At 70.8% G+C, this 56,666-nt stretch carries 51 protein-coding genes and 2 pseudogenes (1 of these 53 running past the window's edge); 33 read left to right on the plus strand and 20 right to left on the minus strand.

The features are described from left to right. Positions 1-168: 168 nt before the first annotated feature. Entirely contained in the window at positions 169-1,950 is a 1,782-nt protein-coding gene (locus tag ACFW2Y_RS00005; RefSeq protein ID WP_384871071.1) for an NlpC/P60 family protein, read from the minus strand. Between the two features lie 445 nt (positions 1,951-2,395). After that, entirely contained in the window at positions 2,396-2,677 is a 282-nt protein-coding gene (locus ACFW2Y_RS00010; RefSeq protein ID WP_384871074.1) for a hypothetical protein, read from the minus strand. 190 nt (positions 2,678-2,867) lie between these two features. On the opposite strand from ACFW2Y_RS00010, the gene ACFW2Y_RS00015 reads away from it, so the two are divergent. The 3 genes from ACFW2Y_RS00015 to ACFW2Y_RS00025 all read left to right on the plus strand — a co-directional run bounded on the left by ACFW2Y_RS00015 (position 2,868) and on the right by ACFW2Y_RS00025 (position 5,793). Continuing rightward, entirely contained in the window at positions 2,868-3,221 is a 354-nt protein-coding gene (locus tag ACFW2Y_RS00015; RefSeq protein ID WP_384871077.1) for a prevent-host-death family protein, read from the plus strand. Next, complete coding sequence (locus ACFW2Y_RS00020) at positions 3,218-3,568, plus strand: hypothetical protein (RefSeq protein WP_384871080.1); 351 nt, start codon at positions 3,218-3,220, stop codon at positions 3,566-3,568. The genes ACFW2Y_RS00015 and ACFW2Y_RS00020 overlap by 4 nt, the downstream gene beginning before the upstream one ends. 131 nt (positions 3,569-3,699) lie before the next feature. Next, positions 3,700-5,793 (plus strand): hypothetical protein, encoded by a 2,094-nt coding sequence (locus ACFW2Y_RS00025; protein ID WP_384871083.1) that lies wholly within the window; start codon positions 3,700-3,702, stop codon positions 5,791-5,793. Positions 5,794-6,398: 605 nt separating this feature from the next. On the opposite strand, the gene ACFW2Y_RS00030 is transcribed toward ACFW2Y_RS00025, so the two are convergent. The 3 genes and pseudogenes from ACFW2Y_RS00030 to ACFW2Y_RS00040 all read right to left on the minus strand — a co-directional run. After that, positions 6,399-6,659 carry a Txe/YoeB family addiction module toxin gene (locus ACFW2Y_RS00030; RefSeq protein WP_384871086.1) on the minus strand — a complete coding sequence of 87 codons (261 nt, stop codon included), beginning with the start codon at positions 6,657-6,659 and terminating at the stop codon, positions 6,399-6,401. Positions 6,660-6,668: 9 nt separating this feature from the next. Continuing rightward, positions 6,669-6,926, minus strand: a complete 258-nt coding sequence (locus tag ACFW2Y_RS00035) for a type II toxin-antitoxin system Phd/YefM family antitoxin (protein ID WP_384871089.1) — start codon at positions 6,924-6,926, stop codon at positions 6,669-6,671. Positions 6,927-7,091: 165 nt separating this feature from the next. Further along, positions 7,092-7,532: pseudogene (locus ACFW2Y_RS00040) on the minus strand (aminotransferase class I/II-fold pyridoxal phosphate-dependent enzyme); the annotation flags it as partial. 23 nt (positions 7,533-7,555) lie between these two features. Between ACFW2Y_RS00040 and ACFW2Y_RS00045 the strand changes: the two are divergent. From ACFW2Y_RS00045 to ACFW2Y_RS00075, 7 genes are all read left to right on the plus strand, one after another. Beyond that, the gene (locus ACFW2Y_RS00045) at positions 7,556-9,004 is read left to right on the plus strand and encodes a recombinase family protein (RefSeq protein WP_384871091.1); all 1,449 of its coding nucleotides are present in this window, start codon (positions 7,556-7,558) and stop codon (positions 9,002-9,004) included. A gap of 174 nt (positions 9,005-9,178) precedes the next feature. Continuing rightward, entirely contained in the window at positions 9,179-9,382 is a 204-nt protein-coding gene (locus ACFW2Y_RS00050; protein ID WP_384871094.1) for a hypothetical protein, read from the plus strand. A gap of 416 nt (positions 9,383-9,798) precedes the next feature. After that, complete coding sequence (locus ACFW2Y_RS00055; protein WP_384871097.1) at positions 9,799-10,638, plus strand: helix-turn-helix domain-containing protein; 840 nt, start codon at positions 9,799-9,801, stop codon at positions 10,636-10,638. Between the two features lie 8 nt (positions 10,639-10,646). Further along, positions 10,647-11,336 (plus strand): hypothetical protein, encoded by a 690-nt coding sequence (locus ACFW2Y_RS00060; protein WP_384871100.1) that lies wholly within the window; start codon positions 10,647-10,649, stop codon positions 11,334-11,336. Then, positions 11,333-12,646 carry a hypothetical protein gene (locus tag ACFW2Y_RS00065; RefSeq protein ID WP_384871103.1) on the plus strand — a complete coding sequence of 438 codons (1,314 nt, stop codon included), beginning with the start codon at positions 11,333-11,335 and terminating at the stop codon, positions 12,644-12,646. Before ACFW2Y_RS00060 ends, ACFW2Y_RS00065 begins: the two co-directional genes overlap by 4 nt. Before the next feature lie 338 nt (positions 12,647-12,984). Beyond that, complete coding sequence (locus tag ACFW2Y_RS00070) at positions 12,985-13,326, plus strand: plasmid mobilization relaxosome protein MobC (RefSeq protein ID WP_384871105.1); 342 nt, start codon at positions 12,985-12,987, stop codon at positions 13,324-13,326. Then, complete coding sequence (locus ACFW2Y_RS00075; protein ID WP_384871108.1) at positions 13,323-15,041, plus strand: relaxase/mobilization nuclease domain-containing protein; 1,719 nt, start codon at positions 13,323-13,325, stop codon at positions 15,039-15,041. Before ACFW2Y_RS00070 ends, ACFW2Y_RS00075 begins: the two co-directional genes overlap by 4 nt. A gap of 40 nt (positions 15,042-15,081) precedes the next feature. Here the strand turns inward: ACFW2Y_RS00075 and ACFW2Y_RS00080 are convergent, their stop codons facing one another. Beyond that, complete coding sequence (locus ACFW2Y_RS00080; RefSeq protein ID WP_384871111.1) at positions 15,082-15,327, minus strand: hypothetical protein; 246 nt, start codon at positions 15,325-15,327, stop codon at positions 15,082-15,084. A 42-nt stretch (positions 15,328-15,369) separates the two neighbouring features. On the opposite strand from ACFW2Y_RS00080, the gene ACFW2Y_RS00085 reads away from it, so the two are divergent. From ACFW2Y_RS00085 to ACFW2Y_RS00095, 3 genes are all read left to right on the plus strand, one after another. Next, the gene (locus tag ACFW2Y_RS00085) at positions 15,370-15,513 is read left to right on the plus strand and encodes a hypothetical protein (RefSeq protein ID WP_384871114.1); all 144 of its coding nucleotides are present in this window, start codon (positions 15,370-15,372) and stop codon (positions 15,511-15,513) included. 297 nt (positions 15,514-15,810) lie between these two features. After that, positions 15,811-16,422, plus strand: a complete 612-nt coding sequence (locus ACFW2Y_RS00090; protein WP_384871117.1) for a hypothetical protein — start codon at positions 15,811-15,813, stop codon at positions 16,420-16,422. 98 nt (positions 16,423-16,520) lie between these two features. After that, positions 16,521-19,142, plus strand: coding sequence for a valine--tRNA ligase (locus ACFW2Y_RS00095; RefSeq protein WP_384871119.1), 2,622 nt, complete (start codon positions 16,521-16,523; stop codon positions 19,140-19,142). 79 nt (positions 19,143-19,221) lie between these two features. Here ACFW2Y_RS00095 and ACFW2Y_RS00100 read toward each other — a convergent pair whose 3' ends face one another. The 3 genes from ACFW2Y_RS00100 to ACFW2Y_RS00110 are packed head-to-tail and all read right to left on the minus strand — an operon-like array spanning position 19,222 to position 22,307. Next, positions 19,222-20,148: a glycosyltransferase family 2 protein gene (locus ACFW2Y_RS00100; protein WP_384871122.1), complete on the minus strand. Its 927-nt coding sequence runs from the start codon at positions 20,146-20,148 to the stop codon at positions 19,222-19,224. Next, positions 20,145-20,861: a class I SAM-dependent methyltransferase gene (locus tag ACFW2Y_RS00105; protein WP_384871125.1), complete on the minus strand. Its 717-nt coding sequence runs from the start codon at positions 20,859-20,861 to the stop codon at positions 20,145-20,147. Before ACFW2Y_RS00105 ends, ACFW2Y_RS00100 begins: the two co-directional genes overlap by 4 nt. A 42-nt stretch (positions 20,862-20,903) precedes the next feature. After that, the gene (locus tag ACFW2Y_RS00110; protein ID WP_384871127.1) at positions 20,904-22,307 is read right to left on the minus strand and encodes a hypothetical protein; all 1,404 of its coding nucleotides are present in this window, start codon (positions 22,305-22,307) and stop codon (positions 20,904-20,906) included. Between the two features lie 469 nt (positions 22,308-22,776). On the opposite strand from ACFW2Y_RS00110, the gene ACFW2Y_RS00115 reads away from it, so the two are divergent. Continuing rightward, a complete protein-coding gene (locus tag ACFW2Y_RS00115; protein ID WP_384871130.1) occupies positions 22,777-24,051 on the plus strand; it encodes a transcriptional regulator in 1,275 nt (424 codons plus the stop codon). Here the strand turns inward: ACFW2Y_RS00115 and ACFW2Y_RS00120 are convergent. After that, the gene (locus ACFW2Y_RS00120; RefSeq protein ID WP_384871133.1) at positions 24,032-24,691 is read right to left on the minus strand and encodes an HAD family hydrolase; all 660 of its coding nucleotides are present in this window, start codon (positions 24,689-24,691) and stop codon (positions 24,032-24,034) included. The genes ACFW2Y_RS00115 and ACFW2Y_RS00120 overlap by 20 nt on opposite strands. Before the next feature lie 249 nt (positions 24,692-24,940). Between ACFW2Y_RS00120 and ACFW2Y_RS00125 the strand changes: the two genes are divergently transcribed. Beyond that, a complete protein-coding gene (locus ACFW2Y_RS00125; RefSeq protein ID WP_384871136.1) occupies positions 24,941-26,638 on the plus strand; it encodes a PE-PGRS family protein in 1,698 nt (565 codons plus the stop codon). Here ACFW2Y_RS00125 and ACFW2Y_RS00130 read toward each other — a convergent pair. The 8 genes and pseudogenes from ACFW2Y_RS00130 to ACFW2Y_RS00165 form a co-directional block, all read right to left on the minus strand. After that, the gene (locus tag ACFW2Y_RS00130; protein WP_384871139.1) at positions 26,568-27,410 is read right to left on the minus strand and encodes a PE-PGRS family protein; all 843 of its coding nucleotides are present in this window, start codon (positions 27,408-27,410) and stop codon (positions 26,568-26,570) included. The genes ACFW2Y_RS00125 and ACFW2Y_RS00130 overlap by 71 nt on opposite strands. A 685-nt stretch (positions 27,411-28,095) precedes the next feature. Beyond that, positions 28,096-29,337, minus strand: a complete 1,242-nt coding sequence (locus ACFW2Y_RS00135; RefSeq protein ID WP_384871142.1) for an IS701 family transposase — start codon at positions 29,335-29,337, stop codon at positions 28,096-28,098. A 229-nt stretch (positions 29,338-29,566) separates the two neighbouring features. Next, positions 29,567-30,943 carry an IS1380 family transposase gene (locus ACFW2Y_RS00140; RefSeq protein ID WP_384871145.1) on the minus strand — a complete coding sequence of 459 codons (1,377 nt, stop codon included), beginning with the start codon at positions 30,941-30,943 and terminating at the stop codon, positions 29,567-29,569. 245 nt (positions 30,944-31,188) lie between these two features. After that, entirely contained in the window at positions 31,189-32,358 is a 1,170-nt protein-coding gene (locus ACFW2Y_RS00145; RefSeq protein ID WP_384871148.1) for a pyridoxal phosphate-dependent aminotransferase, read from the minus strand. A gap of 103 nt (positions 32,359-32,461) precedes the next feature. After that, the gene (locus ACFW2Y_RS00150; protein WP_384871150.1) at positions 32,462-33,661 is read right to left on the minus strand and encodes a hypothetical protein; all 1,200 of its coding nucleotides are present in this window, start codon (positions 33,659-33,661) and stop codon (positions 32,462-32,464) included. Then, positions 33,661-35,082, minus strand: a complete 1,422-nt coding sequence (locus ACFW2Y_RS00155) for an N-6 DNA methylase (RefSeq protein WP_384871152.1) — start codon at positions 35,080-35,082, stop codon at positions 33,661-33,663. Before ACFW2Y_RS00155 ends, ACFW2Y_RS00150 begins: the two co-directional genes overlap by 1 nt. Before the next feature lie 71 nt (positions 35,083-35,153). After that, the gene (locus ACFW2Y_RS00160; protein ID WP_384871155.1) at positions 35,154-35,345 is read right to left on the minus strand and encodes a hypothetical protein; all 192 of its coding nucleotides are present in this window, start codon (positions 35,343-35,345) and stop codon (positions 35,154-35,156) included. 237 nt (positions 35,346-35,582) lie between these two features. After that, positions 35,583-36,335 (minus strand): annotated as a pseudogene (locus tag ACFW2Y_RS00165) (aminotransferase class I/II-fold pyridoxal phosphate-dependent enzyme); the annotation flags it as partial. A gap of 117 nt (positions 36,336-36,452) precedes the next feature. Between ACFW2Y_RS00165 and ACFW2Y_RS00170 the strand changes: the two are divergent. From ACFW2Y_RS00170 to ACFW2Y_RS00250, 17 genes are all read left to right on the plus strand, one after another. Then, on the plus strand, positions 36,453-36,794 hold the full coding sequence (locus ACFW2Y_RS00170) for a hypothetical protein (RefSeq protein WP_384871157.1): 342 nt from the start codon (positions 36,453-36,455) through the stop codon (positions 36,792-36,794). Positions 36,795-37,072: 278 nt separating this feature from the next. After that, positions 37,073-37,591 (plus strand): DUF2617 family protein, encoded by a 519-nt coding sequence (locus tag ACFW2Y_RS00175; RefSeq protein ID WP_384871160.1) that lies wholly within the window; start codon positions 37,073-37,075, stop codon positions 37,589-37,591. Between the two features lie 75 nt (positions 37,592-37,666). After that, positions 37,667-39,457 carry a spermidine synthase gene (locus ACFW2Y_RS00180; protein WP_384871163.1) on the plus strand — a complete coding sequence of 597 codons (1,791 nt, stop codon included), beginning with the start codon at positions 37,667-37,669 and terminating at the stop codon, positions 39,455-39,457. 66 nt (positions 39,458-39,523) lie between these two features. Further along, entirely contained in the window at positions 39,524-40,333 is an 810-nt protein-coding gene (locus ACFW2Y_RS00185) for an SRPBCC domain-containing protein (protein ID WP_384871166.1), read from the plus strand. A 165-nt stretch (positions 40,334-40,498) separates the two neighbouring features. Further along, on the plus strand, positions 40,499-41,323 hold the full coding sequence (locus tag ACFW2Y_RS00190; RefSeq protein ID WP_384871344.1) for an aldose 1-epimerase: 825 nt from the start codon (positions 40,499-40,501) through the stop codon (positions 41,321-41,323). A gap of 10 nt (positions 41,324-41,333) precedes the next feature. Beyond that, complete coding sequence (gene pyrE, locus ACFW2Y_RS00195) at positions 41,334-41,873, plus strand: orotate phosphoribosyltransferase (protein WP_015034616.1); 540 nt, start codon at positions 41,334-41,336, stop codon at positions 41,871-41,873. Between the two features lie 222 nt (positions 41,874-42,095). Next, positions 42,096-43,118, plus strand: a complete 1,023-nt coding sequence (fbaA, locus tag ACFW2Y_RS00200; protein ID WP_030206146.1) for a class II fructose-bisphosphate aldolase — start codon at positions 42,096-42,098, stop codon at positions 43,116-43,118. A gap of 81 nt (positions 43,119-43,199) precedes the next feature. After that, entirely contained in the window at positions 43,200-44,360 is a 1,161-nt protein-coding gene (locus tag ACFW2Y_RS00205) for a MalY/PatB family protein (protein WP_384871347.1), read from the plus strand. A gap of 239 nt (positions 44,361-44,599) precedes the next feature. Beyond that, positions 44,600-46,066, plus strand: a complete 1,467-nt coding sequence (locus ACFW2Y_RS00210) for an MFS transporter (protein WP_384871169.1) — start codon at positions 44,600-44,602, stop codon at positions 46,064-46,066. Between the two features lie 15 nt (positions 46,067-46,081). Beyond that, positions 46,082-46,495: a DUF3151 domain-containing protein gene (locus ACFW2Y_RS00215; RefSeq protein ID WP_384871172.1), complete on the plus strand. Its 414-nt coding sequence runs from the start codon at positions 46,082-46,084 to the stop codon at positions 46,493-46,495. A gap of 109 nt (positions 46,496-46,604) precedes the next feature. Next, positions 46,605-47,465 carry a DUF3152 domain-containing protein gene (locus tag ACFW2Y_RS00220; protein ID WP_384871175.1) on the plus strand — a complete coding sequence of 287 codons (861 nt, stop codon included), beginning with the start codon at positions 46,605-46,607 and terminating at the stop codon, positions 47,463-47,465. 124 nt (positions 47,466-47,589) lie between these two features. Beyond that, complete coding sequence (locus ACFW2Y_RS00225) at positions 47,590-48,441, plus strand: tryptophan 2,3-dioxygenase family protein (RefSeq protein WP_384871178.1); 852 nt, start codon at positions 47,590-47,592, stop codon at positions 48,439-48,441. Beyond that, entirely contained in the window at positions 48,434-49,639 is a 1,206-nt protein-coding gene (gene kynU, locus ACFW2Y_RS00230) for a kynureninase (RefSeq protein ID WP_384871181.1), read from the plus strand. The genes ACFW2Y_RS00225 and kynU overlap by 8 nt, the downstream gene beginning before the upstream one ends. Before the next feature lie 92 nt (positions 49,640-49,731). Then, positions 49,732-50,601 (plus strand): alpha/beta hydrolase, encoded by an 870-nt coding sequence (locus ACFW2Y_RS00235; protein ID WP_384871184.1) that lies wholly within the window; start codon positions 49,732-49,734, stop codon positions 50,599-50,601. Between the two features lie 157 nt (positions 50,602-50,758). Then, positions 50,759-52,081 (plus strand): sensor histidine kinase, encoded by a 1,323-nt coding sequence (locus ACFW2Y_RS00240; protein ID WP_384871186.1) that lies wholly within the window; start codon positions 50,759-50,761, stop codon positions 52,079-52,081. After that, complete coding sequence (locus tag ACFW2Y_RS00245; RefSeq protein ID WP_384871189.1) at positions 52,078-52,740, plus strand: response regulator; 663 nt, start codon at positions 52,078-52,080, stop codon at positions 52,738-52,740. The genes ACFW2Y_RS00240 and ACFW2Y_RS00245 overlap by 4 nt, the downstream gene beginning before the upstream one ends. 48 nt (positions 52,741-52,788) lie before the next feature. After that, the gene (locus tag ACFW2Y_RS00250; RefSeq protein WP_384871349.1) at positions 52,789-53,976 is read left to right on the plus strand and encodes a cytochrome P450; all 1,188 of its coding nucleotides are present in this window, start codon (positions 52,789-52,791) and stop codon (positions 53,974-53,976) included. A gap of 8 nt (positions 53,977-53,984) precedes the next feature. Here ACFW2Y_RS00250 and ACFW2Y_RS00255 read toward each other — a convergent pair whose 3' ends face one another. Further along, positions 53,985-55,553: an ABC transporter permease gene (locus tag ACFW2Y_RS00255; RefSeq protein ID WP_384871191.1), complete on the minus strand. Its 1,569-nt coding sequence runs from the start codon at positions 55,551-55,553 to the stop codon at positions 53,985-53,987. Further along, positions 55,550-56,467 (minus strand): ATP-binding cassette domain-containing protein, encoded by a 918-nt coding sequence (locus ACFW2Y_RS00260; protein ID WP_384871194.1) that lies wholly within the window; start codon positions 56,465-56,467, stop codon positions 55,550-55,552. Before ACFW2Y_RS00260 ends, ACFW2Y_RS00255 begins: the two co-directional genes overlap by 4 nt. 63 nt (positions 56,468-56,530) lie before the next feature. Between ACFW2Y_RS00260 and ACFW2Y_RS00265 the strand changes: the two genes are divergently transcribed. Next, positions 56,531-56,666 carry the start of a GbsR/MarR family transcriptional regulator gene (locus ACFW2Y_RS00265; RefSeq protein WP_384871197.1) on the plus strand. The gene runs 392 nt beyond the window's last position, so only the first 136 of its 528 coding nucleotides appear in the window; its start codon is at positions 56,531-56,533; the stop codon falls past the right edge of the window.

The raw sequence follows: 56,666 nt of genomic DNA on the forward strand, positions 1-56,666 counted from the left end.
TCCCCATGACCGCGGCGCCCGGCCGGGCCCTCGCCGTGGGGGCCGCCGAACGGCCCCGGCGGCGAGGGCCCGGCCACACGCCGCAGACCGGCCCGCAGCGACCGCGCGGCGTGGCCGCGGGCCTGCTCCCCTCGCCGAACGGAGGAGAGCCACCGGGGCGGGCTCCGGTCAGAAGCGGCGGATCACCCGCAGGTCGTCGGTGTAGGTGGCCCCCGGCGTGCCACCCACGACCGATGCGCCGCCGACGTCGGCGAGGGTCGGCCCGTTGGGGGTCTTGCGGCTGGACACGAAGCGCCGCTTGCCGTTCTGGTCCACGCCCAGGTAGATGCCGATGTGGCCGCCCGCGGACTCCGACGACTCGTCGCTGTCCCAGAACAGCGTGTCACCGATGCGCAGCCCGTCGAGCGGGGGAACGCGGGTGCCGCCGTCCGCGATCTTCACGCCCGGACCGTAGTGGGCCTGGACGTGCGAGGTCCGGGGGAGCTTCTGCTGGTTCCGGTCCTCCTCCTCGTCGAGGACCATCGGAATGCCCATGTGGTAGCCGTAGACCATCCGGACGAAGCCCGAGCAGTCGAGACTGCCCCCGTACTGGTCCTGGGTCTTGTCGTTGTCCCCGGGGGCTACCGTCCTCGGCGTGCTCATCGCGTCGAAGTTCCAGCTGACCCACATGTAGTGCTGGAAGTCGCCCCCCACCTCGCAGAGCCCGGTGGCCACGTCCGGCTTGCTGTACCGGGCCGTGCCCAGTACCCGCGCTCCACCCCGTGCGGGGTCGGTGACGGAGGGCGCGTTCGGCAGGAACATCGCCGCATGGGCCAGGGCGTCCGGCGAGGTGTCGCCGGCCCAGGCGCGGACCTGCTGCTCCACGGCGGCCGTCCAGGTGCCGGCGAACGGCTCCGGGAGGACCCGGACCCAGGTGTCGTGGGTGATGACGGGCGGGTCCACCCACGCGGCCTCCTCCACGACGAAGTCGTAGACCCGGGCCTCCACGCCCGCCTGGGCACCGGTGGCGGCCTGCGCCCGGACGCCGACCGTGCCCGCGCCGAGCGCGGTGTCCGGGTCGGGGTCGCGCAGGCCGAAGGTCCACTCCGGCAGGTCCGCCTCGGCCGCCCCGTGCCGCCACGCGCGGGCGCGCAGCAGGTTGCCCGTTTTCTCGACCTGCACCCACCAGTGGTCGTAGGCGGCGAAGCCGGTGCCGACGGTGACCGCCGGGCCCAGCACGGTCACCGTGTTCTCCAGCGCCTTCTCCAGCGCGAGCTGGACCTCCCCGGCGGGGGTGACGATCAGCCGGGCCCGGTAGTGGGTGCGGACGCTCGACAGGGAGAAGGTGAGGGCGAGCGAGAGCGGCGCGCCGACGGGCGTCTTCGTGAACGAGAAGCGGGCCCGGGCCCGGACGTCGCCGAGCTGCTTGTCGGAGAGCAGGGCGTGGCGGCTCGAACCGACCTCGGAGAGCGTGATGGCGCCCCGGCCGCTCTCCACGAAGTAGTCGGCGACGTTGGAGTCGTCCTGGGAATTGGGCCACCACGAGCCGCCGTTGGGTGACATGCCCCAGCCCTTGCCGCTGGTGTTCGGCAGCTCCCGGTCGAACGGGTCCTCGACGCGCCGCTTCTGCTCGGTGAACCAGCGCCTGGGCCCCCGCATCGTCACCGTCCGGGCCCCGGTCGTGAGCGTCGCGAGGACGCCCTCGTCGTCGGAGACCTCCAGCCCGCCCGCGACCGCCCGCGTGGTCAGCTCCCCCTTCGGGTGTGCCGAGAAGTGCCAGGGGTCGGTCGGGTCGATCAGCATCGGCACTCGGGCGGACCACGCCTGCCCGGCGAGGGGCTCGGCCGGCGGCGCGGTGGGCGCGGCGGCGGCGGTCGGCGCCGCCGCCAGCGGCAGCGCCCCACCGGCCGCCACACCGGCCAGGGCCGTGAGGGCCGCTCTGCGGCTGGGACGGAACATCGATGCGGCCATGTGTGGGTACCCCCGGAGAAAAGGAACGCATGATCGAATGATCGGTTGAAGGGGACTCTAATCCGTGTGCGTTTTCGCCTCGGTCCGGCCCCACCCGCCTGGCAGCACGCTTTCCGTGCGCTCGTCGGGGCGCCGATCGCTTGAGGCGGGTCATGGCCTCATCCGGCAGCCCCCTCTGCCTGCAGGAGGCGAAGCGAGCCCGGCTGCGGGCAGTGCCGGGGCCGTCCCGGAAGGCGGAGTCGGGCATGGCGGCGACTCCGCAGCGCTCGGGGAGGGTGCGGCAGAAGACGTGGGCGTCCTCCTCGCCGCAGGGGCCGGCCTTGACGTGGGTCGAGTGCTGCTCGGCGGTCCGGACGGCGGTCGCGAGGCCCCGGGCGCAGGACCTTCCGGTCCTGAAGCCGCCACCTCGGGTGGTCCTCCCGGGGGTGAGAGGAGAAGGAGGCATTCAACTCCATGGGCCCCCTGTGCCGGTCGTCAGCTCGCGTACGGTGCCGCCGCCGTTTTCCAGCTCGCCGAGGGACGCGAGCGGGCACCGGGCGTTCGCCGGACTCCGTAGCAGGTACGCCGTCTCCTCCAGCGACTCGTGGTCCTCGAGGGAGACGACGGCGACCGGTTCGTGCCCCGCCCGGGGGACCGAGCTGACGTACGTCAGGTACTGCTTGGCCGAGCGGACGGCGGTGACGAGATCGGGGGTGCCGGTCACCCAGCCGACTCCGCGTTCACCCACCTGTTTCCCAGCCGACTGACGCATGGAAATCAGAGTGCAGTCAGAGTACAGTCTGAGTATGGGCATCGTGTACTCGGCATCGGAATCGGAATCCGTATCGTTCACCGATCTGTCCCGGAACCCGAAGGCGGTCGCCGCGAGGGCCGCCGCCTTGGGACGCCTGCGTGTCACGCACCGAGACGCACCCGACATGGTGCTGACCACGGCCGTACACGCCGAGCGCACCGAGGAGAACCTGACCACCGCGTCCCGGCTGTTCCTTGCCTTGATGAAGCAGGACGGGGGCGCCAGGTCGCTTCTGCTCGCATTGCCTGAGGTGTTCCCGTGGGTGCGTCACCTGGACGACGAGGAGGTCCGGGCATTCACCGTCGAGCTCCTGGACGCGCTGTCCGACGCCGCCGAGCTGGGAGCCAGGGAGGCTGTGCACCGGGTGATCGTCTCGTGGCGGGCAACCGCCCGCATCAACGCCGACCCCGACCAGCTCAGGGAAGCGCTCCGCCCGCTCGGTGACGTCGATCTCGGCCCGGTCGAGGTGCACGAGTGAGCCCGAAGAAAGGCGATCGGGTCAGTGTCCCTCCGCTGAGCGGCTGGAACGTCATCTACGGGACGACGGAGGCCGTGAACGGTTGGGAGGAACTGTGCCGGGTGGCGCTGCCGAACGCGCACCGCTGTCTGGAGGCCCTTCGCACGGACCCGCTGTCGCGGTCCAACTGGAACCGTCAGCACCAGCTCCGCGGCAGGCACGCCACCAGGGAATGGAAGGGCTCCGAGCCGGAGCAGTGGGAGTACGAGATCACCAGCGCCGGCCGGGTCCGCTACCTGGTGAGTTCGGATACCTCGACCGTGATCCTGGTGTATGCCTCCCCGCGACACCCGAAGGACACCGAATAGCCTTCAGCGGCCAGGGGGCCGGTGGCCGACCCCCTGAGGCCGGAGCCGTTCGTCCGCGGCCGATCCGACGACCGTGATTCGGCGGTAGCGTGCTGCCGCGAGCACTGGTGCGGACAGGCGGGACGGGCGACATGCGGATGAGGTTCGAGCCGGAGGCCGAGCAGGAGTTCGAGGCGGCGCGTGGGCTGCTGGTCGACCGCCTGGTCCGGTGGGCCGGGGAACAGGGGCAGCCGGTGGACGGGTTCACGGCCGAGGCGATTCTGGACTACCGGCACCGAGCGACCGTCGACGGCCGACTGGGTCTGTGGCAACCGCGCCACGTGGAGGAGCTCCTGCTCACCTGGCTGCCCCAGAACGTCACCGAGCTCCCTGGGGAGGAACGCTCCGACGCCCCAGGCACACTGCGCACACTGCTGCGCTATGTGCACGCCGAGCGGTTGGCGGACCCGCGCGGCCCCGCACTCCAGGAATGCCTCGCCGCGGTCGACAAGGTTGCGGAGCAGCACCCGGCTGCGATGGCGGACCGCACTCGCTGGGGTCTGGCGAAGTTCTGGGCGACGACGGCCGCCGAGCAGAGCGTGGACGTCCGGGACGGGGCGGCGATGCAGCGCTTCGCGGACCGGGCGCGGCGCGGAGAAGTCGCTTACGACGAGCGGGCCCTCGACGCGATCATGGAACGGCGGCTGAGCGGTCGCGCGCTGTCCGGCTCGGCCCGTGCCGAGCCGCAGCTGCCCGTCGCACTGCCCGAGGACGACGAACTGCGCCGACGGGCAGAGGCGTCGAAGACCGTGATGCAGTTGCATGGGCTCACCGAGTGGGCGGGACAGGACGGCCGCCCCGTGACGGCGACGGGACGGCTGCGGATGGCCGATGCCCGCGACTTGGTGGACGCACTTGGCACCGGGGACAAGACCGACGGGGTGCGCTCCTCGGCAGACCTGCCACGGCTGGGACTGCTGACGGAGTGGGCGAAGAAGGCGCGACTGGTCCGGGTGGTCAAAGGGCGCCTGTACGCGGTGGCCAGGTCCCGTCCGCTGCTGGCCGACCCGCTTCGGATGTGGCTGCGCGCCTTCGACGCGTGCTTCGAGCTGCGGCAGGCCCTGATCGGGGCACGCAGCGGCTGGCACGTCGAGTCGATGCTCTTCGATGTCTACGAGGACGTGCTGGGAGATGTGCTGAACACGCTCTACAGCCTGCCGTACCCGATGCCCTGGCCCCGGCTGCGAGACACGGTGCACCTGGTCTACCGGGCCTCCCTCCAGCTCGACGGCGGGTCGGACCTCCAGCACCGGATGTGGTTCGAGCACGCCGACCGGGACCTGCGCACCGTGCTCGATCTGCTGGACGACCTGGGCGCGATCGAGCGCGACCGGGGGATGGCCGACCCGGTGTTCCTCGACGTCGACCTCTCCGCCGCCGGACCGGAGCTGCCCCCGGACATGCCGCCGGAGGTCGCACAACTGCTGGGCGTCGCAGACCGGACCCCGGACCCGGTGGCGCGGGAGCGGGCTGAGCGGCGGCGCGAGGAGCTGACCGCCGGGCCGGTTGAGCTCATCCGCCTCACCGATCTCGGCACTCGGGCCGTACGGCAGCGGCTGCTGGCCGACGGGCGCGACGCACCCCTGATCGGTGAACTGGCCCAGGCGTCGGCGGGCGGGCTGCTGGGCGTGCTGGCCGAGGAATACCCGCCGGATGCCGCCCAGGCGGAGTTGGCCGGCTGGATCGCGGCGCGCGGTGAGCGGGAGGCAGCACTGCGGCAACTGACCGACGCGGTAAGAGCCATGGCTTTCCGCACGCGTGCGCAGGCGATGCTCGGCGCGCTGTGGACGGCGCTGCCGGACGGCGAGGGCGAGCGGCTGCTGCGCACGCTGCGCCGCGATCCCCAGCTCGCGCCGCTGGCACTGAACACGCTGGCACAGCGAGAGCTGCTGTCTCCGGAAGACATGACCGACACCGAGCACCTGCTGGTGCTCGCAGAGAACCTGCTCCAGCTCGTGGAGCTGGCGGGCGGCTCGGATGGCGCCGAGGAGGCGCTGCGAGCCCAGGGCCCGGAGATCAGGGACGCGATCGCCGCCGCGCTGGACTCCGCGCACCCCGACCGGGCCGGTATGGAGGAGCTCGGCCGGTTGGCTGCCGAAGTGCTGCGCGCACCCGCCGCCCGTCCCGGCCGCGCCCACAAGCGGGCGCGCCCCGCCGGCAGGAGCGGTCGCAAGCGGCGCCGCTGACCGACGACGGCATCGCCCATGGCCGCCGGTGCCGGGAAGACCGGCACCGGCGAGGAGCCTGGACAACAGGCGAGTTCCGGCGCCGTACGTCTTCGGCTGGGTATGCCGCCTGGCGTTCAGGACGAGAGGCGGCGAAGGCGGGTGGGGCGGTGTCGGCGTGCCGTGCGCCGCGAGCTCCGGCGAGGAGATGGTGGGCGCGCGTCGCGGCGTCGGCGGCGAGCAGCTCGAGGGCGGCCGGGGCCACACCGGGCTCAGGCACGGCGGAATCCACCAGCGCGGGGCCACTGCCGGGCCGGTCGGCAAGCGGCGGCGGATCGGGCAGGGGCGGCAGCGCGCCACGGGCGCTGAAGGCAGGGCCGGCTGGATCACCTGGCCGGGCCGGGAGCGCGGCCGGGCCCGCACTTGCGGTCGCCGTGGACGTGGCGGCTTCGGAGGCGGCGCGGGTGGTGTTGCGGCGGCCGAGCTCGTCGATCAACTTCCGCTCGCCGCGGCCCCGCAGGAGCAGCAGCACGAAGGGGTCGCCGTCCAGGAGCCGGGCGACCTGGTAGCAGAGGGTGGCGGCGTGTTTGGGACCGGCAGGGGCTCTGCTCGATCCTTGAGCCGTGTCAGCTCTCGTAGTGGTAGCGGCACTGAGCGATCAGGACGCCATCCTCGGTGGCCTTGTAGATCAGTCGGTGCTCGTCGTTGATGCGGCGCGACCAATAGCCCTGGAATCCGTGCTTGAGCGGTTCCGGTTTGCCGATCCCCTCGTTGCCGCTCCGGGCGATGTCCGCGATGAGCGTATTGATGCGCTTCAGGATCTTCCGGTCCTGAAGCTGCCACCACAGGTAGTCCTCCCATGCGCGGGAGGAGAAGGTGATCTTCATTCGCGGCCCTTATGCGTCGGTCGTCAGCTCGCGTACGGTGCCGCCGCCGCTCTCCAGCTCGTCGATGGACGCGAGCAGACGCCGGGCGTTCGCCGGGCTTCGCAGCAGGTACGCCGTCTCCTTCAGGGACTCGTAGTCCTCAAGGGAGACGATGACGACCGGCTCGTGTCCGGCCCGGGTGATAACGACCTCTTCGCGGTCGTCGGTGACGGAGTTGAGCACCTCGGCGTACCGCGCGCGCGACTCGGAATACGTCATGGTCTTCATGATCGACCCTCCCTTCACGTACAAGAAATTGTACGTCTATCCCTGCGGTGTGGGCAAGCGCCAGGATGACGGCTGCGAGCGGGCGGGACTCCGGCCCGAAAGATCCGGACGGGTGAGGGCCGGCCGGTGACGAGGAGTGCGACGACCGGCCCCGTAGGGCGGCGGTCAGTGCGCGAACGCCGTGCGGAGCCGTTCCGTCGCGTCCATCAGCACCTCGGTGCGTTTGCAGAACGCGAACCGGACATAGGGGGTGCCCGCCTCGGTGTCGTCGTAGAAGACCGCGTTGGGGATCGCGACCACACCCGCGCGCTTCGGGAGGGACCGGCAGAAGCCAATGCCGTCGCTCTCGCCGAGCGGGCGGATGTCGGCGGTGACGAAGTACGTTCCGGCCGGCCGGAAGACCCCGAAGCCCGCGTCGGCCAGTCCCGTACACAGCAGGTCCCGCTTGGCCCGCAGGTCCTCGCGGAAGGCATTGAAGTACGTGTCGGGCAGCCGCAGGGCTTCGGCGACGGCGTACTGGAAAGGGCCGGAGGCGACATAGGTCAGGAACTGCTTCGCCGACCGGACGGCGGTGGCGAGTTCCTGGGTACTGGTCACCCAGCCGACTCCTCGTTCGTACACTCATTCGCGTGTCGCGCAACAAGCCCACCAGGGGCAACCCCAGCACCAGCGTCGCCGGTGAGCCGGCGGCGGTCTACTGCCGCATATCCCAGGCGGACGACGACGACCAGACCGGCGTCGACCGCCAGGAGCGCATCTGCCGCGAGATCGCCGAGCGCCGGGGCCTGGTCATCGACCCCGCCCACGTCTTCGTCGACAACAGCCGCTCGGCTTGGAGCCGCAAGCGGAAGCGGCCCGGCTGGGACCGCCTGCTGGACGAGGCCCGGAACCGTGGCTTCCGACACATCATCGCCTACCACCCCGACCGGCTCATGCGGCAGCCGCGGGACCTGGAGGAGCTGCTCCAAGTCTCCGACGACCACGCGATCACCCTCCACGGCGAGGCGAACCGTCGTGACCTCGCCGACCCTGACGACCGCTTCATCCTCCGCATCGAGGTCGCGCACGCCTGCCGCTCCTCGGACGACACCTCACGGCGGCTGAAGTCCGCGATGCAGGACCGGGCGCGGGAGGGCAAGCCGCAGGGCGGCGTGCGGCGGTTCGGCTACGCCAAGGACGGCATGACGATCGTCGAGGAGGAGGCCGAGATCGTCCGGGAGGTCTTCGACCGCTACCTGAAGGGGGAGGGCCCGGCGCCGATCGCCAAGGACCTGCACGCCCGGGGCATCCGCACGGCTGGCGGCAAGGCGTGGACCGGCGGCACCGTCCGCGCGCTGCTCGACTCCCGGCACGTCGCCGGAATCCGCATGCACCAGGGCGAGGAGATCGGTCCGGGCACCTGGCCCGCGATCATCGACGCGGGTGTGTGGGCGGAGGCTCGGACGCGGCGCGAGTACCGGTCGGCGGCGTACCGGGAGGCGCTCAGCAAGCCCGCGCAGCGCTACTACCTGCTGCGCGGTCTGGTGATGTGCGGGCGGTGCGGGACGCTGATGTCCGGCACGGCGAAGGGCACCGGGCCGGTCTACCAGTGCAACCGCCGGGGCCGGAACGACGACAAGAAGTGCACCCGGTCGATCATGGCCGGGACACTGGAGGACTTCGTCGTGGACGCGGCGGTCGAGCTGCTCGGCAAGCTGCGGGTGGACGGCAGACTCGCCAGCAGCAACCTCTCGGAGAGCGTGGCTGAGGAGCTGGAGGACGACCAGCGGCAGCTCGACGAGCTGAACCAGATGTGGACCGCGAAGGAGATCTCCACGGCGGAGTACCGCAAGATGCGCAAGGAGATCACCGACCGCATCGCCAAGGCCCAACGCAAGGTCGTCGTCCGCCCGATGGTGCTCCTGGACGGCCTCACGGGTGCGGGCGCGCGGGCCGCCTGGGACGCCGAGGACATGACGGACGAGAGGCGCAACGCGGTGCTGCGGTTCCTCTTCTCCGGGATCGTCATCGACGCGCCGAAGAAGTTCGGCCGGTACATGGACTGGGACCGGATCGGCGTCGAACAGAACCCGCTGTAGCGGGGCAGGTCGGTGGAATTCCCCCCGCCGACCGAGGCGATGAAGGGCGCAACATAGCCGACGATCCCCGGTTAGGGAAACCGGGGATTTTCCGGAGCATGGATCCCCCAACCGACCCGTCGGCCGCATCACACGCCGGCGGGTCGGCGCCCGAACACTGCCCCGAGGACGTCCATGCCCCGACACCAGACCGAACCCGCCGCCATCCAGCCCGTCATCGCCCCCGTGTCAGCCCGCGCCGGCCGTCAGAAGGCGGACTCGGCGAGGGACGTGGCTCTCCAGCGCGTATGCGCGGGTTTCACGACGACGATCAGCCCGCAGAGCGCCGCGCGGCTCGCGGACCTGCTCTCCACCTCGACCTACGTCCAGGCAGCCTGACCGGAGCCGGAGGGACGGTCCCGCTTCGCTGACGGTTCGAGGACGGCCGACACAGGGCCGACAGCGGCTCGCAGGGCAGCCCGACCCCCGCCATCAACCGGTCGCGCGCATCGACCTACGGCCTCGGAACCGCCGCTCAGGACGCGTTCGCCGTGAGCTGTGCGGATTCTCGGTCGAACGCTGGATCTTCGCGCGCGGGTGTGGCTGTCTTGGTGCTGCGCCCGGAGCGCCGGCCCGCGAGAACGGAAACCCCGGCGTGGCCCGAGGAACCCTCCGAGGCCGGGCCCCATCGCATCCGCGCCCTCGCGACCCTCGCCGACACGCTCGGTACCGGGGACCGCGCCCCAATCCCACTCCGCGCACGGCCCGAAGAGGCCCGCCGCACCCGCCTTCCCTGAGCAAGGAGCCGCCACCCGATGAGCTACGACGCCCGCGAATGGGTGTGGGAACACAGCAGCAGCAAGGGCACCGCCCGCATGGTCCTCGCCCTGATCGCCGACCGGTGCATCGACCGCCGCTGCATCGCGTACGCGTCCGTGCCCACCCTCATGAAGCGCGCGAACGCATCCCGTACGGCCGTGCGCGACGCCCTCACGAAGCTGATTGCCAGCGGGGAGCTGACACAGCTCGCGGGCCGCAAGGGACCGCGCGGAGAGACGTACTACCACCTCCCGATCGCCGCCTCCTTCCTCGCCGACCAAGCAGACGAGGGGGACCGGAACGCGGCCCCTCAAGGGGATCGGTTCTCGACCCTTCGGGGGCCGGAATCCGACCCTGCCGACGCCTTCACAGGGGAGCCGGATATCGGCCCCGGGGAACGGATTCCGACCCCTGGGGGGACCGGATTCCAGCCCTCCGGGGGCGCGGATTCCGACCCCCAGAACGGTAGTGAACCGAAGGTCAACGGTAAGAGCAGCAGCTCTGCCTCCCTCACCGCCGCCGAGTGGGAGATCGACGACGCCACCCGGGCCTGGCTGCGGCGCGATGGGCACCTCGCCCGACTCGGCGAGCACGGCCTGCGGGCGGCCGACGAAAAGTGGCGCACCTACCGGGCGACGTGGGCATCCCGTCCCGCCGCCGCGTGGGGCGCCGACTGGCGCACGTGGATCGCCCGGGAACGCGCTCCCGCCCCGGAACGGCCGAACCTGCGCGCCCTGCCCGGTGGTGCCGCCCCACTCGCAGGCGGCATGACCCGCGCCGAAGCACACACCGCCGCCCTCCTCGCAGCCCTCGACGAACCGACAGGAACGGAGTAACCCACCCCTTGGAACGCCGCGAAGTCGCCGCTGTCCTCGCCTACACCGGCCGCCTCGACCCCCGCACGATCCGTACCGACCCAGGCGAGGCTCGCGACCAGCTCGCCCAGTGGCACGAACTGCTCCACGACGTGCCCTTCGCCACGGACCACGGCTGGGACATCCGCCAGGCGATACGGACGCACGTCCTCGACTCGCCCTATCCGATCCTGCCCGTGGACGTCGCCCGAGCGTGGCGTACATACCGCCGCGACCGTCTCGACCGGCACACCGACCCCACGCCGAGCGCCGACCCGGACAACCCGGCAGCCTGGCGGGCCGAGCTCCTCGGCAGCCGGCAGGCCGTGGCCACCGGAACGGCCGCGCCCTCGACACACCGGCAGCTCACCAGCGGTGGCCCGCACGCCGACGTGGAGGCCCGCCTGCGTGCCATCGGATCGTGCGTCCCACCGACAATCCGCGCCGCGCTCGCCCCCTATCGGCCGGCCCGCGCCGCACGCGAGGTCGCCGTCGCCGCAGGGCTCCCGGACGCCCTCGGCGTCCGGTGCCCGTGGTGCCACGCCCGCGCGGGCGAACCCTGCCGCAGTCGACGCGTAGGCCCTGACGGCCGGGCCCGAGGCAACGCGCCCCGCGCCACGTCCCACCCGACGCGCCTCGATCTCGCCGCCGCAGAACTCGCCCGACAGGAAGCCGCATGACCTTCCCCCTCGAATCCTCGCCCCTGCTCGCGATCGGCACGCCGTTGCTCGCCGCCGCCCTGCTGGTCGCCGGATGGCGTATCCGGCGAGGCCGGAGCCGTACCAGTGGCATGCGGACCGGCACTCCGGCGATCAAGATCGCGGGCCTGGCGGCAGCCGGCTGCACCGCCTACAGCGCCGACACCAGCTGGCGATTCGCCGCCGACTACCTGGACATGGGCAGCACCGTCGAGCGCGCCTTCATGTTCGCCACCGCCGAACTGGCCTTGTTCGCCACCGCGCTGATGGCACGCCAGAACCTCAACGGTCCCGCACGAGCGCCGGGTGTGCCCGGCGTCCTGGTGTGGGTGATCACCGGAGTGCAGATCATCCCCGCCTACGCCGAGTTCGGGCTCGTCGGCGGCACCGTGCGCGCCTTCATAGGCCCGGTCATGGCGGCGATGCTGTGGCACCTGGCCATGGGCATCGAGCTGCGCCACCGCACACCCCAGGCCGCCTCGCGCGGTCTGACCGCCGTCCTCGTCCGGCAGACGCGCGAACGGCTGCTGGCACGGCTGGGCATCGCGGACCAGGACGCGGACGCCGCCCGGCTCATCCGCGAGCGCGCGCTGAGCGACGCCGTCGCCCTGATCCTCCGCGCCGAAGCGATGACCGACGGGCAGCGTGGCACGCTGCGGGGCCGGCGCCTGTCCCACCGCCTGCACGAGGCACTGGAGCGGGCTGACGTCGACGGAGACCCGCTCCAGGACGAGTTGCTGCTGCGCAAGCTCGCCACGCGCAAGCAGGCCCTCGACCTCGCCTCCCTCACCCTGCCCCCGCGCTGGCACGCCCCAGTCCCGAACGCCGCCGGCGGTTCCGGGCAGAGCCGTCCGCGCGGAGGCTCTCCGAAGCGGGCGAAGGCGACGGGCGGTCTGCCCGCATCCGATTCGGGCGACGAGGATACCCACCGGGCAGCCCGCCCACAATCCGCTCGCCCGGAACCCGGCACCCGTCTTCGCCCGAGTGCGGAGCGCCCGCGGCGGCCCGTCCCCGTACCCGTCAGCCCGGAACCGAAATCGGGCGACGGACCTGGCGCTGACCCGGGCAAAACCACGAAGCCGAAGCAGCCGGGACGAAAGCCCGAATTGCCGTGGGACGTCCTCGTCGCCTACGCCCATCGCGTCCATCAGGAAACCGGGCGCCTTTCACGCGACCGCCTGGAAGACGCCGTGCGTGCCGACGGGCACAGCATCGCCAGCGACCGCGCTGCCGAGGTCACCCGAGCCGTCAAGGCGGAGCTGAAGACCGCTCGCGCCGACCATCCCCACTGAGAGGGCCCACGCCGACGGTCCCCGCCCTCTCGTCACCCCGCACTTCAAGAAAGGCGCTGATGATGCACGAGCACGTCACTCCCACGCCCGTCGGTCAGCAGCAGGAAGGCCCCACCCCAGCCCACAGCGGAGCAAGTTGTCCCGGGAGCAATGCTCCCGGAGTTCCCGCCCCGGGGGTGGCGGGAGCGGCCCGGCGCCAGGTGGCGCCGGACCGGCAGGCTGCGACCGAGGGCGGACCGCGGCCTGGAGGGGAACGGCGGGCCGAGTCGCTTTCGCGGCGGCGTCAGCGTGCCCGTCAGCCGAAGCTCCGCAAGCGCCTGCACCAGCCCAGCTGCCGGATGAACGACGCCGAGTACAAGCGCTTCACCGACGCGGCCGCCCAGTGCCAGATGACCAACGCCGCCTTCCTCGCCTACGCCGTCGACAAGGCCGCCCGCGACCTGACCCGCACCGCCGCCGAGATCGCCACCGAACGGGAAGTCATCGGCGAGCTGTTCGCCGCTCGCCGACACCTGGGCCGGATCCACGGCCTGTTCAACCAGGTCGCCAAAGCCCTCAACTCCGGTGCCGACGCACCCCACCTCGACGCCACTGCCCAGGCCGTCCTGAACGCCGCCCGCCGCATGGAAGACGCCACCGACGCCCTACTCGCCCACCGGGACGGCGGTACCGCCTCGTGATCCCCCGCATCCACAAACGCGGCAGCGAGACGATCGGGCTGATCCGCTACCTGTACGGACCCGGCACCTACGAGGAGCACACCGACCCCCACCTGGTGGCCGCCTTCGACCCGCTCACCCCCGACCCCGGCCGCGACCCGCAGGCCACCTACGGGCAGCTGCAGCGGCTGCTCGACCAGCCCGTCGACGCCCTGCCCGCCGGGCGGCAACCCGAGAAGCACGTGTGGCATCTGTCCGTACGCTCCAGCCCGGAGGACCCCGTCCTGTCCGACGACGACTGGGCAGCCATCGCCCGTCGCATGGTCGCCGCCACCGGCATCGCCCCCGACGGCGACGACGCCGCCTGCCGGTGGGCGGCCGTCCGGCATGCCGACGACCACATCCACATCATCGCCACCCTAGTCCGCGAGGATGGCCGACGGCCCCGCCTGCACAACGAAGCCCGCCGCGCCCAAGCCGAGGCCCGCCTCGTCGAGGCCGACTACGGCCTGCGCCGGGTCAGTCCGGGCGATGGCACCGCCGCCAAGCGGCCCACCAGCGCCGAACGCCATAAAGCCGACCGCCGTGGCAAGCAGCGCACTCCGCGTGAGGAACTGCGCGAGGCGGTCCGCCGCTCGGTGGCCGGCGCGGCGAGCGAAGAGGAGTTCTTCGACCGCCTCGCCGCAGCCGGCCTGCTCATCCGGCGCCGTATCGTGCCGTCGGGCGACACCCTCGGCTACACCGTCGCCCTCCCCGATGACCGCAACGCCAAGGGCGAGCCCGTCTTCTACTCCGGCTCCAAGCTCGCCCTGGACCTCTCCCTGCCCCGCATCCGCGAACGCTGGACCAAGACCTCGGACGACCCCACCCAGGAACCTGCCCAGCCGTCGGTGACCGGGCCCGCGTCCGCACGCCGACGCGCCAGTGCCGCCGCCTGGGAGGCCCTGCTCGTCATCGACCATGGGGACGACGGCGTCATCACCGCGCAGATCGCCGCCACCGGGGAAGTCCTGGACGCCCTCGCGCAGACCTCCGCCGCCCACACCCGCCGCGAACTCCAGGCCGCCGCCACCGCGTTCGAACGAGCCTCCCGCTCCCACGTCCGCGCCTCACGCGGCCACGACCACGCCCTGCGCGAAGCCGCCCGTGACCTCGTCCACGGTGGCCCGGCCCTCGGCCGAGGCGAGGACGGCGCCACCGCCGCGATGGCCATCGACATGCTGATCTTCCTGATCACCGCCGCCGCACACTGGCACGCCAAGAAGCAGCACGCCCAGCAGGCCGAGGCCGCCCACCGAGCCGCCGAACACCTGCGCGCCGCCTACCAGGCCGCCGCCGAGTCCCCCTTGGCCATGCTCAATCAAAGGGGTCGGTGTCTGGCTCCAGCCTGGCAACGCCACCACTCCGCCGCCGTACGCCATGCCCTGCCCGAGCTGGCCGACCGGATCCTCTCCGAACCCGGCTGGCCGGCCCTCGCAGCCACCCTCGCCGAGGTCCAGGCAGCCGGTTACAGTCCCGCCACCTTGCTCGCCCAGGCAGCCGCCCGACGGGAGCTGGGCACGGCGGAACGCGTGAGCGACGTGCTCGTGTGGCGTCTGCGGCGGATGGCCGACCTCCCCGCTGATCCCCACAACTCCCAGGGTCAGATCACCCGGGGCAAGTACGCGGTCACCTCGCCGAAACAGGCAGCGCAAACCGGGACCAGGCTCGCGAATAGTTCGCCGCGGCGACGCTGACCGTAGAACCGAGCCGCGGAACATAGCAGACAATTCCCGGTTAGGTAAACCGGGAATTCTCCGCAACATAGAACACGCCCCCAGCCCACCCCTCCAAGGAGAATCCGTATGCCCAGCCCGAAATCCGCCCCCACGCCATGGCCCTGCTGTTCGACACGAACTTCAACCGCCCCCGGGCACCCGCACCTTCCGCCACCTCGACGGACGCCCTTTCACCGACGAGGAACAGGCCCTCGCCGATGACGCCACCCTCGAAGAGTTCCAGGCCGCCGGCGTCCATGTCCACAACCCCGAGGCTGAAGCTGAGGCCCAGGCAGCCGCGCACGAAATGGCCGAGCTTCTGTTCAAGTACGTCATCCCGCACCGTGAAGCCCTCATCCCCTTCATGACCCACGAGGACATGCTCAAGTACGGCCGACTGGAGACTGTCGTTGCTGCGGGCGCCGGCAGCCTCCGCCGGTACAAGGACTGAGTGCAGAGGCACGGCCCCAGCCGCAAAACCCGACGGCCGGTGGTCGGGAGTGCTCCCCACCACCGGCCGCGCCCCGTCGTCCACCGGACCGCCCCGCACAAGTCAGACCGCGAGAGTCGGTAGTCGGCGGACAGAGTCCTTCCGGCCAGCGATAGCCCCGTTGCGCATCCGACAGATCGAACATGCGAATAGCACGGTTCCCGGGACCGAGCACACTCACACGGCAACCGACTAACGTACGGGCCGAATCGCTCCCACCAAGCTCGCACGACATCACGCCTGAACAGGAACAGCCACATGCCAGTACGCCCCGAGCTGCCAGAGATCTTGAACCGGGCCGATTTCGGTGGTCTCGCCAAGCGGGAGCCGAAGAGCGTCGCGAAGATGGCCAGCCGTGGCCTCCTAGCCGAACCGACCCACCAGCACCAGGGCAAGCCCATCTGGGAGAAGTCGGTGGCCATGGACTGGTTCCGCGCACTGCACGACCACGCGGTCGTCGTTCCGGGTAACGAGCTGGCCTTCGCCGAGCTGCGGGACCACGGCATCTACATGTGCCCCGCGACCAGCAACCACCTGAGCCTGGCCCGGCCACGGCTTCTGGTCATGTACACCCCTGGCGGCGGCGGCCGCGTATTCGAAGTCACGGCCGTCGAGACCGTCAAGCAGGAGCTTCCCGGAACCCGGGCCACGACTCCCGGGACCGTGGAGATCACGCGCACGAGGGAAAGCGAGGATCGGACCACGCACCCGTGGACGATCTTCTTCCTCTCCGAGGTGGGCAGCGTCGAGATGATCACTCCCGTCATCCAGCAGGGACGCTATGTGACCATCCACGATGTCCAGCAGGCCATGCAGTCGGGCAAGCTCCTGGTGCCACCGCTCGACAATGCGTTCCCCGTTCGGCAGTGAATCCCCGGCCGGAGGCAGCAAGAGGGAGTAATCGGGCCCTGGTGACGCCAGCAAAAGCCAGGCGAGAGTAGCCGGGGCACGCCCTTAGAATGGCCGTCGTGACCGACAACACTCAGCAGCAGACAGCGCCCACCACCGAACTGCCGACCCAGTACACGCCGGCCGAGGTAGAGGGGCCGCTGTACGAGCGCTGGGTAGAGCGCGGGTACTTCGAGGCGGACGCGAAGAGCGAGAAGCCGGCGTACACCATCGTCATCCCGCCGCCCAACGTCACCGGCTCGCTCCACCTGGGCCACGCCTTCGAGCACACGCTGATCGACGCCCTCACCCGCCGCAAGCGCATGCAGGGCTTCGAGACGCTGTGGCAGCCCGGCATGGACCACGCCGGCATCGCCACCCAGAACGTCGTCGAGCGCGAGCTCGCCAAGGAGGGCAAGTCCCGCCACGACCTGGGCCGTGAGGCATTCGTCGAGCGTGTCTGGGAGTGGAAGGCCGAGTCCGGCGGCCAGATCGCCGGCCAGATGCGCCGCCTCGGCGAGGGCCTGGCCTGGAGCCGGGACCGCTTCACCATGGACGAGGGCCTGTCCCGGGCCGTCCAGACCGTCTTCAAGAAGATGTTCGACGACGGCCTGATCTACCGCGCCGAGCGCATCATCAACTGGTGCCCGCGCTGTCTGACGGCCATCTCCGACATCGAGGTCGACTACCAGGACGACGACGGCGAGCTCGTCTCCATGAAGTACGGGGAGGGTGACGACACCATCGTCGTCGCCACGACCCGCGCCGAGACGATGCTCGGTGACACGGCCGTCGCCGTCCACCCCGACGACGAGCGCTACGCCCACCTGATCGGCAAGCGGATCAAGCTGCCGCTGACGGACCGTACGATCCCGGTCGTCGCCGACACGCACGTCGACCCCGAGTTCGGCACCGGCGCCGTCAAGGTGACCCCGGCACACGACCCGAACGACTTCGCCATCGGCCAGCGTCACAACCTCGAATCCATCGAGGTCCTCGACGAGCGCGGCATCATCACCACCCACGGCCCCTTCCAGGGCCTGGACCGCTTCGAGGCCCGCTCCGCCATCGTCGCCGCCCTGCGCGCCGAGGGCCGGATCGTCGCCGAGAAGCGCCCGTACGTCCACTCCGTGGGCCACTGCTCGCGCTGCAAGACGACTCTGGAGCCCCGCCTCTCGATGCAGTGGTGGGTCAAGGTCGAGACCCTCGCCAAGGCCGCCGGTGACGCGGTCCGCGACGGTCGGGTCAACATCCACCCGGCCGACATGTCGCAGCGCTACTTCGACTGGGTCGACAACCTCAACGACTGGTGCATCTCGCGCCAGCTGTGGTGGGGCCACCGCATCCCCGTCTGGCACGGCCCGAACGGCGAGCTGGTCTGCGTCGGCCCCGACGACGAGGCGCCCACCGGCGAGGGCTGGACGCAGGACACCGACGTCCTCGACACGTGGTTCTCGTCCGGCCTGTGGCCGTTCTCCACGCTCGGCTGGCCGGAGCAGACGCCGGACCTGGAGAAGTTCTACCCGAACTCCGTCCTGGTCACCGGCTACGACCTGATGTTCTTCTGGGTCGCCCGGATGATGATGTTCGGCCTGTACGCGATGGACGGCCAGCCGCCGTTCCACACGATCGCGTTCCACGGCATGGTCCGCGACGAGTTCGGCAAGAAGATGTCGAAGTCGTTCGGGAACACGGTCAACCCGCTGGACTGGATGGACAAGTACGGCTCCGACGCCCTGCGCTTCACCCTGGCCAAGGGCGCCAACCCGGGCGTCGACGTCCCGATCGGCGAGGACTGGGTCCAGGCGTCCCGGAACTTCGCCAACAAGATCTGGAACGCCACCCGCTTCGCGATGATGAACGGCGCGACGGTCGAGGGCCCGCTGCCGGCCGCCTCCGCGATGTCGGCGACCGACCGCTGGATCCTGTCCCGCCTGAACAAGGTCGTCGCCGAGGCGGACGCCTACTACGACGACTACCAGTTCGCGAAGCTCGCCGACGCGCTCTACCACTTCGCGTGGGACGAGGTCTTCGACTGGTACGTCGAGCTGTCGAAGACGACGTTCTTCGAGGGCGGCGAGCAGGCCAAGGTCTCGGCCCGCGTACTGGGCGAGGTCCTCGACGTCACCCTGCGGCTGCTGCACCCGATCGTCCCGTTCGTCACGGACACCCTGTGGACCACCCTGACGGGCCGCGAGTCGGTCGTCATCGCCGAGTGGCCGAAGGACTCCGGCTTCCGCGACGAGGCCGCGGAGAAGGAGATCGAGCTGGTCCAGCGGGTCGTCACCGAGGTCCGCCGGTTCCGTTCGGACCAGGGTCTCCAGCCGGGCCAGAAGGTCCCGGCCCGCCTGGAGCTGGCCGACACCGCGCTCGCCCCGCACGAGGCGGCCATCCGTCAGGTGCTGCGCCTCCAGCCGGAGGGCGACGGGTTCGCCGCCACCGCCTCCCTGCCGGTCGCCGGTGCCACCGTCGCACTCGACCTCTCGGGCACGATCGACGTCGCCGCCGAGCGCAAGCGCCTCGCCAAGGACCTGGCCGCCGCCGAGAAGGAGAAGGCCCAGGCCGAGGGCAAGCTCGGCAACGAGGCGTTCCTGGCGAAGGCCCCCGACAACGTCGTGGACAAGATCAAGGGCCGGCTGACCAAGGCGGACGAGGACATCGCCCGCATCCAGGCCCAGCTGGACAAGCTGCCGCAGCAGTAGGCGCCCGGAGCATGCCCGAAGGGGGCCCAGACCGTCTGGTCTGGGCCCCCTTCGGGCTCTTCGGCCTTCGGCTCTGGTCCTAGGGAATCCCCAGTGCCTCGTACGGGCTCGACAGAGAGAACTCACGCTGCTGCGCGACGATCTGGGCCTGGTGGAGATCGAACTGCGCCATGTACAGAAGGTCGTCGAGGCGTGACGGCTTCTGCTCCAGCACGTCGAGGGCGATCTCGGCAGCGCTGTCGTTTCTCTCCAGCCGGTCCCGGAAGAAGTCCAGGTTCTCCTCCACGACGAGACGAGTCATGTCGAGCTCCGAGACCTCCGCGTCGGACACTCGGTCGACTCGCGAGTGCACCCGGTACTCGTAGAAGGGGCCGGCGACGCAGTGGATGTTGTTGGCCGCCCCTCGCCTGAACCGACTGGCCAGCAGATTGACGGCGAAGGCCCAGTCTCCCCACTTGAGCACCCTCGGGTCGTACAGGCCGCATTCCAGGGCGTCAGCCCTGCGGCAGACGATCGACGTCGGGACGTGGTGCTTGCGCACCACGAGGTCCTCGCGACAGGGGTACGAGGAGATGGTGAAGCCCTCGAAGGCACCGAACATCCACGACATCGTGTGCACGAACGCGGTGTCGGGGTCAGATTCGAGGATCTCCACCGCCCTGTCCGGGTAGGAGCCGGCCGCCAGGAGGAACGGCTCGGTGGCCAGCCGGTCGTCGGCATCCACCTGCATCACGTACTCCAGCCGCGCGGCTGCCAGTCCGGCGTTCCTGGCAGCGTGGTGCCCCTGGCGCTGTTCGAGGCGGACGACGCGTACGCCGGGCAGCTCGGCGCAGGCGTCGATGTCCTTCCGGGTCGTGTCGTCGTCCGACCCGTCGTCCACGATCACCACCTCGTACGGACGCCGAAGCGGCTGCTCGACGACCGACTCCACCGCCTCGACGAGGTAGTCGCCGGCGTTGTGGCAGGGGATGACGAAGCTGATGCCTCCATGGCCCGTGGTCGTCACGAGGCTTCCCGTCCCTTCATGGTCGCGGTGCCGGCCGAAGCGTGGCATCTCCGCACCGCGGTGACGGTCGCGCGAGTCGCGTCGAAGTAGGTGCGCCCCGAGCGAGTGTCCTGCTCGGCGTGGTCGTCCCAGCTCACGGTCACGTCCCAGCCCTCGTAGATCCGCTCCACCGCGCGGCTGAAGGTCTCCTGCGTGTAGCGGGCCTCGCCCTCGATGTGGATCTGACCGCCCTGGGCATCCGTACGGGAGATTTCGGTGAAGACCTCCAGGTAGTGCACGTTGACCGATCGGGAGCTCTGTACGGCCTGGGTGAGCACGGCTTCGACGTCGCATTGGGACAGGTAGTGGAGCACGTCCTTGGCGACGAGCAGGCCGAAGTCCTCCTCGACCACGTACTGCTCGATGAGGGACTCCACCACCGTGACGCGCTCCGCCAGGTTCTCGTGCGGCGAGAGTCGCCGGAGCAGCGGTTCGGCCGGGGCCTGGTCCACCGCGACAACGGTGAAGCCGGCCTTCGCCAGGGCGATGGTGTAGGCCCCGGCGCCGTATCCGAGGTCGAGAGCGCGACGCGGGATGTCGGCGGGGAGGGACGTCAGCAGGGCGCGGAACCGCGCCGAGACGGGCGCACGCAGCTGCTCTCCGGTGCTTCGACCGTTCCGTAACGCGTCCGCGTAGAAGGCGTGGAGGGACGCCTTCGAGTGCTGTACAGGCAAGGGGCACCACCTGGGGCTGGAGGGATGAGCGAGGGGAGGCATCTAGAAGTCGGCGATCTCGACGGGCCGACCGGGCGTGAGCAGAGAGGTCGCCAGCGCTTCGGTGACCTGCATCGGTAGCAGGTGCGCGGCGAGCGAGCTCCTGTTCTCGGTGCCCCGCAGCCAGTTCTCCATGAGCTGCCGGTTGCTGTCGCTGTGGAACAGCCCGTCGAACGTCCTGACCGACGTGTACTGCTCGTCCGGCAACAGGGAGGCGTTCGCCCTCGTGGTCAGCCGGGCGAAGGCGTCGATCCTGTCCGCGTTCTGTCCGCGGGGCACGTCGTAGCAGTGGACGTGCGCGGAGTAGAGGGTCGACAGCTGCGCTTCGAGGTCGACGCTGGAGGTGCGGCCTTTCTTGTTGTAGACGTCGTCCGGGAGGTCACGCCAGCTGCGGACGGACGGCGTCGTCTGCTCGAAGGACAGCGTCCCGACGGTCAGGGTCCGCTCCGACTCGACGTCGACCAGGCGGAACGTGGCGGTGATGTCCGTCTCGCCGAAGGCGTTCTCCAGGATCGCGGAGTGCGGCCAGCGGGGGTGTCCGTCCTCGAACCGGCTGGCAGCCGGCTTCGGGATCCTGAGGTGCTGATCGGCTGGGAAGGCTCCGAAGGAGCTGACGTCGAGCCGGAAGCGGCGGTCGGGGAACACGAGCTTGTTGAGGGACAGGCACTGCACGGCGAGGTCCACGTAGTGGTAGGCGCCGTGCATCATCATCCCGTAGCCGTACCGGTAGGGGTGATCGTCCCGCGTCTCGTACTCGTGCTGGAGGTTCCACACACCGCCGGCGGCGCGCAGGTGGAACGAGGTGACGGGGGCCTGCCAGTCCCGCACCCGCTCTTCGAGCGAGCGCAGCACCTCCCCGTTGTAGATGCGGTGGTACCGGCTCAGCGTCATCACGGAGTGCTTGGCGCCCGTACACCCGGCCTGAGCGATCAGCTCCCGCATGACCTCGCTGATGCGGGACGGCGCGAACCGGCCATCCGCCATGGGCGCCAGAACCGGCTTCTCCACCAGGGAGTCGATCCCGTTCTCGACGCAGTAGCGCAGGTACGCCTCGTGCGCCCGCACCTCGGTTGCGATGTACACCTTCGTCGGCAGCTCGGGCAGGCGGAGGCGCCGTAATGCCGCTCCGATCAGCTCGGGCTGCGTCTGCTGCGCGGTCGAGCCACGGCCCGACTCCGGGAGGTAGACGACCTCCCGGGGCTTCAAGTCGACCCCGTGGATGCGCTCCTCGATCGTCGGCCGCTCCGACTCCAGGTCGATGACGGAGTACGAGTCGACGTGGCCGGCCTCGATGGCGTCCTTGATGCAGGGCAGGTACTTGTTGGCGACGATCTCGTCGAAGCCGACCACGACGAGGTTGTGCCGGCGCGTGGCGGAGTGTGCGTCGGGAACGGTCGAACGCCCCATGTGCTCCTCGAAACCGCGGAGGTTCGGCTGTCCGGGCGCCACGGCCGATGTCACCCGAGACGTTCGAGAGTCGGTTCTCATGCGCATTCCTCCCACTCGTGCTGTCACTGCTCGGACCTGTTCCGAGGCAGACCGGACGTTGATCGCCGCGACGGAGGTCGCCGCTTGCCCACCACAGGACTGCTGGTCAAGCCGCCTCGGTGTTCCGGACGTACTCGCCCCCTGCTCTCGACGAGCGGAGGTGGCCGGCCCCCTTCACAGCAAGGCGGTCAGCGCCGAGGCGTGACGCGACCGATGTCCTCGGTCCGTGGGCGCCATATTCCTGGACCTTCAGGTCCTATTCGAGGACTCTGATGGGACATCAAGAGGACTTTGACAGGACTCAGTTACTCCCCCGTGGATGATTTTGCGCCGTGGTGGGGACATCGCATGTCACTCTCTGAGTGAGACTTCGTCCCGGAGGAGGACCATGCCCCGTCCCGCAGGCAACACCCGGCTCAAGTCCGCCCGCCTGGCGGCCGGATACAACTCACAACAGGCTCTGGCCGACGCCATCACCAAGACGGCGCCCAAGCTGGGCATCAGGGGGCTCGCTGTCGGCGTGCGTCAGATCCGACGCTGGGAGTCCGCCACACCACCCTGGCCGCAACCAGACGTCCACCGAGTCCTGACCCACCTTCTGGGCCAGAGCATGGAGGACCTGGGATTCACCCCACCTTGGGAAGCTGATCGCCGCCACGTGGGCTCGACGGTGCGCAACACCCCACGTGCCCCTCTGATGGAAGCGCGGCTCGCCAGCGTCCCCGCTCAGGCCGGCCCCGCAACGCAGCCAGTCACAGTGGGCAGGGACTTCGAGGCCGTCACTCGCTCTCACCGGCACCTCTACTGGTCGGTCGCTCCTGCCGCACTGCACCCTGCCGTGTTGGAGCACACCCGTCTGGGATGCGCTCTCCTGCCAGAGACGGCGAACCCCGCTCGCCAGACCGTCGCCGGCGCCCTCGCCGAGTCCTATCTACTGGCCGGGCGCATCGAGTTCTTCGACCTACGCCAGCCCGAGCAAGCCTCGGAAACCCTCTTGCGTGGCCTGCAAGCGGCGGGCGAAGCCGATGACCCTCTCCTGGGATCGGCCATCCTCGCGCACATGGCCTTCATCCCCGGCTGGACCGATGACCGAGAAGGGGCGATCGAGCGGATGATGGCTGCCCGCACCTACGCTCGACGCGGAGACGCCTCCGCGGAGCTCTGGGCGTGGCTGGATGCGGTCGAGGCGGAATGCGAGACCCGCTGCGGCGACCCTCGCGCCGCTCTCCGCCTGATCAGACACGCCGAGGACGTCCTTTCCTCAGGCTCCGATCACCCCACCCCCGAGTGGCTGGACTGGTTCAGCCCCGTGCGCCTGTCCGCGTTCAAAGGGAACACGCAGCTGAAGGCCGGCCACCTGCCGCAGGCCCGCCAGACCCTTCAGGAGGTTCTCGACGACCTGCCACCCGAGTCGGACAAGCAGCGCACGGTCGTCCTCGGCGATCTCGCCGCGGTCGAAGCCGCGGACGGCCACCCAGAGGCGGCGTGCCAATACGCCGTGCAGGCCCTCGACCAGCTCGCCATCACCTGGTACGCCACGGGCATGGAGCGCGTCCGCGAGGTCCGACGCACGCTCGCCCCGTGGCAGAGCGAGCAGTGCGTCCGAGACCTCGACGATCGTCTCTACGACTGGGGAACGACTGTCAGCGCTCTCCAGCGTTGAATTTGGCAATCTTCTCGGGCAGCTCCGCGAGCGAGTCGATGCGCATCGTGGTGATCGAGTCCGCATCCGGGTCACGCTGCTGAATCGTGCCCCAGGGCCCACGCCGAATCAGAGCGGTCAGGAGCCCGGCCTGCACGGCTGGGCGGATGTCGTTGTCGAGCCGGTCGCCGACGTACAGGATCTCGCCCGGCTCGGCAGGCGTCGCATCGATGACGTGCTCGAAGAACTTCACGTCCGGCTTCGACGCGCCCCAGTCGTCACTGGTGGCGATCAGGTCGGACGGAAGGTCCAGCCCGCGGAGCAGGCCGCCCGCACGCACGGTCTGGTTCCCGGCGATGCCCACCCACAGGCCGGCCTCTCGCAGCGCGGCCAGCGTGGGGCGCACGTCGGAGTAGAGGTCGTCCTCGCCGAACCATTCCGGCTTCCCGGCCGCCGCGCGCTTCTCGCGCTCTTCGGTCAAGTCGAACCCCGGACGGAACTCCTGGAAGGTCTCGCGGTAGTCGCGCCCCTGCGCGATGACCGCCCCGAACATGGCCGCGAAGGTATGCCGCGGCACCCCCAGCCAGTCCGCCCAGGTCCCGTACTCCCGGGTCTCGTCGACAAGACACTCACCCACGTCGAACACCACCGCACGAATCATGCTCCGCAGGTTAGACGGTGCAGCGCCTGGAGTAGACAGCCCTGTCGGACTGCGGCTGAATATCAACCACGCCCCTGACCGCAGGCGCCGTGAGCGCCCTCGGATCGTTCAAGAGCAGCGCCCACCCAAGCTGGGCAGAGGCCCGCTCGATCCGCTCGCCGTCGATGTCGTGTCCGCTCCGGCAGGCGAACGCGGGAACCTCACCGTTCCGCTTGTGTGCCGCTTGGTGGGACCGGTACGACGGTCACCATGTACCGATGGTCGCCGCTCAACGATCGACAGCTGGCCCTGCTCACTCGCATCGGAAAGGGAACGGATCCCGTTACTTCAGCCAGCCCGGAACTCGCTCACACCGCCCGTGCCCTCAAGGGCCGGGGCCTCATCACCATGCCCAGGCATGGTGGGAAGTGGCAGGCGGGGATCACCGATGACGGTCGCTTCTACCTGGAACACGGCCACCATCCGGACCGGCCCGAGCCGGCCCCGCGCAAGCAGCGGCTGGTAGCCGCCGAGTCGAAGCCGGAGGCTGCGGCACCTCTCCGTCGGCGGGCAACGCCCCCGCCCGAGGCGAAGGCGGCGCCAGCGCGCCCTGCGAAGCCGCCACGGCAGTCACCAGCGGAGATCGGCGCGGCCTTGATCGCGGAGGTGCAGAAGGCCGGCCGATTCCTTCGGATCCCGGATCCGAGTGCCGAAGAGCGGGCCCGCTATCGCCGGGCGTTCGACGCCGCGCGGCAGTGTGCCCCGGACGGCTTACACCTGAAGTACAGCGGGCGGGCAAAGGGAGACTTCTTCCTCGGCCTGCTCCGGGTGACGGGCGAGGACGACACCGAGTGGAACCGGATCCGCCTGGCACGCAGCCGTGTGATCACAGACGTCGAGGACGTGATCGCGGCGGTCACCGCGGACCACAGCGCCTTCGAGATCTCGGACGAGGTACTGCCACGGGTGCTTTCTCTCCTTCGGCTCCTCGCCGAGCAGGCCCTCGCGAGGCACGGCGATATCGCGGTGTCGAAGAAGCGTAGGCAGGTGCGGCCGCTGCTCACGGTCCATGGCAGGACGTACGAGATCAGCTTCAAGGAACGGCAGAAGCAGGTCCGGTACGTGCCCACGCAGCCGGGCCGGCGGACGTACGACTGGCAGCGGGTCACCCCGGCCCACCGGCTCGAACCGTCCGGCGAGCTGGAGCTGCAGGTGGCCCAGCAATCGGGGTACAGCTACGGCTACCGCTACGACTGGACGAAGGAATGGTCCGACGCCGCCAAGAAGCCGTTGGAGGACCAGATCGATGCCGTCCTTCGAGCACTGAAGGCCCGCGCGGAGGAAGAGGAGCAGGCCCGGCTGGCGCGGGAGGCGGAGCAACAGCGTCAGCGTGAGGAGCGAGAGCGGCAGGAGCAGGAACGCCGCCTGCGAGAGGCCCAGGAAGAAGAGGAGCACCGCCGGCGGAAGGCAGAGAAGAAGGAGCGCACGCGGCGAGAATGGGAAGCGGCGGTCAGCGTCGCGACGATCAAGGCAGTGGACGCCGTACGGGTCGACCGGTTCGGCACCGCTCTGGCCCAGTGGCGAACCGCAGGAGAAATGCGGGCCTTCTGCGCCGCACTCGATGAGGCCGCCTCCGCCTCGGACGACGCCCACGAGGCCGGACGACTGCGCGAGTGGTCTACGTGGGGGAAGGCGGAGGCTGACCGGATCGACCCGACCGTGGCCGGCAGGAGCCTGACCGGCCACAGCCTCCACGCGGAACCCACGGGTGACCAGCTAAGGCCCTTCCTCGACGGCTGGCACCCGCAGCGGCCAGAGAAAGAGAAGCCTCCAAAGCAGGATGAGCCCAAGGCGGAGGCCGAACCGCCCAAGCCGGAGCCGGAGCGGTGGCACGGCTTCACCGACGAACGTCTGGACCAAGGCTGGAGATATGGACCCCAAGGTCGCGCTCAATGGTGGAGGCGATGACGCCGTGCCCGCGGTCGCGTAGGGCCTTCACCGATTTCTCCACGAGCTTCCCGAGCCGGACGACCTCCTCGCGCAGGGCGACCAGCTCGTCGTAGCGCTCGGCCTTGTCCTGACCGCACCACTCCCGGACGGTCCGCAGGACGGCCGCTTCCGCGTCCAGCTTGCGGTCGTCCCGGCGGCTGTAGGAGTACCAGGAAGACTGCATGCGCTCCTGATCGATGGCCTGCTGCCTGCGGTCCACCTCCGGCAGGATGTCCTCGGCAAGGCGGTCGGCCACGAGGCGCGCGATGCGCTCGGTGACCGGCCACCCGGCCAGACACATGCCGTGGCGGTTCTCGTAGACCATCGGGCCGCCTCGCAGGTCCGCGGGATCCATGCCGACAAGGGGAGCGCTGCCGTCGAGACTGCCCATCTCCAGGATCCCTGCGTCCGCGACACTGCGCCGCAGTCGCAGCTTGCTCTTCGGGCGGACGAACCCGAGGATCAACCGTGCGGCCTCGAAGTCGGCGCCTCCCCGCACGTGCCGCGACGCCTTGGCCAGAGCGAGCTCGCTCGCGTCATCCGCACGAAACGCCGCGACGTCCTCCCAGCGCCCCACGAGGGAAGTCGCGTCGACCCACTCCTGCAGTCCGGCGTCGTCACCGTCGAGGAACCGCACGTGGAGCCAATCAGCCCGGCCACGACCACCTACCCGTACGACCTCGACCCGACGAACCGGGCCGCCCAACTCCTTCGGCCTCGCCCGGTAGGCCCAATGCTCACCCATCTCCATGGGTCCATTGAGCCAGGTCTGCTGATCCCCTCGCCCGGCGATCGCCGAAACCACCGGGAGGAAGTGAGCGGCACCGGAGGTTCTCGCGGAGTCGATCTGGTCTCATTCGCCCCCGTCCAGACAGGGCCCCGAAGCTCCGTCGCAGGTCAAGACGCCCAAGACCCCTGCTGGACCCCGTACGAACATTTGGAAAGCGTGATGCTGTCGGGAAGAGCGCCGTTCTTCGTTCGGGATACCGCCTTCCGTGAAGACGCCTCCAAGATCCTCACCGCACATGGGCCGGCCCCAACGAACGACCGCTGGCCCTCCTCGTCCACAGCTGACCTGCATCGGTCTGCGCTCAGATGAGTTTGTAGTCACCTTGCCGCCGGTACCCTGGCTGCACACTTCGAAGCAACGTGATCGCGCCGTGGCGCGGAGGAGAAAAACTGCAACATGTACTACAGCCGGAGATCTTGAGGGTCAGTGATCGGTGGGATCGGCTGATGGTTGGCCCAGGCTCGTAGGTGGTGTGGGAGAGGGTCGCCGCGGCGGCGGTAGTGGCTGACGAGGGCGCGGGTCTGGTGGAGTCGGCGCCAGAAGTCGCAGACCAGGACGGTCTCGACGGGATGGTGGGGGTTGAGGTGGGTGGCGGCGAGGCAGTGCCGGATGGCGTGGGCCGAGGGCCGCAGGAGCGGTCCGGGGATCAGCCGGTGGCCTCGCTCTCGGCCGTGACAGGGACTTTTCCCGGGGTGCCATCGTGGTCCGGATCGGCTTCGGCTTCGGGGAAGGCGGCGCGCTGGGCGGCGAGGAAGGCGGTGGCGAGCATGCAGGAGGTGACGTGCCGGTGCCAGGGCGTCCACTTGCGGACCTGGTACCGCGCGAGGCCGACGAGCTGTTTGTTGATCTCGTTGTCCTCCTCGATCTGCCAGCGGCCGCCGGCCCGGGCGATGATGTCGCTGATGGTGGTGTCGGCGGGCGCGTGGATCAGGAAGTAGGCGACCTCGCGGTGGAGTTCGCCGTCCTTGCCCCGCCGGTTGGGGTGGAGAGATCTGCGCAGGAGAAGCCAGCGGGAGAAGCCCTCGGCCGGTTCCTCCTCCTTGACCTCGACGGCGAACGCGGTCCAGTCGTAGAGCCGTTCGCCCTTGGCGCCGAAGCCGCAGGGGCGGCGTTCCCACTGGTCGCGGACGCGGGCGTAGTGAAGGAGGTCGTCGGCGCGTTTCACGGCCGGGTGGCGGAGCTTGCCCGGCGGGCCGTCCAGGGGGAGATCGGCCGGGACGCCGAACACGTAGGGCAGGGCCCTGTCGTGGCAGAAGACCCGTAATTGCGGGTCGCGTCCGTAGCCGGCATCGGCCAGCACCCAGGAGAAGGCGACCTCGGCGGCCAGGGCGTCCTTGAGCATGGCGATGGCCAGTTCGGGCTTGGTGGCGAAGGACACCTCGTCGGGGATGCCGGCCGTCCGGCAGCGCTCCCGGTCGGACGTCCATTCCTCGGGCAGGTAGAGGCGGCGGTCGATGAAGGCGTGCCCGGTCGGGGTGGCATAGGTGAGCATGACCATGGTCTGGCAGTTGCGCACATCCCCCGTCAGGCCGCAGTGCTGGAAGGAGACCCCGACCGATCTGGTGCCCTTCTTCTGGGCCTGGGTGTCGTCGATGACCAGCGACGCCTCCGCCTCGCCCAGGTGTTCCACCACGTAATCGCGGACCGCGTCACGCAGCAGGTCCGCGTCCCACACCGACCCGTTCAGCAGCCACTGCATCCGGTCTGCGGTCGCGTGCCCGGCCCGCTCCGCGAGCGTCCAGCCGTTCTTCCTCGGCAGCTCAGCCAGAAGCCCCTCGATGAACTGCGCGAACACCACCCTCGGCTCAGGCCGATTGAAGAGATGCCCCAACGAGCCCGTCAGCTCCGCCAGTTCGTCACGCCACTCGGCTATCAGCTCAGCCGTCACACCCTGCATCATGTCCGGTCAACGACGACACCCAGGCAACGTCACAAGATCTCCGGCTGCAGTACTAGCCTCGATCTTTCGTGACGGTCCGTCGGCTTCTTCGGCGGGCCGTTTCGGTTGTTCGGGTCGGTGGCGGGCGCGCTGATGGCCCGGCTGTCGCGTCGGGTGGGCGTCGGGTTCCACGGCTCCGGTCGGGGTGATACTGCTCGCAGGGACGGGAACGTGCTGGTCAGCCGGGATTTGGGAGAGCTTCGAGCCGCGCCAGCGCGTCGGTGATCACGTCGGTCCAGGGCCAGTGGCGTGCGAATCTCAGGTGCCGGCGGCGGGCGGTCGTGACGATCTGGGCGGCGGCGGAGAGAAGGCGGAACCGGAGACGGCGGGGCTCCCACCTGCGGATTTCGCCGGTCAGAGCGAGCATCGGCATCCAGGCCAGCAGGTCCATGGCGAGCTGGACGATCTCCAGCCAGATCTGGTTCTGCGCGGTGTCGTGCAGGGGCAGGTTGCGCAGGCCGGTGGCCCGCGCGGCCCGGATGCGGTCCTCGGCCCGTGCCCGCTGGCGGTGCCGCAGCTCCAGTGCCGCGATCGGCATGTCGGTGGTGTTGGTGGCGAAGCAGGTCAGCCGCAGTCCGTCGGCGTCGGTGATCCGCAACTGGGCGCCGGGATGGGGCCGTTCCTTCCGCACGATCAGCCGCATTCCCTTCGGGCAGCCCTTGAGGCAGCCGCCGGTGATCTCGGCGACCCACGCCCCGTCCCGGATCTCGCCGCCGGGCTCGATCGCTGCCGTCCAGGCCGGGGCGGGAACCTTGAGGACGGCCTGGTGAATCTGCTCAGTGATGGTCATGCCGACCGAGTACGACAGCCACCTGCCCCGCTGGGCGAGCCAGGCGACGAACTCATGAGTGCCGCCGCCGGAGTCGGTACGGATCAGCGTCCGGCGTCCGCGCCGGTGCTTCTTCGGTAGTTGCGCCAAGGCGAGCCCAGCCGTGGTGATGTGGTCGGCGGCGGTGTTGCTGCCTGCGTTGCCCGGTCTGAGCAGGCCGGCGACCGGCTCATCGCTCCCGCCGCTTCCGTGATCCACGAAGCCCATCAGGGGGTGGTGTCCGAAGGTCTTCTTCCAGGTCGCGGTGGCGTCCTGCTTCTCGGAGTGGGCCAGCACGAGCACCCCGTCCAGGTCCACGGTCACCTGCCCCGCGGCATCCGGCGCCGCAGTGCCGGCCAGTTTCCAGACGCGCTCACGCGCTTCGGCCCGAGCGGCCCTTATGGCGGACAGGGCCTTCGGCCCAGCTGCGGCGAGGGCGTCGACGAGCCGGGAGACCGTCGGGTCGGAGGCCACCGGCCCGAACACGCCGGGCTCGGCCCGCAGCGTCCCGACATCCGCGAGGCAGTCCCCGCCCATCGCGACCGCGAGGGCCACGTCCAGCAGGATCTTCCCCGGATCGTGCACCGCCCGCGGCCGCCGCCACGGCGCAAGCGCCGCCGATATCGCCTGGTCCAGCCCGGCCTTGCGGACCGTCTCGACCAGCAGCACGGCCCCGGCCTGGGACACCACCCCACGGCCACCGCCCTCGACGCGGACGCGTGGATAGGACCCGATACGCTTCTTCACCTGGGAAGTGCCTCCGACGGTGGCAGGAACAAGGACCTCGACAATCCTCATTCTTGCTGGTCAGAGGCGCTTCTCGCTTACCTGACCACCCGTCGGACAGCCCGCTTCATGAAAGCGCGAGGCTAGAGTCGTCGCGGCTTGTGGCAGGCGGTTTCCGCGTGGACGAGGGTTGTGGTCAGGGCAGTCCAAGCGGCGCGGTCCAGGTGCACGGTCAGGTTGATTGCAAAGTTGTCTGAAGAGCCAAGTCAGGAAGCCAACACTTGGAGGCGGGTGGTGGCCTCGGTGAGGACGTCGTCCTTCTTGCAGAAGGTGAAGCGGACTTGGATGCGGCCGGCGTCGGGGTCGTCGTAGAAGACGGAGTTTGGGATGGCGACGATGCCGCAGCGTTCCGGGAGGGCGCGGCAGAAGGCGTAGGCGTCCTTCTCGCCGAAGGAGGGGGGGATGTCGGTGGTGATGAAGTACGTGCCCTGGGGCTGGTAGACCTCGAACCCGGCCGCCCGCAGGCCGTCGCCGAGCAGGTCGCGCTTGCGTTGCAGGTCGGTGCGGAAGCCGTCGAAGTACGTGTTCGGCAGGCGGAGTGCTTCGGCGATCGCGTACTGGAAGGGGCCCGCGCTTACGTACGTCAGGTACTGCTTGGCGGTGCGGACAGCGGCGATGAGCGGGGCGTCCGCCATGGCCCAGCCAACCTTCCATCCGGTGAAGGAGAAGGTCTTGCCGGCGGAGGAGATGGAGACTGTGCGCTCGCGCATGCCGGGCAGGGCCGCGATGGGGTGGTGCGTGCCCTCGAAGACCAGGTGCTCGTATACCTCGTCCGTGACGACGAGCAGGTCGTGCTCGACGGCGAGCGCGGCGATGGCGCTCTGCTCGTCGGTGGTGAGGACCATGCCGGTCGGGTTGTGGGGGGTGTTGAGGAGCAGGAGGCGGGTCTGCGGGGTGATTTTGGTGCGCAGTTCGTCCAGGTCCGGGCGGAAGGACGGGGCGCGCAGGGTGAGCGGTACGCGCTTCGCGCCGGCCATGGCGATGCAGGCCGCGTAGGAGTCGTAGAAGGGCTCGAAGGCAATCACCTCGTCACCGGGCTCCAGCAGCGCGAGCATGGTCGCCGCGATCGCCTCCGTCGCCCCCGCGGTGACCAGGACTTCCGTGTCGGGGTCGAGGCTCAGGCCGTAGAAGCGGTGCTGGTGGTCGGCAATCGCCTGGCGGAGCTCCGGGATGCCCGGGCCCGGCGGGTACTGGTTGCCGCGGCCGTCGCGCAGCGCTCGTACGGCGGCCTCACGTACTGATTCCGGGCCGTCCGTGTCCGGGAAGCCCTGACCCAGGTTGATCGCGCCCGTCGCTGTCGCCAGGGCCGACATCTCCGCGAAGATCGTCGTCCCGAGCCCGTCCAGCCTGCGGTTTAGCAGTGGCCTGGTGTTCATCGCTCCACCGTTCTCACTCGGGTACCCATTGAGTCTGCAGGCCCCATCCTGACTCATCGAGGCCCTCCATCCCCAGTGGTGCCGGCAGACTGAGGCCCTGCTCCTACGGCTCTCGGAGCACACCGGCCTTCGCCGTGATGTCGCGCAGGAGAGCGTCCCGCAGTGCGTGCAACGTCGCGATCTTGGAGACGAGGAGTCGTGCCGTAGAATGCAGAGGCTCGACGACCCGGTGGAAGCCGGCGCGCGTGAAGTGATCCGGCCAGGTGAGGGCCAGGGATTTCAGGCGGAGGGCGGAGATCTCGCGGCGGTTCTGGCCCTGCGCGAGTTCCGCGATCGCCTTGCTCCGGCTTCTGAGCTCGTGGAGAAGCCACCACGCGTCCTCGTCGTCCAGGGGCCGCACGGCGACGACGCTTCTGAGGGGGGTCGCCGCCCGGCTGGACACGGCGATGTGCGCGCCGTCGGAGCGGGTGCTGAGCATGAAGGTGCCTGGAGGGTGTACCGCGCCGTCGCGCGCCGGCCCGGTCAGGCGGAACCGGTGGACGTGGGGCACGGGAAGGTCGTAGAGGTCCCTGGGTGCGATCACGTCGACGGTCGGATCCGCAGGTGCCGGTGGGAGTGAGCTTTCGGAACCGGTACCCGACTTCAGACGGGCGACCTTTGCCAGCGGTCGTGAGCCCCAGGGCGGACCTGAAGCCGCCACCGTGTTGTGGAGTGCGTCGGCCAGTTCCATTGTCTTGCGCGCGGTCAGCTGGTAGACGGCGGCCGTCTCCTCGATGAGGGTGAAGGCCCGGTGGTAGTGAGTGATGACGTCGGGCGGCGGCAGTGGGAACAGCATGCGACGGAGGGTGTCGAGGCTTACGGTCGGCTCGACGTGGGCCGTCACGTCCTCATCGATCCGGGCCTTCGCGGTGGGCGTCTGCAACCAGATGTGCAGCCACCGCACAAGGCGCGGCTCCGCGCGGATGATGCCGATCGACCGGGCTGCGGGCCACCCCGCGTGCTCGGAGGTGACCAGCGCGGAATCCCCCGCGCGTCTGACGAGTACGACCGCCAGGTCACCCTCCCTGAGGCTGGCTCGGGTACGTGGAGGTACACCCGAAACCCACTCGTTGGTCCGGGGAGAGAGGATCCTGCCGTCCCGGACGAAGGTCGAGCTGACCACTCCTGGGGTGCTCTCTGCGGTCTTGTCGTCGAGGAAGCCACAGGCTGTGTGGATGTTGTGGCCGAGTCGTTCGAGCCCGCGGAGAGAGACCGTCGGCCATGCCGACGTACCCGTGTCGGCCTGAGGCGTACCGGCTCCCATCAGATCTCCTCCAAGGCGTCCAGCAGTCGCAGTTCCAGGTCGTGCATGTGGGCCAGGTGATCGGTCAGCTCGAACTTGAGCCGCTCGATGTGGCTCCGCGTGTCCCGCTCCGGGCTCGGCGGTTCCACGGCGTACGAAGTCGGCATGAGGCTGTACTCGTGGCTCGTGATCTCCTTGGTGGAGCAGCTTTGGGACCAGCCGGGGACGTCGCTGTACGGCAACGCTGCGGCACCGCTCTCGGAGAGGCCCCGCCAGGCTGCGAGAGTGCTCAGGATTCGGGCCGTGTTCTCCTCGCCCAGCCGCCGTGACCTTGAGTCCGGGACCCGTTCGTAGGCGCGCCGCGCGTTGATGAACAGCACCTGGCCGCGACGGTCCGAGGAACCCCAGCCGGGTCGTGCGCGCTTGTCCTTGTTGAGCACCCACAGACAGGCTGTGGCCTTGGAGGGGCCGAACACGCGAGGCGGTAGCGCGATCACGCACTCGACGAGGTCGGCATGCAGTAGACGTTCGCGGAGTCTTCGGGGTGCGGATTGTCGGCTGGTGGCCATGCTGTCGGCCATCAGGAAGACGGCTCGTCCCGCCGGCGCCAGTGCATGCGCGATGTGCTGGATCCAGGCGGCGTTGGCGGAGCCCCGGGGCGGGGGTTCCTCCGGCCACCGCGGATCGGCGGCGGAGCGCAGTGGTCGGCCGTAGCCCGGTTCGGCGTCGCCCTCGGGCGCCCAGGCGGATTGGTTGAAGGGGAGGTTGGCCAGAACGATGTCGTGGCGCTCGGGTTCGGGCTGCGCGAGGCTGTTTCCGGGCGGGAAGATGCGGCCCCTGATGCCCCGAACCGCGAGGTTCATATGGGCCACCTGAGAAGAAGGGGCGTGCTGTTCCTTACCCTGCAGGAACATGGTCGGGTTGAGTCCGACACGCTCGTGGACGTAGCGATGGCTCTCGACCAGCAGACCACCTGAGCCGCAGACCGGGTCCAGCACGCTGTTCCCGTCCTGCGGGACCGCCGCGCCGACCATGAGGCGCGCCAGGTCGCCGGGTGTGAAGTAGTTGCTGCCGTCGGCCTGGGCCGCTGAGAGGTCTCGCAGACACTTGTCGAGCAGAGGGGAAACCTGTTCGGTGGAGCCGATGGCATGGATGAGAGCAGGCAGATGCCTGGTGGAGCTGGCTGGGAGTTCGGGCACAAGACGCATCGCTCCCGCGTCCGGGTCCTCGATGGAAGGGAGCCAGTGGGCCAGGCACTCGATCACGGCCCTGCGGACTTCCGAAGGATTTTCCGTAGCGCGATTGACCAACCACGCCCATGTCGGAACCCCGGGCCTGGCGGCGTCCCGCGGAATCCGGCTCAGGTACAGCAGGCCGAGGACGAGCCGGGCCGCCTCGGCCGAGTGCATGAACCGGGAGAGCTGCGTGAGCTGTTGGGACATCTGCTCAAGCGTCTGATCGGACGGGGAGGGGTGTCCGGTCCGCGCTGCGCGCCCTCGGGCCGTCGTGTCGCTCATGCGCCCACCACACCCAGGGCGGTCAGGACGACGATGAGGAGCGGCAGAGCGACGGCGAAGGTCTTGGCGCCCGACTTGACGACCTCGGTTCCCCGCCCCCCCTCCATGACGGCTACGAGGCTGCCCGCAAGGGCGGCTACGAGGGCTCCGAGGAGCGCGATCATCACGTACATCAATTTCAGCTGCACGTTCGGTTCCTTCCCGAGGTCGAGGGGTCTGCCAGCCGCGTGATCCCTGGCTGCAGGAAGGACAGTAGGAGAGGCAGGCCGTACGCCGCAGCGAGCACGTCGTTTGGGATTTTCCTAGGCGCACGGCCAAGATTCAAGCCCCTATGATGAAGTGCACGCAATTTGGGTTTCTTGATGACGCGGAAGCTGGGGCTTGGACGTCCAACGCGACCCGTATCCGTAATAGGTAGGTCAACAAGCCTTGACCCAGCCGACCTTCCAGCCGGTGAAGGAGAAGGTCTTGCCGGCCGAGGAGATGGTGACGGTGCGCTCGCGCATGCCGGGCAGGGTGGCGAGGGGGATGTGCTCGGCACCGTCGAAGACGAGGTGTTCGTAGACCTCGTCCGTGACGACCAGGAGGTCCCGTTCGACCGCGAGCTCGGCCACGGCGGTCAACTCGGCCCGGGTGAGGACCGTCCCGGTCGGGTTGTGCGGGGTGTTGAGCAGGATCAGTCGGGTCCGGTCGGTGACGGCGGCCCGCAGTTCGTCGAGGTCGAGGACGTAGGAGTCCCCGTGGGGGCGGAGGGTGACGGGGACGCGGGTGCCTCCGGCCATCGCGATGCAGGCGGCGTACGAGTCGTAGTACGGCTCCAGGGCGACGACCTCGTCGCCGGGCTCGACGAGGGCGAGCAGGGCGGCGGCGATGGCCTCGGTCGCGCCGGCGGTGACCAGGACCTCCGTGTCGGGGTCGTACCCCAGGTCGTAGAAGCGGCGCTGGTGGTCGGCGACCGCCCGGCGCAGTTCCGGGACGCCGGGGCCCGGCGGGTACTGGTTCCCGCGACCGTCGCGCAGGGCGCGGACCGCTGCTTCCCGGATCTGCTCGGGGCCGTCGGTGTCGGGGAAACCCTGGCCGAGGTTGATCGCCCCGGTCCTGGCGGCGAGCGCGGACATCTCCGCGAAGATCGTCGTTCCGAACTCGGCGAGGCGGCGATTGAGCAGCGGTCGTGTCATGTCCGCCATCCTGGGGCCAAGTCCGTCCGGGGCCAAGCTCTGGAGTTGCTCAAGTCTGCTTTGGTCGCGTGGGGGGCGGGGCAACCCATCCATACAGAAGAACGGGGGGTACCACCCATGAAAAACATCGGACTGGTCATCGCGGTGCTGGCCTTCGCGGGCCTGCTCTTCCACGTCCTGCGCCGGCACGGCCGCAAGCGGCCCGCCCTGCGGCCCGTCAGCCGCTCCGCCGTGCGGTCGGCCACGCGGGCCGCCGGCACGTCCGCCGCGCGGTCGGCAGGTCGGCCCGCCGCGCGGTCCACCCGTCGGTCCGTCAGTCGGGCCGGGGGGCGGGCGAGCAGCGGCGCCTGGATCGACGGCGGGAGCAGTTGCGGCGGAAGCAGCTCCTGCGGGTCGAGCAGCAGTTCCTGTGGTTCCAGCAGCAGTTCCTGTGGTTCCAGCTGTGGTGGTGGTTGCTGAGTCCTCGGCGTCCCGTGGTGGGCGGGACCAGTCGTTGGTGCGGACATGTCGATCGATTTCGATTGAACAAGTGAACTGTGGGGTCCCCGAAGGGGTTGGAAACCACGGCAAGTTGGGTAAAAACGCTGCGAGTCGCCCGGGGTCCGTGGTTCTCTCGCTCCTGACAGAGACAGCCCTCGGACCGTGTGTGGACCCGAGCCGGCGATCCCCCACTCCCGCAGAACCTTCTCCGGGGCGCCCCCGGCCCACCCGTCAAACCGTGTTTGCGGAGCCGACCCATGCTCACCACCCTGAAGACCTCCTACACCGATACGCGTGCGGCCGACCTGGCCTGGGCCCTCGGGCGCGATCCGCTGCCCGCGCTTGCCGTTCTCGACCTCGAACTCACCGGTGCCAAGCTGCAGTTGCGGCTTCTCGGCGCTTCCCATCAGGTCCTTCTGGAGGAAGGGGGGCGACACTGCTCGGAGACCGTGGCCTGCATGCCCGGAAGCAGCACCCCGCTCCCGCTCGGCGTGTCCAAGCGCGTCGGCGAATGGGAGTACGAATTCGCCGCGCACGTCGAGACCCTGTCGCAGGGTTCCTTCGCGGGGCGCGCACAGGAACTGCTCGCGCTCGTCGCCGACCATCCGCACGGGCTGGCCGGGACCTTCCCGGGCTCCCCGCACGCCTTCACGGCGATGCTGGCCCAGCGTCACGAGGGCCAGGTGCGCTGGCGCACCTGGCACGCCTACCCGCAGGAAGGGCAGTTGGTGGTGACCAGGACCCGGATCGGCGTGCGCATGCCCGCCACGCTCTGATGCGCCCTCTTGCACGCCCATGTGCACTCGTGTGGGTGACAAGGAGCGCACGGGTCGTGACGTAGCGTTACGGACATGATCGAGCCGACCGTGACCGTGCCGCCCGAGCGGGTCCGGCGGCCACCCGTGCGGCGGGCCGAGCGGTCGCGCGAGACGGTTCGCTTCTCGGTCCTCGCGGTCGTCTTCGTCTGTGCCGCCTGCGGCCTGGTCTACGAGCTCGAACTGGTCGCGCTCGCCTCGTACTTGATCGGCGATTCCGTCACCCAGGCATCCGTCGTGCTCTCCGTGATGGTGTTCGCGATGGGAGTGGGGTCGCTCCTGGCCAAGCGGCTGCGGTGCCGTGCCGCCGTCGGCTTCGGCCTGGTCGAGGCCGGGCTCGCGCTGGTCGGCGGCTGCTCGGCGATGGTGTTGTACGCGGCCTTCGCCTGGTTCGGCGAATCACGCTACGTGCTGGTGGCGTTCTCGCTCGCGATCGGGGTGCTCATCGGTGCGGAGATCCCCCTCCTGATGTCGCTCATACAGCGACCCGCCGGCCGGATCGACCCGTCCCGGCGTTCCGCCCGGTCCGGCGAGTCCGCCCGGTCCGCCCGGTTCCGTCTGTCGGGGCCCCGCGGCAGGGCGCGGCGCTTCCGCGGGGCAGGCCGGGGCCGGTCCGGACGCCCCCGCAGCAAGGCCTCGCCGGGGGAGCAGGACGACGCCGCCGGGACGGTCGCCGACCTCTTCGCCGCCGACTACGTCGGTGCCCTGGTCGGCGGTCTCGCCTTCCCCTTCCTGCTGCTGCCCTGGCTCGGCCAGCTCACCGGCGCGCTGGTCACCGGCGCGGTCAACGCGATCGCGGGCGGTGGCCTCGTCCTCTGGGTGTTCCGCCGCGACCTCACCCGCCGCTCCCGGTCGCTGCTCGTCGCGGTGAACGTGGCCGTGCTCGCCGTCCTCGGCACGGCCACCGTCCTCGTCGACCACTTCGAACAGGCCGCGCGCCGGGCCGTGTACGGGGAGCGGGTGCGCGTCGCCTTCCACACCGACTTCCAGGAAGTCGTGGTGACCGGGGGCGGCCAGGAGCTGCCCGACCTGTTCCTCGACGGGCGTCTGAGGGTCTCCGGCAGGGACGAGTACCGCTACCACGAGGCGCTCGTCCACCCCGCGATGAACGGCGCGCACGCACGCGTGCTGATCGTGGGCGGTGGCGACGGCATGGCCGCGCGTGAGGTCCTGCGCTACCCCGGAGTGCGCTCCGTCACCGTCGTCGAACTCGACCCGGGGGTCGTCCGCCTCGCCCGCACCGACCCGGCGCTCGCCGCGCTCAACGCACGGGCCTTTCGCGACCCGCGCGTCCGAGTGGTCCACGCGGACGCCTTCCACTGGTTGAGGGGCGCCGTCACACCTCTGCAGGAACGGTACGACGTGGTGGTCTCCGATCTGCCCGACCCGGGCATCACCCCCAGCGCCAAGCTCTACTCGGAGGAGTTCTACGGACTGGTGGCACGGGTCCTGGCCGACTCGGGACGGTTCGTCGTGCACGCCGGATCGGCCATCGACCGGCCGCGCACCTACTGGACCGTCGACGCCACCCTGCGCGCCGTCGGCTTCGCGACCCGCCCGTACAGCGCGAGCGGGCGCACCCCCGGCTTCGCCGCCGGACCCGATCGCGCCGACCGCGTCAGCGGCACCGGGCGCGGCCCGGGCGACTGGGGCTTCCTCCTCGCCGTGCGGGGCGACCGCCCGCCCGCCCTCGGCCTCGCCCCCGATGTGCCCCGGCTGCGTTCCCTCGACCCCGGCAGCCTGGAGGCTGCGGCACGCCGGGCCGAACGGACCCGTGGTGCCGCACCGCCCCCGTCGACCCTCGTGCACCCCCGGTACGGCGCCTGACCGGCGGGACACCCCCTGAGGACAAACAGGCGACTCCGTGCCCTCGCCTGAGTAGGCTCGGTTCCCATGGAGCATGAGGTGTTCGTTCCGGTCCCGTCCGAAGCCCTGCGCGTGACGCTCGCGGACCCGGCCCGCGTGGTGCGCTGCGTGCCCGGTCTCCAGCAGGACGCCGACATGGAGGCGGTCCCGCTCACGGGCCGGCTCAAGGTGCGGGTGGGCGGCAACACCATCACCTATCGGGGTGCCCTGCGGGTCGTCGAGCGGGACGGTGCCATCACCTACGAGGGCCAGGGCACCGAGGCCCGCGGCAAGGGGTCGGCCGAGCTGTCCCTCACCGTCGTCCTCACTCCGGTGGACGAGGGCACCAGCCTCAGCTTCACCGGTGCGCTCACGGCGGACGGCCGGCTTGCCGAGGCGACCGGGGAAGCGCGCTCCGCAGCGGCTGCCAAGCTGCTCGGCAAGTTCGTGGAGGCCTTGGCCGCACTGGCCGGAGAGCCGGTGGAACCGGACGCCGTCCGGGCCGGTGCGAGCGACGACGTCGACGACAAGGTCGACGACGGGGCAGAGGAGCCGACCGAGGAGGGCTCCGGGGCCGATGCCCCGGTACCGCCGCCCATCCTCGAACCGGTCCTCGACGAGGCTTCGATCGAGTTCCCCGCCCCCCAGCCCGCGGCCGAAGCCGCCCATGCCCGCCGGACCATGATCGGACGGAGCGCCGAGGAGGTCGACCACGCACCGCCGCGCGGCCGGTACGCCCCCGTGCCCGCCCCCGAGGCGATGAGCGCCGGCGCCACGCTGCGTTGGATCGCGCCGGCCGCAGCCCTCGCGCTCGCTTCCGCCGTCGTCGTCGGCCGAGCGCTGCGCCGCCGTCGCTGAACCGGTGGACCAGGGGCCGCCCCGGGGCCCGGGAAACTCCGCACTGACGGCCGTCGTACGACCCGGGCGCCTCCGCCGTCCAGGACGGCGTCGGGGCCTCCGCGCCCTCGTCGGCACGGTCGTCCCCGTTCCCGGTGCCGCACGATTAGGGTCGTGGGGGTGAGCATGCAGACGCGACTGACGGCGGGCGACGCCGAGTTGACCATCAACCCCGAGCACGGCTGCCGGATCGAGAGCCTGCGCATCGGCGGAACCGAAGTGCTGCGCCAGGGCGAACGGTACGGGGCCTTCCCCATGGCGCCCTGGTGCGGGCGGACCGAGAACGGCCGCTTCCGCAACGGCGCCACCACACACCGGCTTCCGATCAACGCGGCCCCGCACGCGATCCACGGCACCGTCCGCGAGCTCGCCTGGAAGACCGCCCGGAGCTCTGCGACCGAGGCCGTGTTCACCTGTGAGCTCGGGGACCCGTGGCCGTACCGGGGCATGGTCACCCAGGTCTTCGAGCTGGCCGAGGACTCCCTCACCCTCCGTTTCGGCGTCGAGACCCAGGGGGACTCCTTCCCGGCGCAGGCCGGTTGGCACCCCTGGTTCCTGCGCAACCTCGGCGGGGGCGGTCAGGACGTGCGGATCGATTTCACCCCCGCCTGGCAGGAGGAGCGCGGGGAGGACCACCTCCCCACCGGTCGTCGCGTCGACCCCTCCCCGAGCGCCCTGCTCCGCGCACGCGAGGGACATCCGGCTCCCGGCGCCTGGGACGACTGCTTCGGCATGCCCGACGGCGTCGACGTCACCCTCACCTGGCCGGGCGAACTGGAGCTGAAGGTCGCGAGCCGGGCCGAATGGGTCGTGATCTACGACGAGCCCGTCGAGGCCGTCTGCGTCGAACCGCAGTCCGGTCCGCCGAACGGGCTCAACACCCTGCCACGCCTGGTCACCCCGATCGACCCCCTGGAGGTCGAGAGCACCTGGACCTGGCGGCGGCTCTAAGCTGCTGGTCATGACTGACGTACGCGCTGAGCTGCTCCAGCAGATCAAGGACAAGGCCGTGGTGCACGGCAAGGTGACCCTCTCCTCGGGTCTGGAAGCCGACTACTACATCGACCTGCGTCGCATCACGCTGGACGGCGAGGCCGCGCCGATGGTCGGGCAGGTCATGCTCGACCTCACGGCCGACCTGGACTTCGACTGCGTCGGTGGGCTCACCCTCGGCGCCGACCCGGTCGCGACCTCGATGCTCCACGCCTCCGCCGCACGCGGACAGCGCCTCGACGCCTTCGTCGTGCGCAAGGCGCAGAAGGCACACGGAATGCAGCGCCGGATCGAGGGCACGGACGTCAAGGGCCGCCGCTGCCTGGTGGTCGAGGACACCTCCACCACCGGTGGCTCGCCGCTGACCGCGGTGGAGGCCGTCCGCGAGGCGGGCGGCGAGGTCGTGGCCGTGGCCACGATCGTGGACCGGGGCGCGGCCGACGCCATCGCCGGGGCGGGCCTCACCTACCTCACCGGTTACCAGCTGGCCGATCTCGACCTGGCGTAACCGCCGCGAAGTCGTGACTTAGGTCCCGGACCCCCAGCAAAACGGTCCTGACCTGCACCTTTGTCAAGGGGCGGGGGGTTTCACGTGAAACCCCCCGCCCCTTGTCGTGCCGTGACCGTGGGAGCCCGCACAAGAGTCTGGAAAGATGGGCCGCGACGATGACGTCGCCCCTAGGTCAGGGACAGCAACGCACACACCCCGCACATCACAAGGAGCGGACGAATGCCCATCGCAACCCCCGAGGTCTACAACGAGATGCTCGACCGGGCGAAGGCAGGCAAGTTCGCCTACCCGGCCATCAACGTGACCTCGTCCCAGACCCTGCACGCTGCCCTGCGCGGCTTCGCGGAGGCCGAGAGCGACGGCATCATCCAGATCTCGACCGGCGGTGCCGAGTTCCTGGGCGGTCAGTACAACAAGGACATGGTCACGGGCGCCGTCGCCCTGGCCGAGTTCGCACACATCGTCGCCGCGAAGTACGACATCACGGTCGCCCTCCACACCGACCACTGCCCGAAGGACAAGCTGGACGGCTACGTCCGTCCGCTGCTCGACATCTCCGCCGAGCGCGTCGCCCGCGGTGAGAACCCGCTGTTCCAGTCGCACATGTGGGACGGCTCCGCCGAGACCCTCGCCGACAACCTGGCCATCGGCCAGGAGCTGCTCGCGAAGGCCGCCGCCGCCAAGATCATCCTTGAGGTCGAGATCACCCCGACCGGCGGCGAGGAGGACGGCGTCAGCCACGAGATCAACGACGAGCTGTACACCACCGTCGACGACGCCATCCGCACCGCCGAGGCCCTCGGCCTGGGCGAGAAGGGCCGCTACCTGCTCGCCGCGTCCTTCGGCAATGTGCACGGCGTCTACAAGCCGGGCAACGTCGTGCTCCGCCCCGAGCTGCTCAAGGACCTCCAGGCCGGTGTCGCCGCGAAGTTCGGCAAGGCCGACCCGTTCGACTTCGTCTTCCACGGCGGCTCGGGCTCCACGGCCGAGGAGATCGCCACCGCGCTCGAGAACGGCGTCGTGAAGATGAACCTCGACACCGACACCCAGTACGCCTTCACCCGTCCGGTCGTGGACCACATGTTCCGCAACTACGACGGCGTCCTGAAGGTCGACGGCGAGGTCGGCAAGAAGTCCACCTACGACCCGCGCACCTGGGGCAAGCTGGCCGAGGCCGGCATGGCCGTCCGCGTGACCGAGGCGTGCGCCGCGCTGCGCTCGACCGGCACCAAGCTGAAGTAAGCACGGATCCGAAGGCACGTGTGAGCGATGGGCCCGGCACCTCCCGAGGTGCCGGGCCCCGTGCGTCGACGGGAGCGCCTGATGTACGACTTCGACCGGGAGATAGACCGGCACGGGACCAGTTCGGTCCAGTGGGACGGCATCGCGGATCGCTTCGGCGTGTCCGAGCTGCTGCCCTTCACCATCTCCGACATGGACTTCGCCTCTCCGCCGGAGGTCCTCACGGCCCTGCGCGAGCGGGTCGACCACGGTGTCTTCGGCTACACGGACTGGCGGCTCGGTGACTTCCGGGAGGCGATACGCCACTGGTACGCGAGCCGGTACGGTGCCGCGATCGATCCCGGAGCGCTGGTGTACGCACCCTCGGTGCTCTCCCAGCTCTCGCAGCTCCTCCAGATGTGGACCGAGCCCGGTGACGGCATCGTCGTCCACACCCCCACGTACGACGGTTTCCGCAAGGCCGTCACCGGTCTCGGCCGCGAGCTGAGGGGCATCCCGATCGGGGACCCCGAGGCACTGGAGCGGGAGCTGGCCCGCCCCGACAGCCGCGTGTTGCTGCTCTGCTCCCCGCACAACCCGACCGGCCGGGTGTGGACGGAGGAGGAACTCACCGTCTTCGCGGAGCTGGCGGAGCGGCACGGTGCGGCCGTCATCAGCGACGAGATCCACGCCGACCTCACGACCGACGGTCACCGGCACGTTCCCTGGACCCGGATCGCCGGGGCCGACCGGGGCCGCCGCTGGGCCCTGATCACCTCCGGCACCAAGGCCTTCAACTTCCCGGCGCTCTCCGGCTCGTACGGGATCGTCGGCGACCCCGAAGAGCGCACGGCCTTCATCCGCCGCATGGAGACCGGCGAGGGCCTCGCCTCGCCGGCGGTGCTGTCGCTCACCGCGCACATCGCCGCCTACCGCCGGGGCGCGGCCTGGCTGGACGCGCTGCGCGGTTATGTGGCGGGCACCATGGGGATGGTCCGGGACCGCCTGGCTGAAGGTCTGCCCGAGGTCGACTGGGCGCCGCCGCAGGCCGGCTATCTGGCCTGGATCGACCTGCGTCCGCTCGGGATCGAAGAGGACCGGCTCCAGGAGGAGCTGGTGACGGCGGAGAAGGTCGCGATCATGCCGGGCGGGGTGTACGGCACTCCCGGCTTCGTCCGACTGAACCTCGGCTGTCCCCGGAGCAAGGCCGAGCGGGGGGTGGACGCCCTCGTGCGTGCCGCGAACCGCTTGCGCACGGCCTGAGACGGGCACCGGATCCCCCGGGGGCCGGCCTCTCCCGGGGGCCGGCCTCTCTCGGACGCCGGACCCTCCGGCGCCGGGCACCGTCCGGGCTCCGGTGAGTCGGTCCGGGGCCGCCCCGCAACGGGTCCCGCCCCCCGGGCCGGGAACGCGTCCCCGGCGACGCGCCCGCGGGGAGGCGCACCTGACGACAAGCCCGCGGCGAGGTGCACGCGGCCCCCGTCGCGGGGACCATGGCAGGCATGGGTGCGCGGGACGTGCGGATGGCCTCGGGGACGGGGCGGTGGATCGTGTTCACCACCGTCCTCGGTTCGGGGATGGCGCTGCTCGATTCGACCGTCGTCAATGTCGCCCTGCCGCACATCGGCACCGACCTGGGCGCCGACCTCGCCGTCCTCCAGTGGACGGTCAACGCCTATCTGCTGACCCTGGCCGGGCTCATCCTGCTCGGCGGTTCGCTCGGCGACCGGTTCGGCCGGCGGAAGGTCTTCGTCATCGGGGTGGCGTGGTTCGCACTGGCCTCCCTGCTGTGCGGGCTCGCCCCGAACGCCGGGGTGCTGATCGCGGCCCGTGCCCTCCAGGGCATCGGCGGGGCACTGCTCACGCCGGGCTCGCTCGCGCTGATCCAGGCGAGCTTCCACCCGGACGACCGGGCGAGGGCGGTCGGGCTCTGGTCGGGCTTCGGCGGGGTGGGGGCGGCGATCGGCCCGTTCGTCGGCGGTTGGTTGGTGGACGGCCCCGGCTGGCGGTGGGTGTTCCTGCTGAACGTGCCGCTCGCCGCCGTCTGCGTGCCGGTCGCCCTCCGGCACGTGCCGGAGTCCCGGGACGAGACCGCGCACGGCCGGTTCGACGTGCTCGGCGCGGTGCTGGGCGCGGCGGCGCTCGCCCTCGTCACCTATGCGCTGATCGGCGCGGCCTGGTGGGCCGGAGCGGCGGGGGTGCTGGTCGGCGCCGGGTACGTGGTGGTGGAGCGGCGGCGCGGGGAGCGGGCGATGGTGCCTCCGTCGATCTTCCGCTCACGGCAGTTCACCGCGGTCAACCTGGTCACGCTGTGCGTGTACGCGGCCTTCGGGGGCTTCTTCTTCCTGGCGGCGCTCCAGCTCCAGGTGGTTTCCGGATACTCGGCGCTCGGCGCCGGCACGGCCCTGCTGCCGACGACGGTGCTGATGCTGCTGCTCTCGGCGAAGTCGGGCGAGTTGGGGGAGCGGATCGGGCCCCGGATCCCCCTCACGGTCGGGCCGCTGCTGTGCGCGGCGGGGATGCTGCTGATGCTGCGGGTCGGGGAGGACGCCTCGTACGTCCGTGACGTGCTGCCGGCCCTGCTGGTGCTCGGCTTCGGCATGACCACCCTGGTCGCGCCGCTGACCGCGACCGTCCTCGCCTCGGTGGAGGTGGCGCGGGCGGGCCTCGCGAGCGGCATCAACAACGCGGCGGCCCGGGCCGCCGGGCTGATCGCGGTGGCCGCGCTGCCGCTGCTGGCCGGGATGGGGCCGGAAGCGTACCGCTCGGCAGAGGAGTTCGGGGCGACGTTCCGGCGGGCGATGCCGATGTGCGCGGGGATCCTGGTGGTGGGGGCGGTCCTCGCCTGGACGACCCTGCGGACCCCGGCCGCGGCGGCGGACTGCCACCCGGAGTGCAAGGTCCACTGCGGGGTGACGGCACCACCGCTGGATCCGGGGGAACGGGAAGGACCGGGGCCCGGGTCCTGAGGCAGACTGGGGCCCATGGCCATCCACGAGAACCTGCTGGGGGGACCGGCCCCCACCCACCTGCCCGACGACCCGGGGCCGCGCGAACTGCTCGCGAGCGGCACGGCGCCGGCGGACGTCGCCGCGAAGTACCCGACGTCCTCGCTCGCCTGGGCACAGCTCGCCGACGACGCCTTCGAGCGCGGTGCGGTCGTCGAGTCGTACGCCTACGCCCGTACCGGCTACCACCGCGGCCTGGACGCGCTGCGCCGCAGCGGTTGGAAGGGCCACGGCCCGGTGCCGTGGGAGCACGAGCCCAACCGCGGCTTCCTGCGCGCGCTGCACGCCCTGGCCCGGGCCGCCGGGGAGATCGGCGAGAAGGAGGAGCACGAGCGCTGCACGACCTTCCTGCGGGACTCCTCGGAGACCGCGGCCGAGACCCTCGGCTGAGGTTTCCCGCAGCCAGTCCCGGACGCCCTTTCCCCCGCACGGAGGAAAGGGCGTTCGACACGACCGCTACGATCCCCAGGACTGCAAGGCACAAGGGGGAGGGCCTGTCGTGGGGAAACGCGCTGCGCACAAACAACGCCGGCGGACGAGGCGGAGGCGCAAATCTCCCACCCGTTTCGTCCTGCCCGTCCTGCTGCTGACCGCCCTTTCGCTCGGCGGCGGAGCCGCCCTCGCACACTTCGGCGGCGAGGGCACGGAAGACGCGTCGGCCCCGGTGGCGGACCGCAGGACGACCGCCCCCCAGCCCACGACGGCGACACCGGCGCCAACGCCGCCGACACCGACGCCGCCCCCCGGGAAGAAGACGTCCGGGCCCACTCCCACGCCCGAGAAGACCGCCGTGCCGCAGTCCGGCGCCGGTACCTTCACCACCGCGCAGGCCACCGGCTCCCCGGTCGGCACCTCCGGCGTGCTGCGCCGCTATCGGGTCCAGGTCGAGGACGGCATCGAGCTGTCGGCGCGCGAGACGGCCGCGGAGATCCAACGGATCCTGGCCCACCCGCGCGGCTGGGCCGCGCACGGCAGGGGCCGCTTCCAGCTGGTTTCGGAGAACGCCGACTTCGTTATCAGGATCGCCACCCCGGACACGGCCGACGCGCTCTGCCTCCGCCAGGGCCTCGACACCCACGGGGAGCTGAACTGCGAGACCACCGACGGCGTCGTGGTGAACCTCAAGCGGTGGATGCTCGGCTCGCCGACCTTCGCGGGAGAGCCGGACGAGTACCGGCACTTGATCATCAACCATGAGGTCGGGCACGAGATCGGCATCCGCACCCACATGGCCTGCCCGGGGCCGGGCAAACCCGCGCCCGCGATGATGCAGCAGATCAAGGGACTCAACGGCTGCCGTTCGAACGCCTTTCCGTATGACGAAGACGGGAGCTACATCACGGGCCCGATCGTGTCATGATGCGCGTGGGAGGGCGCGCGAAGGAGCACGCCTCCCGAGGGGACCGGAGCTCCCGTGGCGCGCCGCAGAGCGCGCACGCGGTGGAGCGGACCGCTACCCGGTAGTTCGTATCGAGGAGACAGAAATGTCCACCTTCCCCGATGCCTCCGGAGCCGGCTCGGTCGTCGACGACCCGAACCTCGACTTCGCGGGCACGACGCCGTACGAGGACTACGTCCAGGCGGACGTCCTCACCCACCTCCAGCACCTCCGCTCGGACGACCCCGGCGAGATGGTCTTCCTGGTCACCACCCAGGTCATGGAGCTGTGGTTCACGGTGATCGTGCACGAGTGGGAGACCGCGAGCCGCGCCCTGCGCGAGGACCGGGTCCCCGTCGCGATGGACGCGCTCAAGCGCTCGGTGCGCGAACTGGAGGCCCTCAACCACTCCTGGCGTCCGCTCGCCCAGCTCACCCCCGGTCAGTTCAACGCCTACCGGGCGGCGCTCGGCGAGGGCTCCGGCTTCCAGTCGGCCATGTACCGGCGGATGGAGTTCCTGCTCGGCGAGAAGTCCGCGTCCATGCTCGTCCCGCACCGGGGCGCGCCCCGCGTCCACGCCGAACTGGAGAAGGCGCTCCACGAGCCGAGCCTGTACGACGAGGTCCTCGGGCTGCTCGCCCGGCGCGGGCTGCCGGTGCCGGAGTCGGTCCTCGGCCGTGACCTGGCGCAGCGGTACGAGCCTTCGCCCGAGGTCGAGGCGGTCTGGGCCGGGATCTACGCGGACGCCGACCAGAACGGCGAGCTGGTCCGGCTCGGCGAGGCCCTCAGCGACGTCGCCGAGCTGGTCTGGCGCTGGCGCAACGACCATCTGGTGGCGACCCGGCGGGCGATGGGCGCGAAGACCGGCACCGGAGGTTCGGCGGGCGTGGCCTGGCTGGAGAAGCGGGCCCAGAAGAACGTGTTCCCGGAGCTGTGGACGGCGCGCAGCCATGTCTGAGTCCTACGAGGAGAAGGCCGCCCGGCTGGACGCGGCCGACGAACTGGGCAAGCACCGGCAGGAGTTCGCGCTCGACGAGGGGACCGTCTACCTCGACGGGAACTCGCTCGGCGCACTGCCGGCGCACGTCCCGGCCCGCATGGCCGACGTCATCACCCGCGAGTGGGGCGAGCTGCGCATCCGCTCCTGGGACGAATCCGGCTGGTGGACCGCGCCCGAACGGATCGGTGACCGGATCGCCCCCCTCGTCGGTGCCGCCCCGGGACAGGTCGTGGTCGGCGACTCGACGAGCGTGAACGTCTTCAAGGCGGTCGTCGGTGCCGCCCGGCTGAGCGGCGAGGACCGGGACGAGATACTCGTCGACGCGACGACGTTCCCCACGGACGGGTACATCGCGCAGTCCGCGGCGCGGATGACCGGCCACCGGATCGTGCCCGTCGACCCGGCCGGGATGCCCGCCGCGGTCAGCGGTCGCACGGCGCTCGCGCTCGTCAACCACGTCGACTACCGCACCGGTCGGCTGCAGGACCTGCCCGGCATCACCGCCGCGCTTCACGCGGCGGGTGCGCTCGCCGTCTGGGACCTGTGCCACAGCGCGGGCGCCCTGCCCGTCGGACTGGACGCCCACGGTGTCGACCTGGCCGTCGGCTGCACCTACAAGTACCTGAACGGCGGCCCCGGTGCCCCCGCCTACCTGTACGTCGCCGAGCGCCACCAGGCCGCCTTCGACTCGCCGCTGCCCGGCTGGAACTCGCACGTCGACCCCTTCGGCATGACGCACGGCTACGCGGCGGCGGAAGGCGTCGTGCGCGGCAGGGTCGGTACGCCCGACATCCTCTCCATGCTGGCCCTCGAAGCGGCGCTCGACGTCTGGGACGGGGTCGCCGTCGAGGACGTGCGGGCCAAGTCCCTGGCGCTCACGGACTTCTTCCTGGAGTGCGTGCGGGCGTACGTCCCCGAGGGGAGGGTCCGGTCGGTGACGCCCGACGGGCACGCCGAGCGCGGCAGCCAGGTCGCGCTGGCCTGTGCCGAGGCCCCTGCCGTCATGGCCGAGCTGATCAAGCGGGGCGTGGTGGGTGACCTGCGGCGGCCGGACATCCTGCGGTTCGGCTTCACCCCGCTGTACGTGGGCTTCGCGGACGCGGAGCGGGCGGCCCGGACGCTGGCGGACGTCCTGGGCGAGGTCGCCGGGGCGTAGGTCCGAACACGGCCTGATCTGCGGTGCCCGGTGCTGGTACCGTCCCCGCAGGTCAGGCCGATTCGGCCGCGTATCCGAGAGGTTGGAACAGCATGCCGGACCCCGCCGCGCGCGATGCCGCCGAAGAGGCGTCGGCCTTCTCGCACCCGGTCGTCGCCCCGGACGCCTCCGCCGCGTACGGCGACCACCCGGACCAGGTGGTCGACTTCTACGCCCCGCGCGACGGGTGCACTCGCGCCCCGCTCGTCGTCGCCCTGCACGGGGGCGCCTGGCGGGCCCCGTACGACCGACGGCACCTGACCCCGTTCGTGGACTTCCTGGCCCGGCGGGGCTTCGCCGTGGCGAACGTCGAGTACCGGCGCGGCAGCGACATCCCCCGCCAGGGCGGCACGGCCCCGGTCGCCGGGCGCTGGCCGGAGACCTTCGACGACGTGGCCGCCGCCCTGGACGCCGTGCCGGACCTGGCCGCCGCGCACCTGCCGCAGGCCGATCCGCACCGGACCGTCCTCACCGGTCACTCGGCGGGCGGCCACCTCGCGCTGTGGGCCGCCGCCCGGCACGTGCTGCCCGCCGGCTCCCCGTGGCGGCTCCCCGCTCCGCCGGCGCTGCGCGGGGTCGTCGCCCTCGCCCCGATCGCCCACTTCGCCCGGGCCGTGGAGTTGGGGGTGTGCGGTGGTGCGGTCACGGAGCTGCTCGGTGGGGAGGCGGAGCTCGCCGGCCGTTCGGCCGCCGCGGATCCCGCCGTCCTGCTTCCCACCGGCATCGCCACCACCCTGGTGCAGGGCCGTGAGGACGTCGTCGTGCCGTACGCGGTCGCCGAGGCGTATGCGGAGGCGGCGTCCAAGGCGGGCGAGGAGGTCGGCATGACGCTCCTGGAGGAGGTCGGCCACTTCCCGCTGATCGACCCGTCGGCGGACGCGTGCGCGGTGGTCGCGGAGGAGATCGCCCAGCTGGCCTGGTGACCAGCGGGCCGTCACCGAGGGGGCACCGCGTTCGGCTCGGTCTCCTGACCCGGGCGACAAACGCCCCCCGGTCCGACCGGGGGGCGTCCTCGTCCTCAAGGAGGACCCCGAAGGATCCGCACCGGGCCGGACGACCCCGTGCGGCCCGGTGCGTACGGTGTTCCGCGTGACCCGGACGCACTCTTCCGAGACGAGCCGCAGCCCCGAGTTCCGCCTGGTGCAGGCGGCATTCGAAGGACTGCGCCAGGAACTCCTCCACGACGCCTTCGCCTATCGGCCGCTGCCGCGCATGAACGTGCACGGCGGCCCCGCACGCCGCCTGCCGGGGCGGATACGCGGCCATGCCGGCCTGTTCCCGCACGCGGTCGTCGCCTTCTGCGCCTTCGTCGTCCTGGCGATCGGCTACGACGGCATCGCCGTCGGCTTCGCACCGGCGGCCTTCCTCTTCGCCTGGCTGCCGCCGGCGATCGTGCTGGCCACGCTGATCAGGCCGGTCCTCGCCTTCTGGGCCTCGCTCGCCGCGACCCCCTTCCTGTCCCTCCTCGGCGGCCACTGGGGCGGCTGGCCCTGGACCGACAACGCCTTCGCCGCCCACTTGGTCGTCCTCACCGTCGTCGCCGCCCGCACCGGCCCCCGGGCAGCGGCCTGGATGTGGACCGTGACGGCGGGCTACGCCCTCTTCGCCGAGGCGTTCCTCGGCGTGGGGCGCGGTTCCGACTCGGTCCCGTTGCTCTTCGTCGCGGCCCTCGCGCTGCTCGCCGTCACCCTCGTCCAGGTCCGTCGCCAGGCCCGCCGCGACGTCACCGCCCAGGAGACCGTCACCCTCCGGGAGATCTCCAAGCGGACCGTCCTGGAGGAGCGCACCACCATCGCCCGCGAGCTGCACGACGTCGTCGCCCACCACATGTCCGTGGTCGCCATCCAGGCGGAGGCGGCGCCGTACCGGGTGGAGAACCCGCCGCCGGAACTGGAGCAGGCCTTCCGCACCATCCGTGAGAACGCGGTCGCCGCGCTGACCGAACTGCGCCGCATCCTCGGGGTCGTCCGGGCCGAGGACTACGAGGCGCCCGACGCCCCGCAGCCGACGCTCGACGACCTGGACGCATTGGTCGACAACGTCCGGGAGGCCGGACTCGACGTGACGATGACGGTGACCGGCGCGGTGCGCGAGCTGCCGCAGGGCGTGGAGCTCTCTGCGTACCGGATCGTCCAGGAAGCCCTGTCGAACGTGTTGCGGCACGCGCCGGGCGCACCCGCTAAGGTCGAGGTCAGCCATGTCCTGGGCGGGCTGGGGCTGCGCGTCGTCAACGGCCCCGCGCGCGGTCCCGCCGAGCCCTCGCCCGGGGCGGGCCACGGCGTCACCGGCATGCGGGAGCGCGTGACGATGCTGGGAGGGGAGATGACCGCCGGGGCGACCGACGACGGCGGCTACGAGGTGACCGCCTTCGTCCCCGTGGGCCGTGAGGAGCAGCAGGCGTGATCCGGGTTCTGATCGTCGACGACCAGATGATGGTGCGCGAGGGCTTCTCGGTGCTGCTCGGCGCGATGCCGGACATCGAGGTCGTCGGTGAGGCGGTCAACGGCCGGGAGGCGATCGAGCAGGTCGCCGCCCTCCGGCCCGATGTGGTCCTGATGGACATCCGGATGCCCGAGCTCAACGGCATCGAGGCCACCAGGGAGATCGTCGCCGCTGACGAGGAGGCGAAGGTCCTCGTCCTGACCACCTTCGACCTGGACGAGTACGTCTACCAGGCGCTGCGCGCCGGGGCCTCCGGGTTCCTCCTCAAGGACGCCTCGGCCCGTCAACTCGCGGACGGAGTGCGGGTCGTCGCGGCCGGTGAGGCGTTGCTCGCGCCGACCGTGACGAAGCGTCTGATCATCGAGTTCGCGAAGACGTCGGGGAGTTCGCCGCGTCCGCCGGCCGGGGTGCAGGTCGGGGAGTTGACGGAGCGGGAGACGGAGGTCCTCGTCCTCATCGCACAGGGCCTGTCGAACGCCGAGATCGCCGACCGGCTCGTCGTCGCCGAGTCGACGATCAAGACGCATGTCAGCCGGGTCCTGGTGAAGCTGGGCCTGCGCGACCGCACCCAGGCGGCGGTCTTCGCGTACGAGGCGGGCCTGGTGCGCGTCGGCGGCTGAGCCGGTCCCGTGGCGGTGCCCGGACGGTAGCGTCCGGGCATGGAACCTGTGGACGCTGCTTTCGATCCCTGGTCGGCGGAGTTCGTCGCCGATCCCTACCCCGCCTACGCCCGCCTGCGCGCCACCGGTCGCGCCCACTGGTACGCCCCGACGCGGCAGTGGTTGATCCCGCACCACGAGGACGTGTCGGCGTTGCTGCGCGACCGGCGCCTCGGTCGGACGTACACCCACCGGTTCACCCACGAGGAGTTCGGGAGGGCGGCACCGGACCCGGCGCACGAGCCCTTCCACACGCTCAACGACCACGGGTTGCTCGACCTGGAGGCGGCCGACCACGGCCGGATCCGGCGGCTCGTCTCGAAGGCGTTCACCCCGAGGACGGTGGAGGACCTGGCCCCGACCGTGCGGAGGCTCGCCGACCGGCTGGTCGGCGAGCTGGTGGCGGCGGGCGGCGGCGACCTGCTGGCGATGGTCGCCGAGCCGCTGCCCGTGGCAGTGATCGCCGAGATGCTGGGGGTTCCGGAGGAGGACGAGGAGCGGGGGATGCTGCGGCCCTGGTCGGCGGCGATCTGCGGGATGTTCGAGTTGAACCCCTCGGAGGAGACGGCCCGGCGGGCGGTGCGGGCCTCGTTGGAGTTCTCGGACTACCTGCGGGAGCTGATCGCCCGGCGGCGGAAGAGCCCGGGGGACGACCTGATCTCTTCCCTGGTCGCGGTCGAGGGGCTGACGGAACAGGAAATGGTCTCCACCTGCGTCCTGCTCCTCAACGCCGGCCACGAGGCCACCGTGAACACCACGGTCAACGGTTGGTGGACCCTGCTGAAGGAGGGGGTCCGTCCGCGCCCCGGGACGCTGTCCACAGCTGTGGAAGAACTCCTGCGCTACGACACGCCCCTCCAGATGTTCGAGCGCTGGGTCCTCGACGACATCGAGGTCGGCGGCGTCACCATTCCGCGGGGTTCCGAGGTCGCCCTCCTCTTCGGGTCCGCCAACCGCGACCCGGCCCGCTTCGGCCCCACCGCCGACGTCCTCGACCTCGAACGCGCCGACAACCCGCACGTCACCTTCGGCGCGGGCATCCACTACTGCCTCGGCGCCCCGCTGGCCCGCCTCGAACTCACGGCGGTCTTCGCGGCACTGCTCCGCCGGGCCCCGGACCTGCGGCTCGCGGCCGACCCGGTGTGGCGACCGGGGTACGTGATCCGGGGCTTCGAGGAGCTGCTGGTGGAGGTCTGACCCCCGGCTCAGCCGGTGAGGTCCCGGCGCCGCAGCCCCGCCAGACCGGCCGTGGTCAGCACCGCCGCCAGGGCCGTCAGCGCGAGCACCGGGGTCCAGGCCGTTTCCGCTCCGGGGAGCTTCGGCAGGTGTCCGAAGGGGGAGAGGTCCAGGACCGCCTGCGGCAGGTCGAGCGCCGGGCCGATCCAACCGAGCACCAGGCAGAGGCCCGCGGCGCCCCAGGCGGCGGTCGCGGCGTTCGGGGCGGTGCCCCAGAGCAGGACCGCGAGCCCGGTGAGCGTCCACACGGCCGGAAGCTGGACGAGCACCGCGCCCAGCACCGGGCCGAGGTCCTGCCCGTAGGAGAGGGCCAGGCCCAGTCCGGCGAGGGTGAGGATCAGGGCCGCACCGCCGAAGGCGATGACCAGGTGCCCGGCGGCCCAACGGATCCGGCCGAGGGGGTGGGCGAGGAGCGGTTCGGCGCGGCCCGAGGTCTCCTCGCCGTGCGGTCGCAGCGCCGACCCGACCGCGTACAGCGCGGCGACCATCCCGAAGAGGGACGCCATGGTGGCGAGGAAGGCGTCGGTGAGGGCGGTCTGACCGCCCATCCGCTCGAAGATCTCGCGGGCCCGCTCGTTGTCGCCGACGATGTCGGCCGCACCCTCGACCATCCCGCCGAAGACGAGGCCACCGAGCAGGAAGCCGAGCGACCAGCCGAGGAGCGAACCGCGCTGGAGCCGCCAGGCGAGTGCCCCGGCCGTTGCGAGCCGGCCTTCGGCCGGGCCGGGTCGGGTCGCGAGGAAACTCGCGCCGACGTCCCGGCGGGCGGTCAGCGCGTAGGCCGCCGCCGTCTGGACGAGGACGGCCCCGGCGATCAGGAGCAGCACCCACCAGCGTTCGCCGCTGAAGGCGCGGACGTGTTCGGTCCAGCCGATCGGCGAGAGCCAGGTGAGGACCGAGTCGCCGTCCGCCGTACCGGCGTCCCCGGCCGCCCGCAGCACGAACGCGAGGCCCAGCACGGCCGACGCCAGGCCCTTGGCGAGCCGTGCGCTCTCCGTGAGCTGGGCGGTGAGCGCGGCGGCGGTGGCGAAGACCATTCCGGTGCCGCCGATCGCCAGGCCGAGGGCGAGGGCTCCGGCCGCGCCCTGGCCGGCGAGCCCGACGGTGACGAGGAGGGCGACGGCGGCGTTCACGACGAGCGCGGCGAGGAGGGCGGCCGTGAGTGGTGCCCGGCGTCCCACCGCACCCGCGGACAACATCTCCTGACGTCCCGTCTCCTCTTCCTCGCGGGTGTGGCGGACCACCACGATCAGGCTCGCGACGGCGGCGAGGACCGCGCCGAAGGTGCCGAAGCGCCAGGCGACCAGCCCGCCGAGCGAGTCGCCGAAGACCGGTCCGTACAGCGCCCGCATCGAGCTGTTGGCGGTCATGGAGGCGGCGAGGGCGGACCGCTCCGCGGCCGTTCCGTACAGCCCGTCCAGGGTTCCGGCGCCGCTGGCGACCATGCCGCCGGTGACGAGGGCCCACACGGGGATCGTCAGCCGGTCGCGGCGCAGGGCGAGCCGGGTGAGGGTGCCGGTGCCGGCAAGGGCGCTCATGCCGTCGCCCCCGTGTCCGCGTAGTGCCGGAGGAAGAGCTCCTCCAGGGTGGGCGGGGTCGAGGTCAGGCTCCGCACGCCCGAGGCGGTCAGGGACCGGAGGACGGCGTCGAGCCCGTCGGTGTCGACCTGGAGGCTGATCCGGCTGCCCTGCCCTCCTTCGACGTCCTGGAGGGTGAGGTCGTGGACGCCGGGGAGGCGGGCCAGGCCGTCGGGCGGTCCGGCGAGTTCGGCCGTGATGCTGGTCCGGGTCAGATGGCGCAGCTCCGCGAGCGAACCCGATTCGACGGTCCTGCCCTTGCGGATGATGCTGACCCGGTCGCAGAGGGCCTCGACCTCGCTGAGGATGTGCGAGGACAGCAGGACCGTCCGTCCCCGGCTGCGGGCGTCCTCGACGCAGCCCCGGAAGACCTCCTCCATCAGCGGGTCGAGGCCGCTGGTCGGTTCGTCCAGGACGAGCAGGTCGGCGTCGGAGGCGAAGGCGGCGACGAGCGCGACCTTCTGTCGGTTGCCCTTGGAGTAGGCGCGGCCCTTCTTGGTGGGGTCCAGCTCGAAGCGTTCGATCAGCTCGGCCCGGCGCGTCCGGTCGAGTCCGTTGCCGCGCAGCCGGCCGTAGAGGTCGATGACCTCGCCGCCGGAGAGGTTGCGCCACAGGGTCACGTCGCCCGGGACGTAGGCGATCCGCCGGTGCAGTTCGACCGCGTCCTGCCAGGGGTCGCGGTCGAGGAGTCGGGCGCTGCCGGAGTCGGGCCGCAGCAGGCCCAGCAGGACCCGGATGGTGGTGGACTTCCCGGAGCCGTTGGGGCCGAGGAAGCCGTGGACCTCGCCGGTCCCGACGGTGAGGTCGAGACCGTCGAGCGCACGGGTGCGCCCGAAGGACTTGTGGAGCCCCGCGACGTTGATTGCCTTCGTCATGATTCAGAACGTACGGTACGTTCACAAATTTGTGAAGTTAAGGAACCGTATAAAGTCTGGAGGATGAGCGAGATGACGACGACCGCCGGGGGAGACGGGAGTGCGGAGGCGCTGTCCCGCTTCGTCGAACGCCTGGCGGCCGAGATGACCGCCGCCGGCATGCAGCGCATGGCGAGCCGCGTCTTCGCGGCCCTCCTCA

Source organism: Streptomyces sp. NPDC058877, from assembly GCF_042742855.1.
In the GTDB taxonomy this organism is placed as follows: Bacteria; Actinomycetota; Actinomycetes; order Streptomycetales; family Streptomycetaceae; genus Streptomyces.

Coding starts and splice junctions, on each gene's coding strand:
- ACFW2Y_RS00005 (WP_384871071.1), bottom strand. CDS start 1,950: ATGGCCGCATCGATGTTCCGTCCCAGCCGCAGAGCGGCCCTCACGGCC.
- ACFW2Y_RS00015 (WP_384871077.1), top strand. CDS start 2,868: ATGGTGCTGACCACGGCCGTACACGCCGAGCGCACCGAGGAGAACCTG.
- ACFW2Y_RS00025 (WP_384871083.1), top strand. CDS start 3,700: ATGCGGATGAGGTTCGAGCCGGAGGCCGAGCAGGAGTTCGAGGCGGCG.
- ACFW2Y_RS00030 (WP_384871086.1), bottom strand. CDS start 6,659: ATGAAGATCACCTTCTCCTCCCGCGCATGGGAGGACTACCTGTGGTGG.
- ACFW2Y_RS00035 (WP_384871089.1), bottom strand. CDS start 6,926: ATGAAGACCATGACGTATTCCGAGTCGCGCGCGCGGTACGCCGAGGTG.
- ACFW2Y_RS00050 (WP_384871094.1), top strand. CDS start 9,179: ATGCCCCGACACCAGACCGAACCCGCCGCCATCCAGCCCGTCATCGCC.
- ACFW2Y_RS00055 (WP_384871097.1), top strand. CDS start 9,799: ATGAGCTACGACGCCCGCGAATGGGTGTGGGAACACAGCAGCAGCAAG.
- ACFW2Y_RS00065 (WP_384871103.1), top strand. CDS start 11,333: ATGACCTTCCCCCTCGAATCCTCGCCCCTGCTCGCGATCGGCACGCCG.
- ACFW2Y_RS00070 (WP_384871105.1), top strand. CDS start 12,985: ATGAACGACGCCGAGTACAAGCGCTTCACCGACGCGGCCGCCCAGTGC.
- ACFW2Y_RS00085 (WP_384871114.1), top strand. CDS start 15,370: ATGGCCGAGCTTCTGTTCAAGTACGTCATCCCGCACCGTGAAGCCCTC.
- ACFW2Y_RS00090 (WP_384871117.1), top strand. CDS start 15,811: ATGCCAGTACGCCCCGAGCTGCCAGAGATCTTGAACCGGGCCGATTTC.
- ACFW2Y_RS00110 (WP_384871127.1), bottom strand. CDS start 22,307: ATGGGGCGTTCGACCGTTCCCGACGCACACTCCGCCACGCGCCGGCAC.
- ACFW2Y_RS00115 (WP_384871130.1), top strand. CDS start 22,777: ATGCCCCGTCCCGCAGGCAACACCCGGCTCAAGTCCGCCCGCCTGGCG.
- ACFW2Y_RS00120 (WP_384871133.1), bottom strand. CDS start 24,691: ATGATTCGTGCGGTGGTGTTCGACGTGGGTGAGTGTCTTGTCGACGAG.
- ACFW2Y_RS00125 (WP_384871136.1), top strand. CDS start 24,941: ATGTACCGATGGTCGCCGCTCAACGATCGACAGCTGGCCCTGCTCACT.
- ACFW2Y_RS00130 (WP_384871139.1), bottom strand. CDS start 27,410: ATGGAGATGGGTGAGCATTGGGCCTACCGGGCGAGGCCGAAGGAGTTG.
- ACFW2Y_RS00145 (WP_384871148.1), bottom strand. CDS start 32,358: ATGAACACCAGGCCACTGCTAAACCGCAGGCTGGACGGGCTCGGGACG.
- ACFW2Y_RS00150 (WP_384871150.1), bottom strand. CDS start 33,661: ATGGGAGCCGGTACGCCTCAGGCCGACACGGGTACGTCGGCATGGCCG.
- ACFW2Y_RS00155 (WP_384871152.1), bottom strand. CDS start 35,082: ATGTCCCAACAGCTCACGCAGCTCTCCCGGTTCATGCACTCGGCCGAG.
- ACFW2Y_RS00170 (WP_384871157.1), top strand. CDS start 36,453: ATGAAAAACATCGGACTGGTCATCGCGGTGCTGGCCTTCGCGGGCCTG.
- ACFW2Y_RS00175 (WP_384871160.1), top strand. CDS start 37,073: ATGCTCACCACCCTGAAGACCTCCTACACCGATACGCGTGCGGCCGAC.
- ACFW2Y_RS00180 (WP_384871163.1), top strand. CDS start 37,667: ATGATCGAGCCGACCGTGACCGTGCCGCCCGAGCGGGTCCGGCGGCCA.
- ACFW2Y_RS00185 (WP_384871166.1), top strand. CDS start 39,524: ATGGAGCATGAGGTGTTCGTTCCGGTCCCGTCCGAAGCCCTGCGCGTG.
- ACFW2Y_RS00190 (WP_384871344.1), top strand. CDS start 40,499: ATGCAGACGCGACTGACGGCGGGCGACGCCGAGTTGACCATCAACCCC.
- pyrE (WP_015034616.1), top strand. CDS start 41,334: ATGACTGACGTACGCGCTGAGCTGCTCCAGCAGATCAAGGACAAGGCC.
- fbaA (WP_030206146.1), top strand. CDS start 42,096: ATGCCCATCGCAACCCCCGAGGTCTACAACGAGATGCTCGACCGGGCG.
- ACFW2Y_RS00205 (WP_384871347.1), top strand. CDS start 43,200: ATGTACGACTTCGACCGGGAGATAGACCGGCACGGGACCAGTTCGGTC.
- ACFW2Y_RS00210 (WP_384871169.1), top strand. CDS start 44,600: ATGGGTGCGCGGGACGTGCGGATGGCCTCGGGGACGGGGCGGTGGATC.
- ACFW2Y_RS00215 (WP_384871172.1), top strand. CDS start 46,082: ATGGCCATCCACGAGAACCTGCTGGGGGGACCGGCCCCCACCCACCTG.
- ACFW2Y_RS00225 (WP_384871178.1), top strand. CDS start 47,590: ATGTCCACCTTCCCCGATGCCTCCGGAGCCGGCTCGGTCGTCGACGAC.
- kynU (WP_384871181.1), top strand. CDS start 48,434: ATGTCTGAGTCCTACGAGGAGAAGGCCGCCCGGCTGGACGCGGCCGAC.
- ACFW2Y_RS00235 (WP_384871184.1), top strand. CDS start 49,732: ATGCCGGACCCCGCCGCGCGCGATGCCGCCGAAGAGGCGTCGGCCTTC.
- ACFW2Y_RS00255 (WP_384871191.1), bottom strand. CDS start 55,553: ATGAGCGCCCTTGCCGGCACCGGCACCCTCACCCGGCTCGCCCTGCGC.
- ACFW2Y_RS00260 (WP_384871194.1), bottom strand. CDS start 56,467: ATGACGAAGGCAATCAACGTCGCGGGGCTCCACAAGTCCTTCGGGCGC.